Source organism: Capnocytophaga cynodegmi DSM 19736, from assembly GCF_000379185.1.
GTDB lineage: Bacteria > Bacteroidota > Bacteroidia > Flavobacteriales > Flavobacteriaceae > Capnocytophaga > Capnocytophaga cynodegmi.
In genome coordinates, this window is record NZ_KB900705.1 from 1 (window position 1) to 47,496 (window position 47,496).

49 protein-coding genes are annotated in these 47,496 nt (G+C 33.9%); 36 read left to right on the forward strand and 13 right to left on the reverse strand.

Annotated elements, in window-relative coordinates; all coding sequences use genetic code 11:
* Window positions 1-366 precede the first annotated feature (366 nt).
* Window positions 367-591, reverse strand: a complete 225-nt coding sequence (locus YW9_RS0102285) for a hypothetical protein (protein WP_018278561.1) — start codon at window positions 589-591, stop codon at window positions 367-369.
* Window positions 592-786: 195 nt separating this feature from the next.
* On the opposite strand from YW9_RS0102285, the gene recO reads away from it, so the two are divergent.
* The 9 genes from recO to YW9_RS0102330 all read left to right on the forward strand — a co-directional run bounded on the left by recO (window position 787) and on the right by YW9_RS0102330 (window position 7,957).
* Complete coding sequence (gene recO / locus YW9_RS0102290) at window positions 787-1,503, forward strand: DNA repair protein RecO (protein WP_018278562.1); 717 nt, start codon at window positions 787-789, stop codon at window positions 1,501-1,503.
* 204 nt (window positions 1,504-1,707) lie between these two features.
* Window positions 1,708-2,958 carry a dihydroorotase gene (locus YW9_RS0102295; protein WP_018278563.1) on the forward strand — a complete coding sequence of 417 codons (1,251 nt, stop codon included), beginning with the start codon at window positions 1,708-1,710 and terminating at the stop codon, window positions 2,956-2,958.
* Between the two features lie 65 nt (window positions 2,959-3,023).
* Complete coding sequence (locus YW9_RS0102300) at window positions 3,024-3,683, forward strand: alpha/beta hydrolase (RefSeq protein WP_026193754.1); 660 nt, start codon at window positions 3,024-3,026, stop codon at window positions 3,681-3,683.
* Window positions 3,684-3,724: 41 nt separating this feature from the next.
* Window positions 3,725-4,618 carry an ion transporter gene (locus tag YW9_RS0102305; protein ID WP_018278565.1) on the forward strand — a complete coding sequence of 298 codons (894 nt, stop codon included), beginning with the start codon at window positions 3,725-3,727 and terminating at the stop codon, window positions 4,616-4,618.
* Complete coding sequence (gene miaA / locus YW9_RS0102310) at window positions 4,602-5,528, forward strand: tRNA (adenosine(37)-N6)-dimethylallyltransferase MiaA (protein WP_018278566.1); 927 nt, start codon at window positions 4,602-4,604, stop codon at window positions 5,526-5,528. The genes YW9_RS0102305 and miaA overlap by 17 nt, the downstream gene beginning before the upstream one ends.
* A 139-nt stretch (window positions 5,529-5,667) precedes the next feature.
* The gene (gene mscL, locus YW9_RS0102315; protein ID WP_018278567.1) at window positions 5,668-6,042 is read left to right on the forward strand and encodes a large conductance mechanosensitive channel protein MscL; all 375 of its coding nucleotides are present in this window, start codon (window positions 5,668-5,670) and stop codon (window positions 6,040-6,042) included.
* A gap of 119 nt (window positions 6,043-6,161) precedes the next feature.
* On the forward strand, window positions 6,162-7,046 hold the full coding sequence (locus YW9_RS0102320; protein ID WP_018278568.1) for a DnaJ C-terminal domain-containing protein: 885 nt from the start codon (window positions 6,162-6,164) through the stop codon (window positions 7,044-7,046).
* A gap of 3 nt (window positions 7,047-7,049) precedes the next feature.
* Window positions 7,050-7,319: a chaperone modulator CbpM gene (locus YW9_RS0102325; RefSeq protein ID WP_018278569.1), complete on the forward strand. Its 270-nt coding sequence runs from the start codon at window positions 7,050-7,052 to the stop codon at window positions 7,317-7,319.
* A gap of 35 nt (window positions 7,320-7,354) precedes the next feature.
* A complete protein-coding gene (locus YW9_RS0102330) occupies window positions 7,355-7,957 on the forward strand; it encodes a thioredoxin family protein (RefSeq protein ID WP_018278570.1) in 603 nt (200 codons plus the stop codon).
* Window positions 7,958-7,975: 18 nt separating this feature from the next.
* Here YW9_RS0102330 and lpxB read toward each other — a convergent pair whose 3' ends face one another.
* The 6 genes from lpxB to YW9_RS0102360 form a co-directional block, all read right to left on the reverse strand.
* Entirely contained in the window at window positions 7,976-9,094 is a 1,119-nt protein-coding gene (lpxB, locus tag YW9_RS0102335) for a lipid-A-disaccharide synthase (RefSeq protein ID WP_018278571.1), read from the reverse strand.
* A gap of 17 nt (window positions 9,095-9,111) precedes the next feature.
* Window positions 9,112-10,551: an LptF/LptG family permease gene (locus YW9_RS0102340; RefSeq protein ID WP_026193757.1), complete on the reverse strand. Its 1,440-nt coding sequence runs from the start codon at window positions 10,549-10,551 to the stop codon at window positions 9,112-9,114.
* A 91-nt stretch (window positions 10,552-10,642) separates the two neighbouring features.
* Entirely contained in the window at window positions 10,643-11,287 is a 645-nt protein-coding gene (locus YW9_RS0102345) for a LolA family protein (RefSeq protein ID WP_018278573.1), read from the reverse strand.
* Window positions 11,288-11,371: 84 nt separating this feature from the next.
* The gene (locus YW9_RS0102350) at window positions 11,372-13,765 is read right to left on the reverse strand and encodes an FtsK/SpoIIIE family DNA translocase (RefSeq protein ID WP_018278574.1); all 2,394 of its coding nucleotides are present in this window, start codon (window positions 13,763-13,765) and stop codon (window positions 11,372-11,374) included.
* Window positions 13,766-13,847: 82 nt separating this feature from the next.
* Entirely contained in the window at window positions 13,848-14,345 is a 498-nt protein-coding gene (gene tpx / locus YW9_RS0102355) for a thiol peroxidase (RefSeq protein ID WP_018278575.1), read from the reverse strand.
* Window positions 14,346-14,485: 140 nt separating this feature from the next.
* On the reverse strand, window positions 14,486-15,391 hold the full coding sequence (locus YW9_RS0102360; protein ID WP_026193758.1) for a YitT family protein: 906 nt from the start codon (window positions 15,389-15,391) through the stop codon (window positions 14,486-14,488).
* 198 nt (window positions 15,392-15,589) lie between these two features.
* On the opposite strand from YW9_RS0102360, the gene nusB reads away from it, so the two are divergent.
* From nusB to YW9_RS0102445, 18 genes are all read left to right on the forward strand, one after another.
* Entirely contained in the window at window positions 15,590-16,534 is a 945-nt protein-coding gene (gene nusB / locus YW9_RS0102365) for a transcription antitermination factor NusB (protein WP_026193759.1), read from the forward strand.
* Between the two features lie 49 nt (window positions 16,535-16,583).
* The gene (yajC, locus tag YW9_RS0102370) at window positions 16,584-16,871 is read left to right on the forward strand and encodes a preprotein translocase subunit YajC (protein ID WP_018278578.1); all 288 of its coding nucleotides are present in this window, start codon (window positions 16,584-16,586) and stop codon (window positions 16,869-16,871) included.
* A gap of 113 nt (window positions 16,872-16,984) precedes the next feature.
* On the forward strand, window positions 16,985-17,344 hold the full coding sequence (locus YW9_RS0102375) for a YraN family protein (protein WP_018278579.1): 360 nt from the start codon (window positions 16,985-16,987) through the stop codon (window positions 17,342-17,344).
* 92 nt (window positions 17,345-17,436) lie between these two features.
* Window positions 17,437-18,099 carry an aspartate kinase gene (locus YW9_RS0102380; protein ID WP_026193760.1) on the forward strand — a complete coding sequence of 221 codons (663 nt, stop codon included), beginning with the start codon at window positions 17,437-17,439 and terminating at the stop codon, window positions 18,097-18,099.
* A gap of 48 nt (window positions 18,100-18,147) precedes the next feature.
* Window positions 18,148-19,650: a glutamate--tRNA ligase gene (gene gltX, locus YW9_RS0102385; protein ID WP_018278581.1), complete on the forward strand. Its 1,503-nt coding sequence runs from the start codon at window positions 18,148-18,150 to the stop codon at window positions 19,648-19,650.
* A 17-nt stretch (window positions 19,651-19,667) separates the two neighbouring features.
* Window positions 19,668-20,600: a prolipoprotein diacylglyceryl transferase gene (gene lgt / locus YW9_RS0102390; protein WP_018278582.1), complete on the forward strand. Its 933-nt coding sequence runs from the start codon at window positions 19,668-19,670 to the stop codon at window positions 20,598-20,600.
* A 5-nt stretch (window positions 20,601-20,605) separates the two neighbouring features.
* Complete coding sequence (locus YW9_RS0102395) at window positions 20,606-21,130, forward strand: DUF192 domain-containing protein (protein WP_018278583.1); 525 nt, start codon at window positions 20,606-20,608, stop codon at window positions 21,128-21,130.
* A gap of 20 nt (window positions 21,131-21,150) precedes the next feature.
* Window positions 21,151-21,684, forward strand: coding sequence for an isopentenyl-diphosphate Delta-isomerase (gene idi, locus YW9_RS0102400; RefSeq protein WP_018278584.1), 534 nt, complete (start codon window positions 21,151-21,153; stop codon window positions 21,682-21,684).
* Window positions 21,685-21,764: 80 nt separating this feature from the next.
* Window positions 21,765-22,856 (forward strand): DNA polymerase III subunit gamma/tau, encoded by a 1,092-nt coding sequence (dnaX, locus tag YW9_RS0102405; protein ID WP_018278585.1) that lies wholly within the window; start codon window positions 21,765-21,767, stop codon window positions 22,854-22,856.
* A 206-nt stretch (window positions 22,857-23,062) separates the two neighbouring features.
* Window positions 23,063-23,467, forward strand: coding sequence for a hypothetical protein (locus YW9_RS0102410; RefSeq protein ID WP_231555653.1), 405 nt, complete (start codon window positions 23,063-23,065; stop codon window positions 23,465-23,467).
* Between the two features lie 112 nt (window positions 23,468-23,579).
* Window positions 23,580-25,139, forward strand: a complete 1,560-nt coding sequence (gene lepB / locus YW9_RS0102415; protein WP_018278587.1) for a signal peptidase I — start codon at window positions 23,580-23,582, stop codon at window positions 25,137-25,139.
* A 42-nt stretch (window positions 25,140-25,181) separates the two neighbouring features.
* Window positions 25,182-25,817 (forward strand): WbqC family protein, encoded by a 636-nt coding sequence (locus tag YW9_RS0102420; protein ID WP_018278588.1) that lies wholly within the window; start codon window positions 25,182-25,184, stop codon window positions 25,815-25,817.
* A 43-nt stretch (window positions 25,818-25,860) separates the two neighbouring features.
* The gene (locus YW9_RS0102425) at window positions 25,861-26,772 is read left to right on the forward strand and encodes a UDP-3-O-(3-hydroxymyristoyl)glucosamine N-acyltransferase (RefSeq protein WP_018278589.1); all 912 of its coding nucleotides are present in this window, start codon (window positions 25,861-25,863) and stop codon (window positions 26,770-26,772) included.
* A 49-nt stretch (window positions 26,773-26,821) separates the two neighbouring features.
* A complete protein-coding gene (locus tag YW9_RS0102430) occupies window positions 26,822-27,511 on the forward strand; it encodes a cell division ATP-binding protein FtsE (RefSeq protein ID WP_018278590.1) in 690 nt (229 codons plus the stop codon).
* A 246-nt stretch (window positions 27,512-27,757) separates the two neighbouring features.
* Window positions 27,758-27,925: a hypothetical protein gene (locus YW9_RS13420; RefSeq protein WP_155848707.1), complete on the forward strand. Its 168-nt coding sequence runs from the start codon at window positions 27,758-27,760 to the stop codon at window positions 27,923-27,925.
* Between the two features lies 1 nt (window position 27,926).
* Complete coding sequence (locus YW9_RS0102435) at window positions 27,927-28,583, forward strand: hypothetical protein (protein WP_018278591.1); 657 nt, start codon at window positions 27,927-27,929, stop codon at window positions 28,581-28,583.
* A 345-nt stretch (window positions 28,584-28,928) separates the two neighbouring features.
* Window positions 28,929-30,605: a M23 family metallopeptidase gene (locus tag YW9_RS0102440; protein ID WP_026193762.1), complete on the forward strand. Its 1,677-nt coding sequence runs from the start codon at window positions 28,929-28,931 to the stop codon at window positions 30,603-30,605.
* A 48-nt stretch (window positions 30,606-30,653) separates the two neighbouring features.
* Window positions 30,654-31,031, forward strand: a complete 378-nt coding sequence (locus tag YW9_RS0102445; protein ID WP_018278593.1) for a RidA family protein — start codon at window positions 30,654-30,656, stop codon at window positions 31,029-31,031.
* Window positions 31,032-31,095: 64 nt separating this feature from the next.
* On the opposite strand, the gene hemW is transcribed toward YW9_RS0102445, so the two are convergent.
* Genes hemW through YW9_RS0102460 form a run of 3 tightly spaced genes read right to left on the reverse strand, consistent with a single transcriptional unit; the run spans window position 31,096 to window position 33,335 of the window.
* A complete protein-coding gene (gene hemW / locus YW9_RS0102450; RefSeq protein ID WP_081615884.1) occupies window positions 31,096-32,241 on the reverse strand; it encodes a radical SAM family heme chaperone HemW in 1,146 nt (381 codons plus the stop codon).
* Window positions 32,242-32,253: 12 nt separating this feature from the next.
* Window positions 32,254-32,799: a crossover junction endodeoxyribonuclease RuvC gene (gene ruvC, locus YW9_RS0102455; protein WP_018278595.1), complete on the reverse strand. Its 546-nt coding sequence runs from the start codon at window positions 32,797-32,799 to the stop codon at window positions 32,254-32,256.
* A 2-nt stretch (window positions 32,800-32,801) separates the two neighbouring features.
* Window positions 32,802-33,335 carry a hypothetical protein gene (locus tag YW9_RS0102460; RefSeq protein ID WP_018278596.1) on the reverse strand — a complete coding sequence of 178 codons (534 nt, stop codon included), beginning with the start codon at window positions 33,333-33,335 and terminating at the stop codon, window positions 32,802-32,804.
* 222 nt (window positions 33,336-33,557) lie between these two features.
* Here YW9_RS0102460 and pyrH point away from each other — a divergent pair, with 222 nt between their 5' ends.
* The 3 genes from pyrH to nhaA all read left to right on the forward strand — a co-directional run bounded on the left by pyrH (window position 33,558) and on the right by nhaA (window position 36,430).
* Window positions 33,558-34,265, forward strand: coding sequence for a UMP kinase (gene pyrH, locus YW9_RS0102465; RefSeq protein WP_018278597.1), 708 nt, complete (start codon window positions 33,558-33,560; stop codon window positions 34,263-34,265).
* A gap of 43 nt (window positions 34,266-34,308) precedes the next feature.
* Window positions 34,309-34,863, forward strand: coding sequence for a ribosome recycling factor (gene frr / locus YW9_RS0102470; protein ID WP_018278598.1), 555 nt, complete (start codon window positions 34,309-34,311; stop codon window positions 34,861-34,863).
* A 208-nt stretch (window positions 34,864-35,071) separates the two neighbouring features.
* On the forward strand, window positions 35,072-36,430 hold the full coding sequence (gene nhaA / locus YW9_RS0102475; protein ID WP_018278599.1) for a Na+/H+ antiporter NhaA: 1,359 nt from the start codon (window positions 35,072-35,074) through the stop codon (window positions 36,428-36,430).
* Between the two features lie 131 nt (window positions 36,431-36,561).
* Here the strand turns inward: nhaA and YW9_RS0102480 are convergent, their stop codons facing one another.
* Window positions 36,562-37,881: an alginate export family protein gene (locus YW9_RS0102480; protein ID WP_026193763.1), complete on the reverse strand. Its 1,320-nt coding sequence runs from the start codon at window positions 37,879-37,881 to the stop codon at window positions 36,562-36,564.
* A gap of 191 nt (window positions 37,882-38,072) precedes the next feature.
* Between YW9_RS0102480 and nrfH the strand changes: the two genes are divergently transcribed.
* The 6 genes from nrfH to YW9_RS0102510 all read left to right on the forward strand — a co-directional run bounded on the left by nrfH (window position 38,073) and on the right by YW9_RS0102510 (window position 44,548).
* Window positions 38,073-38,678, forward strand: coding sequence for a cytochrome c nitrite reductase small subunit (gene nrfH / locus YW9_RS0102485; RefSeq protein ID WP_018278601.1), 606 nt, complete (start codon window positions 38,073-38,075; stop codon window positions 38,676-38,678).
* A 51-nt stretch (window positions 38,679-38,729) separates the two neighbouring features.
* A complete protein-coding gene (gene nrfA / locus YW9_RS0102490; RefSeq protein WP_018278602.1) occupies window positions 38,730-40,196 on the forward strand; it encodes an ammonia-forming cytochrome c nitrite reductase in 1,467 nt (488 codons plus the stop codon).
* 97 nt (window positions 40,197-40,293) lie between these two features.
* Window positions 40,294-41,520 (forward strand): cytochrome c biogenesis protein ResB, encoded by a 1,227-nt coding sequence (locus YW9_RS0102495; protein WP_018278603.1) that lies wholly within the window; start codon window positions 40,294-40,296, stop codon window positions 41,518-41,520.
* Window positions 41,521-41,522: 2 nt separating this feature from the next.
* Window positions 41,523-42,317 carry a cytochrome c biogenesis protein CcsA gene (gene ccsA, locus YW9_RS0102500; RefSeq protein ID WP_018278604.1) on the forward strand — a complete coding sequence of 265 codons (795 nt, stop codon included), beginning with the start codon at window positions 41,523-41,525 and terminating at the stop codon, window positions 42,315-42,317.
* Between the two features lie 135 nt (window positions 42,318-42,452).
* Window positions 42,453-43,319 (forward strand): helix-hairpin-helix domain-containing protein, encoded by an 867-nt coding sequence (locus tag YW9_RS0102505; protein WP_018278605.1) that lies wholly within the window; start codon window positions 42,453-42,455, stop codon window positions 43,317-43,319.
* Between the two features lie 86 nt (window positions 43,320-43,405).
* Window positions 43,406-44,548 (forward strand): acyl-CoA dehydrogenase family protein, encoded by a 1,143-nt coding sequence (locus YW9_RS0102510; protein WP_018278606.1) that lies wholly within the window; start codon window positions 43,406-43,408, stop codon window positions 44,546-44,548.
* Between the two features lie 80 nt (window positions 44,549-44,628).
* Here YW9_RS0102510 and purE read toward each other — a convergent pair whose 3' ends face one another.
* Window positions 44,629-45,108, reverse strand: coding sequence for a 5-(carboxyamino)imidazole ribonucleotide mutase (gene purE / locus YW9_RS0102515; protein ID WP_018278607.1), 480 nt, complete (start codon window positions 45,106-45,108; stop codon window positions 44,629-44,631).
* 37 nt (window positions 45,109-45,145) lie between these two features.
* Entirely contained in the window at window positions 45,146-47,329 is a 2,184-nt protein-coding gene (locus tag YW9_RS0102520) for a beta-N-acetylglucosaminidase (RefSeq protein ID WP_018278608.1), read from the reverse strand.
* Window positions 47,330-47,496: the final 167 nt, after the last annotated feature.

A 47,496-nucleotide genomic window follows, 5' to 3' on the forward strand; every position in this document is an offset into this window, starting at 1 on the left:
TAGTTGTAACTAATCACAAAGTTACGGAAAATTGAAAGCAATTTACAACATAATAATAATTATATCACCTTTTTGCACCGTTGTAACTAATCACAAAGTTACGGAAAATTGAAAGCAATTTACAACATTTTCCCATTACATAAACAATTTCATTTTGTTGTAACTAATCACAAAGTTACGGAAAATTGAAAGCAATTTACAACATGTTCAAATTTCAAAAAATCTTAAAATGGGTTGTAACTAATCACAAAGTTACGGAAAATTGAAAGCAATTTACAACCTGAACGTATTTTGTACCTGCTGACCATTTATAATAAGTACTCCTTTTGTGGTAATGGTATTTTCTGAAAGGACAGAAAAAATGAGTTAATGAATATCCTTTTTTTTGTCGAGAAGTTTTTGACGTTCTCTCTTGAATTTTCTGTTGTTACGAACTTCAAATTCTATAATTATGTAAATAATCCACAACACAACAGCCCCTACAATAATATACCAATATTTAAATAGATACCATACGATACCTGTGAGCAGGGCAACAAAAACAATAATTACGCCCCAAATAAAACTTCCTAAACTATTAGAATTTTCCATAACTCAACTTTTTACATTATAAATTTACTTCCTTTTTTTATATAAAACCCAACGATAACCGTAGGAAATCAGTTCTTCAGTTGTAACCAGCCACAAAGTTACCAAAATTTGAAAGCTTATCACAACTATTTTTGTCAAATTATAAATACTTCATATCTTCGCATTGCTTTCAATGAAAATAATAATAGGATAAAAATGTACTCAGCAACTAAGGCAATTGTAATTTCAGTTTTAAAGTATGGAGATAATAGCTTGATAGTTAAATGTTTTACTCAGGAATTTGGTGTTCGCTCTTATCTGTTGCAAGGAGTTTTATCCTCAAAAAAAACTACTTTGAAACCAGCTCTTTTTCAGTCTTTTATGCAGTTGGAGTTGGTAGTAAGTAACAGAAATACAGATGCTTTGGAACGTATTAAGGAAGCCAAAGTTGCTAAAATATATCAGTCCGCCCATACAGATATTTACAAAAGTTCTGTCGTAATGTTTTTATCCGAAATTTGTTCCTTTGTTTGTGTAAATGAATATGCCGAACCCGAGTTATACCAATTTTTGGAAGAAAAGCTTTCTTTTTTTGATAAAAATGAATTTATTCCAAATTTTCATTTGAAATTTTTAATTGATTTAACTCGATTTTTAGGATTTTATCCAGATATTTCCAATGAAGAAAACTCATTTTTCAGTCTGGAAGAAGGAATTTTCAGTAATTCTGATGAAACAAAGCATTCGATTTCAGGCAAGGATCTCATCTTTTTTAAAGATATTATTTCTTCAGAATATTCTGATTTGCATAAAGTTAAATCTTCAAAAAATGAAAGAAATATTCTTCTAAGCCATATTTTAAAATATTATGAGTGGCATTTTCCAGGCTTCAGAAAACCGAAATCTTTAGATGTTTTACAAGTTTTATTCTGACTTCAATTTTTTGAAAGGTTCTTCCTTTTTGTGGATAAATTTAAAAGTTCCATTATTAAAAATAGCTTAAAATTTTATATAGTTCATTTTTTAATCTTAACTTTGCCAATTGAGAATAAAATTTTCAAAAATATTAGATTTCTCAATAACTTTTAATGGTTTTATAATTTTCCTTTTTACAGCTCTTTAGATACAAACTTAATTATGAATATATTAATCAAATCTGCACAAATTTTAGATAAACGAAGTACTTTTCATAAATCTACTAAAGATATTCTGATTTCTAACGGAATTATTGTGAAAATTTCAGAAGCTATATCAACCGAAAATGTGGATAAAGTGATTGAAAATGTGTATGTTTCACAAGGTTGGGCTGATAGTAGTGTTTGTTTTGGAGAGCCAGGATTTGAAGAAAGAGAAACTCTGGAAAATGGAATGAAAACAGCTGAGAAAAGTGGTTTTACACACGTGCTTGTCAATCCACTAACCAATCCAGTGACAGACACAAAAGCTTCTGTTTTGTACATCAAAAATCAAACGAAAGGCTTTGTGGCAACAGCACACCCTATTGGAGCTTTAACAGAGCAGAGTAAAGGGGAGGCTTTGGCTGAATTATTTGATATGAAAAGTGGTGGAGCAGTGGCTTTTGGTGATTACAAAAAAGCTATAGCAAACAATAATCTACTCAAAATAGCATTGCAATATGTTCAGAATTTTGGAGGAATAGTGATTTCTTTTCCAAATGATTCAAAAATAATGGGAAAAGGTGTTGTTAATGAGCATATTTCTGCAACTAAATTAGGATTAAAAGGAATTCCTGCATTGGCTGAAGAACTTTGTGTGACTCGTGATTTGGCGGTACTGGAATATACAGGCGGAAAGTTGCATATTCCTACTATCTCAACAGCGAAGTCTGTGCAGCTGATTCGCGAGGCTAAGAATAAAGGACTTGACGTAACTTGCAGTGTAGCAATTCATAACATTCATTTTACAGATGAAGTTTTAGAAGGATTTGACACTAATTTTAAAGTATTACCGCCATTGCGTGATAAAGAAAATGTTGAAACTTTGCGTAAAGCCTTAAAAGATGGAACTATTGATTTTGTAACATCTGATCATAATCCGTTAGATATTGAGTTGAAATTCAAGGAATTTGATTACGCATCGTTTGGTACAATTGGTTTGGAAAATGCTTTTGGTATTGTAAATCAGTATGTTGATTTAGAAACAGCGATTGAATTGCTTACTTCGGCTCGTTATCGATTTGGAATAAAAACAGAACCTATATCTGAAAATATTCAAGCAGATTTGACATTATTTACTCCAGAAGGAAGCTACATTTTTGAAAAAGAAAATATTCTATCAACTTCAAAAAATTCAGCTTTTTTGGGAGAGACCTTGAAAGGAAAAGTTATAGGTGTTATAGCTAATAATCAATTTGTTATAAACGATTAGTTTTCAGAATATGGAAAATTGATGACTTGTAAACTAAGAAAATAATTAAAATAGAAAACTAAAATATGGAAACAAACAATTCTTTGCCTCTAAAGTACATTATGCGTGAGCCTTTAGTAAAAGTCAAGCGTTCCCCCGTTATTTTTATGCTTCACGGTTATGGAAGTAACGAAGAGGATTTATTTTCTTTTGCAGAAGAATTACCAAAAGAATATACAATTATTTCATTAAGAGCTCCTTATAGGCTTCCTGAATTTGGATATGCTTGGTATTCAATAAATTTTGATGAAGAGCAAGGAAAGTGGAGCAATAACGAACAGGCTGTAAAGTCACGTGATTTAGTAGTAGATTTTATTGATGAAGCTTGTAAATTATTTAATTTAGATACAAAGAATATCACTTTGTTGGGTTTCAGCCAAGGAAGCATTCTCAGTATGGCTCTTGCTATTTCGTATCCTCGTAAAATTCGCAATGTGATAGCTTTAAGTGGATATTTGAATTTGGAAATTTTAAAAGAAGATTATGCCAAAGAAAATTATTCTGCTTTACACTTTTATGTTTCACACGGCACCAGCGATCAGGTAATTCCAATCGAGTGGGCAAGAAAAACACCTGAGTTTTTAGAAAACTTAGGAATTGAGTATGTGTATGAGGAATTCCCTGTCGGACACGGAGTTTCTCCACAAAATTTTTATTCTTTTAGAAATTGGCTTTCAAATAATTAACTAAAAATTTGATGAAGTATTCAGTGTAAAATCCTTAAATTATGCGAGGTGTAATAAAATCAAAATACGATATTTTAAAACAACAGGCGTACGTTATTATTTATGGTACCAATACGCCTTTGGGTAAGCTTTTTGATATTGTTTTGTTGGTACTTATCTTCCTCAGTGTGATTATGGTAATGTTAGAAACTGTGAAGGATATTGATCATCAAGCTCACGGAACTTTAGTGTTTTTGGAATGGTTTATCACGGTTTTTTTTACACTTGAATACATCTTACGAATTATTTCCAACAGAAAACCTTTGCAGTACATATTCAGTTTTTATGGAATAATTGATTTGATTTCTATTTTGCCTATGTACTTGTCATTTTTTATTCCTGGTTCGAAAGCCCTTTCTGTGGTTCGAGCCTTACGTTTGTTGCGTGTTTTCCGTATTTTGGAACTTGCAAATTTTATGAATCAGGGAGAAGAACTGAAAATGGCGTTGCGAACCAGTCGAACCAAAATAATGGTTTTTATTTATTTTGTTTTGGTAATATGTATTCTTTTGGGTTCGTTGATGTATGTTATTGAAAGTGAGGAAAGTGGATTTACCAGTATTCCTCGTAGTATTTATTGGTGTATAGTAACTTTAACCACAGTAGGTTACGGAGATATTGCTCCAGCAACAACACTCGGGCAAATGGTGGCTTCCTTTGTAATGGTTTTGGGATATGGTATAATTGCCGTTCCAACAGGAATTGTTACAGCGGAATATTCACGGGTAAAAACAAAAAATTTTACCATTAGAGAAAGTGATGAATATCAAAAAGAGCAAGATATAGATGTGATTATATGCCCGAATTGTAGCAACAAAAATCATCAACAGGGAGCTAAATTTTGTTGCAAATGTGGAGTATTGCTAGGAAGAGAAAAAGATGATGAAAGAATGTGATAATTTGTTGATAACCATTGTCGGACCCACTGCTATTGGTAAAACATCTTTAGCAATAGAATTAGCAAAACAATTTGATACAGAGATTATTTCGTGTGATTCTCGTCAGTTTTTTAAAGAAATGAAAATTGGCACAGCTGTTCCAGAATTGACTGAATTGGAGGCTGTAAAACATCATTTCATTCAACATAAAAGCATTTTTGAGCCTTATTCTGTAGGAGATTTTGAGCGTGATGCAATCAGACTTCTTGATGAACTCTTTGAAAATAAGAAGGTTGTGATAATGGTAGGAGGAAGTGGGCTTTATGCCGATGCAGTTATAAAAGGACTTGATGAATTTCCTGAGGTTCCAGAGGAAGTTCGAGAAGAATTAAACCAGAAATATCTTCAAAATGGAATAGAATTTTTACAAGAAAAATTAAAAAAATTAGATTTTGAGCAATATTCTCGAATGGATACACAAAATCCGCAACGATTAATTCGGGCTTTGGAAGTTTGTTTGGTAAGTGGGAAACCATACTCTTCTTTTCTGAATAAAAAACAAGTAATAAGAAATTTTTCAAATATAGAAATTGGGCTTACTGCTGACAGAGATATTGTTTATCAGCGAATTAATATGCGAGTTGAACAAATGTTGGAGAAAGGCTTACTTCGTGAAGTTCAAGAATTAGTTCCTTATAAAAATTTAAATGCTTTACAAACAGTTGGTTATAAAGAGTTATTCGATTTTTTTGAAGGAAAATACTCATTGGATTTTGCAATAGAGGAAATCAAGAAAAATACTCGGCGTTTTGCCAAACGACAATATACTTGGTTTGGTAAAAATCAAAATATTAAATGGTTTGATTATCGGTGCGATGTATTGGATATTTTAAAAGAAATAAACTTTTACAAGAGAAACTGTAATTAATATTATTTATCTATTCATACTTCAAAATTATTAAAGTTTTATTAAAAATTGCAATTTTGTTTTTTTTATATTTCTTTTCTAATTACATTTGTCCCGAAGATTAAATTAAAATAATTTTAAAACAAAAAATCAAGTAGTTATGGGATTTTTAAAAGAATTTAAAGAATTTGCAGTAAGAGGAAATGTTATTGACTTGGCTGTCGGTGTTATCATCGGAGGAGCTTTTGGTGCAATCGTTAATTCATTGGTATCAGATGTGATTACACCATTGTTACTAACTCCAGCTTTGGAAGCCGCAGGAGCAAATAAATTAGAAGAACTCGTTTGGAATGGAGTATCTTATGGTAAGTTTTTAGCAGCTGTTATTAACTTTATTTTCATTGCTTTCATATTGTTTGTGATGATTAAAGGAATTAATAAAATGAAGAAAAAAGAGGAAGCAGCTCCGGCAGCTCCAGCAGGACCTACACAAGAGGAATTACTTGCAGAAATCAGAGATTTATTGAAAAAATAATAGAATTTGGCATATACCGCAACTTTTGTTTAAGGCTATCTTTTTTAAGATAGCCTTAATTTTTTGTCTTTCTGTTTTTATTGTTTTATATTTGTGGCGACACTGCTAATTTTTTTTATATGGTATATGTAGACTACTATAAAGTTTTGGGAGTTGAAAGAACAGCAACTTCTGAAGAAATAAAAAAGGCGTATAGAAAACTAGCCAGAAAATTTCACCCAGATATGAATCCTGGTGATAAAGTTTCAGAACAAAAATTTAAAGAAATTAACGAAGCTAACGAGGTTCTCAGCAATCCAGAAAGTCGGGCAAAGTACGACAAATATGGGGAGAATTGGAAACACGGAGAAGAGTACGAAAGTGCGAAACGTCATTATTCAAGAACTGGTTTTGACGAATCGGATTATGAAAATGCATCAGATTATTCCGACTTCTTCAGAGATATGTTTGGAGGGGCAGGTTTCGGAGAAAGTTCCTATAGCCGTGCTTCGGGTAAATTCAAAGGGCAAGATGTTTATGCTGAAATGTCGCTTTCTTTCAGGGAGGCAGCGAAAAAACAACAAAAGATGTTTTCTGTCAACGGGAGAAATATTCGTATAACCATACCAGCTGGGGTTTACGATGGTCAGCAAATAAAGTTGAAAGGTTATGGTAGTAAGGGATTCAATGGAGGACCTAGTGGAGATTTGTACATAACATTTAATATTCAGCCTGATGCTCAATTTGAACGTGTAAATAATGATTTGAAAACCAAAGTTTTGATTGATTTGTATACCGCAATATTAGGCGGAGAAATTGAGGTGGAAACTTTGGAAGGAAAAGTAAAACTAAAAGTACAACCCGAAACTCAGAATGGAGCAATTGTGCGTTTAAAAGGAAGAGGTTATCCTATTTATAAGAAAGAAGGAGAGTTTGGAGATTTGTTTATCACATATGAAGTTCAGCTACCTAAAAACTTGACAGATAAGCAAAAAGATTTATTTGAACAACTTAAAAATTCATAAATTATGGAAGGAAGAATTTCAAGAGAAGAAATTATTAGGATATACAACATTGAAGTTACTTTTTTCGATGAATTGGAAGCTTGTGGATTAATTCAAACTGAAATGATTGATGAGGTTATTTATCTAAACTATGAACAATTGCCTAATTTTGAACGATTTACTAATTGGTATTACGATTTGGAAGTGAATATGCCGGGTCTGGAAATTATTAACAGATTACTAAATCAAATTCAGTCATTACAACAAGAAAATAGAAAATTATTAAATAGATAGAATATTTCTTACCTTTGCTAAAAAATTAATTTCATATGGAGAAAAAGCAAATTATTCAAAAAAGTTTGTTGAATAGCATATCTTACACCACTTATCGGAATATGATTGATAAGATGGTTGAAGAGGGCAAAACCAGTGGTCCAGAACAAACACAAGCACTCATTGACTACACAGCACTTAATGAGAAACGTTATAAAAGATTGGATAAAACTATAAAAATATCAGAAGAAAAGGCTGAATTTTTCAAGAATTATTCAAAAAGTGTTACTTTTCTTATAATTACAGAAACTTGGTGTGGAGATGCTGCTCAGATAGTTCCTGTTATTAATAAAATAGCAGAATTGAATCCTAAAATTACGGTAAAATTAGTGTTCAGAGATGAAAATGAGGAACTTATGAATTTATTTCTCACTAATGGAGGAAAAGCAATTCCAATTGTTGTAATTTTAGATTTGGAGGATAATGTGTTAGCTTCGTGGGGTTCCCGTCCGTCAATTGCTACTAAAATGGTAGAAGATTACAAAGCTGAACACGGAAAATTATCTACAGAATTTAAAGAAGAATTACAAAAATGGTACAACCAAGATAAAGGAAACAATATAATTGATGATTTTATTAAAATATTGAGTGAGAAATAATTAATTTTTTTGAAAAAGCTATTTGTAATTAACAGAATTAATAATCAACTCGGCGGTACGGTCACTAGCACCTGAACCTCCGAGTTTTTTTCGTAATTCACTATAATCTTTCAGCATTCTTTCTCTGTTATTTTTATCCAAAATTTTATTCAATTCAATTTTTAAATTAGCTTTATTGAATTCATTTTGAATTAGTTCTGTAACAACTGGCTTATCCATTATTAGATTTACTAATGATATGTATTTCAGATTAATAATGCGTTTAGCGATTTGATAAGATAGCCAATTTCCTTTGTAACAAACCACTTCAGGAACGTTAAAAAGAGCAGTTTCCAGCGTTGCCGTGCCACTGGTTACTATTGCGACGGTTGATATAGATAGCAATTCGTAGGTTTTTCCACTCACAAAACGGACATTTTCCTTATCAAGGAATTGTTTGTAAATTGATAATTCCTGAGAAGGTGCTCCAGCTATTATGAACTGATATTTATTATAACTTTCTGTAATAGAAGTCATAATGGAAAGCATTTTTGAAATTTCTTGTTTTCGACTACCTGGTAAAAGAGCGATGACAGGGCGACTGTCTAATCCGTTTTCTTGCTTGAAAATGATTTCATCTACCTTTTCATATTGTGTGATAGCATCGAGCAAGGGGTGCCCCACAAAATGCACAGGAAACTGATGTTTCTTTTCGTAAAAATCCTTTTCAAAAGGTAAAATAACGTACATATTATCAATGTCACGTTTTATTGCTTTGATGCGATTTTCTTTCCAAGCCCAAATTTGTGGTGAAATATAGTAGTCTGTTTGGATTTTCTGCTGTTTAGCCCACTTTGCAATTCGCATATTAAAACCAGGATAATCAATGAAAATTAATACATCTGGTTGATAGTCAGTAATATCTTTTTTGCAGAAATGAATATTGTTCAAAATGGTTTTTAGATTGGTAACAACTTCCCAAAACCCCATAAAGGCCAAATCACGATAGTGTTTAACAATCTTTCCGCCGACTTGTTGCATTTTGTCGCCACCCCAGAAACGAAACTCTGCTTTTGGGTCTTTTTTTATGATGGATTTCATCAAATTGGCTCCGTGTAAATCACCAGAAGCTTCACCTGCAATAATGTAATATTTCATCTGTTTTTGGGAAAAGTTTATTTTTTCTTTTTCAATTTGTTAAATAAACGACTAATTCGTTCAAATTGGAAAATAGGCTTATCTGTTGCCACGCGTGAAGTTAGGTAAAATCCTAAAGGTAACATAGCCAAAGTAGAAATCCACGGGGCAAGTACAGGGCTTATGGTATTGTTTTCTGCAATATTCTTGATGAACATACCAATAAAATGATATGACAAAAAGAGAAACATTGCCACAACCAAAGGCAAACCAATTCCTCCTTTACGAATCAAAGCACCCAAAGGAGCTGCCACAAAAAATAGTACAAAACAAGCTACAGTAAGAGCAAATTTGTCATTAAGAATAATAATGTGCAGATTCATAAGCTTGTAACGATATTCCACTTCGCTTTGTCGAAATTCGAGGTTATCAAACTGACTTTTATTGTTACTAATAGCGACATCCCATACTTGAATTTTTTTGTAATCATCAAGGAGATTAGTTAAATCATCAATTGATTTTACATCAAGTTTTTCTTTGTTTTCAGAGTTTTTGTTTTCCGCTGTTGTACTCAGATTTAAAATTCCAGTACGGCGGAACATACTATTTCCTTGATCAGTCAGATTTTGTTTGAAGTCTGTTTTTAAAGAATCAATCGCATAGTTTAACTGACCTACATTCATCATTTTATAGGTTGTTATATCTGATTTTTCGTTAAAATCTACATTATTCAGATGAGAAAGGTCAAGGTTAATAATATATTTTTTGAAGTGAACTTTCGCAAAGGGAAATCTTTCTTGTTGTGCATAATTTCTTGCTTTGATGTCCTCATAATAGGTACCATCTTCAAGAATTAATTGAAGAAAATCATTATTGTTTCCGCTTTTTAATTCTCCTTTCTCTGCATTGATAACCACTCTGTTAACTTTATCTGGAGTCTTTTTATGTATGATAACTTTTTCAAGGAATTCGTCATTCTCGCCGTGTTTATTGTTAACTTTTATGCTTATATCATCACCAATATTTGAGAAAATTCCTTCGGGAATAGCCATAGCAGGTTTTACTTTAGCAATGTTTCTTCGTAATGTATACGCTTCTCGATAAGCCACAGGAATAACGTTATTTACCAAGAAAAAAGTAATCCCACTTAAAATTACCATCAGAATGATTAAAGGACGCATTATCCTCATCAATGAAATTCCAGAGGCCTTCATTGCGGCAAATTCGTAATGCTCAGCAAAAGCACCGAAGGTCATTATGGAGGAAACAACAACAGCCAACGGCAAAATAATGGGAATCAATTGTGGAATGAAAAGCAGTAAGAATTTACCAATCACCCATAATTCCAAACCACGCCCAGCAAGTTCATCAATGTAGGTCCAGATAGTTTGGAAAATAAAAATAAGAATTAAAATGGAAAGAGTTCCCAAAAAATTTTTTAGGAACTGCGTCAATATATATCTATCTAAAATTTTCAAAGTTTACGTTTTACAATTCTCAAATTCGATATTTATTCAGTATTTTGCTGAAAAGCTCTTTTCAATTTGAATTTTCAGAAAGCTAAGAATTCTACAATTCTGAAATATAATACCCTTCCTTTTTATATTTTTCTTTGTCAAATTTGAAAAGATTAGCAGGAACAGGCTGATTGGTTTTAAAACTTGTTACGGTAATAGTTGTTTTTGTTCCATTTTTTCCAATTTCAATCAGGTTATAGATGTGTTTTGTTTGTACATCAATTCCTAATAAGATTTGTTTTATTTCAGAATTTGCTTTTTGAGGTTTTAACTCAATGTATTGAATTTTTCTTCCACGTACATTTTGCTCAATATCCCATTTGTAATTATATCCTTTTTTATAAAAAGTCAGCATCTTTGAAGGCGTGATGGCAGCATCATCTTCATTAGATGTTGTTTCTATAACAACTTCTTCATTTTCAGGAACTATTGTGTACGTTTTGTTTCCGTCATATATTCTTGTGGAGCCCAAATAGTTTAAAACATATTTGTTTTTGGCCAAAGTGACATTTCCTTTTGTTTCTTGACTAATATTTTCAGCCATATTGTCCAAATTATACTTAAAATCAATGTAAATATTTTCGTAACTTGTGATTTTGCTATAAACTTCGTCTAACATTTTTTTGGCTCTATCGCTATTTTGTCCGTTTGCAAAAAATCCACATAATGCGATAAATACTAAAAATATTTTTTTCATTTCAATTTATTTTTTTGATGTTGTATTTGTTATATCAATAATTGTTCCAAAAAACTTAATTTATTAATTTACAATTAAAAAAGACTACATTCCTTCCAAAAGTCTGTCCAAAGATGTAATATCTTGTATTAAAACTTGTCTTGCTTTGCTTCCTTCAAACGGACCTACAATTCCTGCGTGTTCTAATTGGTCAATGAGTCGTCCTGCACGATTGTATCCCAGTTTTAATTTGCGTTGCAGAAGTGAAGCAGAACCTTGTTGCGCATTGATGATGATTTCAGCTGCTTCTCTAAAGAGTGGGTCTCTGTCTGATGGATCAAAATCTAAATCAGAAACTTCGCTCTCGCCTCCAACATATTCAGGCAATAAATAAGCATCTGCATACGCTTTCTGAGCTCCAATATATTCCGTTATATGATTTATTTCAGGAGTATCAACAAAGGCACATTGAATACGAATAGGCTCGTTACCTTGTGTGTAAAGCATATCACCTCTACCTATAAGTTGTTCTGCACCAGAACCATCTAAAATAGTTTTAGAATCAATTTTTGAGGTTACACGAAAAGCAATCCTTGCAGGGAAGTTCGCCTTGATAATACCCGTAATAACGTTTACGGACGGACGTTGAGTAGCTATAATTAAGTGAATACCAATGGCTCTGGCTAATTGAGCTAAACGGGCAATGGGCAATTCGACTTCTTTTCCAGCAGTCATAATAAGGTCAGCAAATTCATCGACAACCAGTACAATGTACGGCAAGAAACGATGTCCTTCATTCGGGTTTAATTGTCGAGCTTTGAATTTGGCATTGTATTCTTTGATATTACGAACCATTGCATTTTTCAGAAGTTCATATCGGTTATCCATTTCGATACAAAGAGAATTCAACGTATTGACTACTTTTTTATTATCAGTAATTATAGCATCTTCACTATCAGGTAATTTTGCTAAAAAATGGCGCTCGATTTTGTTGAAAAGTGTAAGTTCTACTTTTTTAGGGTCAACAAGTACAAACTTTACTTCGGCTGGGTGTTTTTTATAGAGTAATGATGTAAGTACCACGTTCAAACCAACTGATTTTCCCTGTCCAGTAGCACCAGCCATTAAAAGGTGTGGCATTTTGGTTAAATCGGCAACAAAAGTTTCATTACTGATTGTTTTTCCGAAAGCCACAGGAAGCTCCATCTCAGCGTGTTGAAACTTTGGAGAAGTAATCATCGAACGCATAAAAACCGTTGTAGGTTTTTTGTTAGGAACTTCAATACCAATAGTTCCCTTTCCAGGAATGGGAGCAATGATACGAATTCCTAATGCAGCCAATGAAAGAGCAATATCATCTTCCAAATTTTTGATTTTTGAAATACGGATACCTGCAGCAGGAACGATTTCATAAAGCGTAACGGTAGGACCAATGGTAGCTTTTATTTGTGAAATTTCAATTTTATAGTCCTTAAGTGTTTGAACAATAGTGTTTTTATTCTCCTCTAATTCTTCTTGATTGATGATGATTCCGTTATCTTTCGGTTCAATTAATAATTCAATTGAAGGGAATTTATATTCACTTAAGTCCAAACGAGGGTCATATTCTCCATAATTTTCTACTAATTTTTGAGCTAACAATTCTGGATCAATTTCCTCTGTTTTTGGTTTTTCTACTTCAAAGTTAGGTTCTTTTATATTTGTAATGAAGAAATCATTTTCAATTTCAAGCTCTTGTGGTTTTTCATTTTCGATATTATCAAGAAAAGGAATTTCCTTTTTATGGGTGAAAACATCTAATTTTTCAGCTTCTTTTTCTTTTGTAAGAACACTATTTTTATTGATTTCGATATCTTCTTTATTATCAGTATTTTTGATTGTATTTTCTACATTTTGTGTTATTTTATCTTTTTTAAATTTTGAAAATATATCAGAAAAAATAGCACTAACTTTTTCTGGTGTAAGGTTAGCTTTGAAAACGATGTATAAAGTTAAAAATAATAATAGAAGTAATATCGTGCCAAAACGCCCCAAATAATCTTGAAGAAAATGATTGATTTCGAATCCTGAAACACCTCCAAGAATACTTGCTTTTCCTGAAAAGAAACCTAAAAACGTAGCAATAAAAATAGTCCATAGAGCTCCCCAAAACCATCGGTTCAGCATAGGAATTTTTAAGTTGAAAGTGATTTTTAGTCCTGAAAGAAACAATAAACTTATAGGAATAAGCGTAGCCAGACCAAAACCTTTATAGATGAAAATATACCCTAAATAAGCACCTATTTTGCTGGTAAGATTGTTTGCTTTCTCCTGCCGATTGCCAACTTCAGACCAAATACTCTGGTCGGTTTGCCAAGTAAAAAAATAGGACACAAATGTGATGATTAAGAAAAGGGAAATACCGATCAGAACGATTCCAAAAATTAATTTTCGTTGTTTTGATTTATCAGACTGATTTTTAGGTTTTTTATCCGTTTGCTTTTGCTTTTTTTGTCCCATTTATATGAAATTGAAAATAGAAATGAAAAAATTGAGAATGAATTTTCTTTCATCCTCAATTTATTGATTTTAAAATATTGTATTATTTCAGTTTTGCTAGTGCAGCCTCATAATTAGGTTCGTTCGCTGTTTCGCTTACTTGTTCAGTATGAATAACATTTCCTTCTTCATCTAAAACGATTATGGAGCGAGAAAGTAGGCCTTTTAAAGGTCCGTCAATAATTGTAACACCATAATTATTTCCAAAATCTCCTCTGAAATCAGAAAGCATTACTAAGTTATCAATACCTTCTGCACCACAAAAGCGATTTAATGCAAAAGGCAAATCCTTTGAAACACAAAGTATTTTTACATTTTTTAGGTTACTTAGTTCTTTGTGGAATCTGCGAACAGAGGCAGCACAAACTCCCGTGTCGATGCTTGGAAAAATATTCAAAACAACTCTTTCTCCTTTAAAATTGCTTAAAGAGACTTCTGCTAATTCTGTTGAAACGGCTGTAAAATTAGGTGATACATTACCTACCTTTGGTAACTCTCCTTCAGTATGGATAGTGTTACCTTTTAGTGTGATTGTTGCCATAAAATTTTGAGTTCTAAAAATTAATGAATACGGGCAAAGGTAATATAAAAAAATGGAAAAGCGAAGAGCAAAAATAAAAAAGTCCGTAGCTTAGAATATTTGTAAAAAACTACGGACAAAAAACACTGTTTATATTTCAATTAATTAAGCTTGTCAAATCCTTTTCCGTAAACGCCCATTACAGTCGCTTTGGTTACAAATGCTTCAGGGTCAATGCTTCCTACTAATCGAAAAATGGAAGTAGCTTCGGTTCGTCGTGCAATTACAATTACCACTTTCTGAGGTGTTTGAGAATACCAACCGAGACCATCAATTACTGTGCAACCACGTTTTATTTCCGTGTTAATGTGGGTAGCAATTTCATCGTAATGTTTTGAGAAAATGAATAACTGAACCGATTGACGAGCTCCATTTATAACAATTTCAACCATTTGCCACATCAAAGGCAAAAGAATTAATCCATAAATGGTTCTTTCTAAAGTTTCTTTATCGCCATCTAAAATAAAATACGATGACACAACTATCAGAACATCAACGATTAACAAAATACGAGCAAGACTAATGCGATAATACTTTGTTACTAAAGCACCTATAATGTCCGTTCCTCCCGTACTTCCATTTACTGAGAAGACCAATCCCAGACCTGTACCGCAAAAAAGTCCTCCTACAATTGCAGAAAGAAATCCATCTCTAACTGGTGGGTTTTCAGAGAAATATGGCTGTAAGTAAGATTCCCCGAAACTCAGCATCAGTGATAATAAACCTATTCCCAATAGTGTTCGAATAACGTATTGGCGGTTCACAGCACGGAAAGCGATTGCTAATAAAACAATATTTACCACCAAACTTGTTTTCCATATTTCAATGTCAGTTACATATTTAACGATGATAGAAACTCCTGAAAGTCCGCCAGTTACAATTCTGTTCGGTAGAATAAATCCAGTTAACCCAATAGTAAAAAGAGCTAATCCTAAAATGATTGTTAAATAATCCTTGATGTAAAAAGACTTCAGGTATTTAATGCTACGACTTTTATTTTTTTCCATACTTTTCTGAGATGTATTCATTTGTTATTTTTTGGTGCAAAAGTATCAATATATTTCAATTGTAAAGCGTTTTTGTGGTCTTTTTTTTCCATATTCTCAAAATGAACTTAGAGTTTGTTTTTTTGTTTTATTTTTCTACTTTTGCACCAGAAAAATAATACTGATAATCAAAACCATATTTTTATAGTTCTTAAGTTTATGTTAACACGAAGACATATCAGAGTGAAGGTGATGCAGTCCGTTTACGCAATGACACAAAGTCAGAGTCAGAGCTTGGACAAGGAATTAAAATTTTTACAAAATAGTACAAGCGATACATTCAAACTTTATTTGTTAACCTTTTCTCTTCTGAAAGAGCTTCATAATATGGCTGTTACGCAATTCGAAGTTGCACAGAAGAAATATTTAGCAACAACACAAGATAAGAATCTGAATAAAAAAATAGTTGATAATCAGGTTTTTAATCTCATTTCAAAAAATGAAATGTTGCAAGATGCAATTAACAACGCTCAAATAAATTGCTGGGATTTGGATAGCGAGTATGTTAAAATTATTTATAAAAAAATTATAGATAGTGATATATACAAAAGGTATGCATCTGAAAAGAAATCTGATTTCGACATAGATAAGGATTTTGTTGTTGATATTTTCAAGGAAATAATCGCTCCTGATGATAAGATTTACGATTATATAGAGGGATTTAACTTAACTTGGATAGATGATTTTTCAATAGTTAATACATTCATTTTAAAATTATTGAAGAATTTGAGATCAGATAGTAACGAAAAGTACTTTGTACCAAAACTTTTCAAAAATGATGATGATAAACTATTTGCAACTGACCTGCTAAAAAGGGTAACATTAAATGATGAAAAACTACAAAGCTATGTGAACGAAAAAACACTTAATTGGGATAAAGATCGTATAGCTGTGTTAGATAATATAATCATAAAAATGGCTATTTGTGAGTTTTTGAAATTCCCAACAATTCCTGTAAAAGTAACTCTAAATGAGTATCTTGAGATAGCCAAGGAGTATTCAACAGAAAAAAGTAGTATTTTTATTAATGGAATTCTTGATAATTTATCTAAGGAATTTCAAGAAAAGAAAGAACTTAATAAAATAGGTAGAGGACTACTCTAAAAAATTTCAAAAAAATAGATATAAAAATAATTTTAAATTAATAACAACAATGACAATACTTAATCAATTCGCACCAATTATACTACTGTTGGCGGTAGTTTATTTTCTTATGATTCGTCCGCAGATGAAGCGACAAAAGCAAGAAGAAAACTTCGTTAAAGAAATGAAAAAAGGAGATAATGTAGTGACTAAGAGTGGTATGCACGGACGTATAGTTGAGCTTACAGATGATAGTTGCGTTATAGAAACTCTTGCTGGTAAAATAAAATTTGAGCGTTCTGCTATTTCTATGGAAATGTCAAGAAAATTGAACGCACCTAAAGAAGTAAAAAAGTAATTGGATAGAAAATTTAATTATAACTTTGAAAGAAATCCGTGAGTGTTTTGTCATTTCACGGATTTTAAGTTTTTGTTTGATAGTGTTTTAAGAAGTTATAAAATCGTATAATTATGGCAATTCATAATGAATTTGGCAAAGAAGCCGAACAAATTGCAGCGAATTTTTTGGTAGAGAACGGGCATCAAATTTTGGAACGTAATTTTACATTCGGACACGCCGAAATTGATATCATTTCGCAAAAAGGCAATATCTTGCATATAACTGAAGTAAAAGCCCGAACTTCAACAGCTTATGGAGAGCCAGAAAGTTTTGTTAACAAACAAAAAATTGACCTGATAGTAAGGGCTGCAAATCATTATGTTGAAAAAAAAGATTTGAACTTAGAAGTTCAGTTTGATATTATTTCAATTGTTAAAAATAGTTTTGAATTTACTATCAATTACATAGAAGATGCTTTTTATTCTTTTTGAAAGTTAAAAAAATAAAAAAACAAAATCATTGTTACAAAATTATTTTTTATTGTACTTTTGTAACAAAAATAATCTTTTTAGAAAATAATCTGATGAAAACAGTATCGTCTGCCGTTGAAAATTATATTAAATCAAAGCCTTTTTTGCAAACAGCTCTCTCACAAGGGATTATAAATTTGACTTCTCTTGCACGTATCATTCGTAAGGAAATTCAAAATGATACAACAAACCGAGAGGTGCGTAATGGAGCAATTGTAATGGCTTTGAAACGTTTGTCTACCGATATGGAGTTTCGTTCAACTCATCGTATTGTCAGGGTTTTGAAAAATATCGGAGAGATTATAGTTCGTTCTAATTTAACGGATTATACTTTTCTGGTGTCCGAAACAATCTTGAATAGCCAAGCTGAACTACTGAAAAAAATTCAAAATTCTAAGGATATCTTTTATACAACATCAAGAGGAGTAAATGAAACTAGTTTGATTGTTAGTAACTCCATAGAGGCAACTGTTGAAGAAGTTTTCAGAAATGAAAAGTGTCTGCATAAATTCACTAATTTGGGCTCAATAAGTGTAAAACTTCCTGAGGAAAATGTCTCTGTACCAGGTATTTATTATTTTATATTTCAGAGATTGGCTTGGGAAGGAGTTTCAATGAATGAAGTGATTTCTACTGCGAATGAATTTACTATTATTGTTCCTGAATATCAAGTAGATGTAGCATTCAAAGTAATTAAGGATTTGAAATCATTGTAATTAAACCGAAGATTGTAAAGATAATTACTAACCACTAAGATATAAATTATGGTAAGAGTTCGATTTGCTCCAAGCCCAACAGGAGCACTACATATAGGCGGAGTACGTACCGCTTTATTCAACTATTTATTTGCTAAAAAACACGGAGGAGAGTTTTTACTTCGCATAGAGGATACTGACCAAAATCGGTATGTGGAAGGTGCTGAAAAATACATCATTGATTCACTAAATTGGTGTGGAATCCCGTATGATGAAGGTGTTGGAAAAGAGGGAAAACACGCTCCATATCGCCAAAGTGAACGTAAAGAAATCTATAAAAAATATGCCGATGAACTTCTTGAAAAAGGTTGGGCATACTATGCGTTTGATACAGCAGAGGAACTTGATGATTACAGAAAAAAGTATGAAGCAGAAAGTAAAACGTTCATTTATAATTGGAGTAATCGGCAACAATTAAAAAATTCGTTAGCCCTCACCAAAGAGGAAGTTCAGAAGAGAATCGAAGGAGGAGAGGAGTTCGTAATTCGATTTAAAATGCCACACGATGAAGTTTTGAAAATGAATGACTTGATTCGTGGTGAAGTGACTGTTGATGCCAAAACGTTAGATGATAAGGTTTTATTCAAAAGTGATGGGATGCCAACATATCACTTAGCCAACATCGTTGATGACCACTTGATGGAAATCTCACACGTAATTCGTGGTGAAGAATGGTTGCCATCAATGCCTTTGCACGTTTTGTTATATCGTGCTTTTGGATGGGAAGCTCCACAGTTTGCACATTTGCCATTGATTTTGAAACCCGTAGGGAATGGAAAATTAAGCAAACGTGACGGAATTAAATTAGGTTTTCCTGTTTTTCCAATGGATTGGCAGGAAGAGAACGGAATGCTAAAAGGATTCAGAGGAGAAGGATATTTTCCAGAAGCTTTGGTTAACTTTTTAGCACTTTTAGGTTGGAATCCTGGTAATGATGAAGAAATTTTTTCATTGCAACAACTTACTGAATTATTTGACTTAGAGCGGGTTCATAAAGCAGGGGCGAGATTTAATATCGAAAAAGCTCAGTGGTTTAATCATCAATATTTGCAGAAAAAATCAAATGTTGAGTTAGCTCGTGAATTTGAAAAAATTCTTTCTGAAAAGAATATTTCAAGACCAATCGAAATAATAGAAAAAGTAGTTGCATTAATTAAAGAAAGGGCAACTTTTGTTTCTGATTTTTGGGAATTAGGGAATTATTTTTTCCAAAAACCCGAAAAATATGATGAAAAAGCCTTGAAAAAACAATGGAAAGAGGATACAAATGTAATTCTTTCCGAGGTAGCTGAAATCGTAAATTATACAACGGACTTTTTTTCTTCAGTTTTAGAAGAAAATGTTAAAAAATACATCTCTGAAAAGGGTTACGGATTTGGACAGGTGATGCCTCCACTTCGTTTAGCTTTGGTGGGTGAGATGAAAGGTGTACACATATTTGATATTATGGAAGTTATTGGCAAGGAAGAAACCCTCAGTCGATTATCAACCATTTTGAAAGAAAACAAATAATTAAAACGTTAAATTTGATGATACTTTTGAATTTTATCTGGAATCCAGATGAGGCTTTATTTACAATTCCTGTTGTTAACATAAGTCTACGTTATTATAGCTTGATGTTTGTTGTGGCTTTTGGTTTGGGTTGGTATTTGATGAAGAAAATTTATCTCAATGAAGGAAAAACTTTACAGCAATTAGATACACTATTCATTTACACGGCTTTAGCTACACTGATAGGGGCTCGTCTTGGGCATTGTTTCTTTTACGATTGGGATTATTTTAAGAATCATCTCTTAGAGATATTTTTGCCTGTTCGATTTGAACCTGAATTTCAATTTACTGGATTTTCAGGTTTGGCGAGTCACGGAGCTGCAGTAGGAATTATCATTGCGATGATTTTGTATGTCAGAAAGTATAAAGACATCTCTCTTTCGTGGATTTTGGATAGGGTAGTGATTCCTATTTCTATCGGGGGAATGTTTGTGCGATTTGGAAACTTCTTCAACTCTGAAATTAACGGAAAAATAGTGGACGAAAGTTTTCCTTTAGGAGTAAAATTTGTTCAAGGAGGAGCGATTTCTTCTCGTGAGGCAATGAAAATCGCAGGAACGAATACACCTAATGAGGCTTATGATTTAATTGCTTCCGATCCTCGTTTTTCTGAAGTGTTGGCAAGTATTCCATATCAACATCCAGCTCAGTTGTATGAGGCGTTTGGTTATTTTATATTGTTCTGGATTTTATGGTATTTTTATTGGAAAACTGATAAAAAACAACAACCTTATTTCATTTTTGGTTTGTTTTTAGTTATTCTTTGGGGTATTCGTTTTGCGGTAGAATTTGTAAAGGAAAGCCAAGGTGGGTTTGAAAGTACTTTAGGATTATTTTCAACGGGGCAATGGTTAAGTTTACCTTTTATAATTGCTGGATTTTATTTATTGTTCAAGAAAAGTAAAGCATAAAAAATATGAATTTTTTTAGAAAATATTTTGTACATTTTGCGTTAGGGTTTGTGGGACTTGCAATATTGGTGTACGCTCTATCAGGGCTTATTTCTTCTGAGGAAAAGAAGATTACATTTCAAGAAAATGAGATTAAAGCTCCTGAAATTGAGTTTACTAAAGAAGCTGAATTGTCAATTTTTAAAGATGGTAATTTACTCAAGAAGATAGATGTAGAGTTTGCCAACACACCTGAAGAAACAAGTTTGGGGCTAATGTATCGTAAGGGAATGGACGAAACTCAAGGAATGTTTTTTATTTTTCCTGAAGAGGAAATGCGTTCATTTTATATGAAAAATACCCAGTTTTCGTTGGATATCATTTATTTGGATAAAGATAAAAAGGTTGTTAGCATCGCCAAAAGAGCTAAACCTTATGACGAAACTTCGCTCCCATCGGAAGGACCTGCGATGTACGTTTTAGAAATAAACGGAGGATTATCGGATAAATGGGGAATTGAAAAAGGAGATATAGTTCAAATTAATGAATAAGAATTTGTTGCACAATATCAATGGAAGAAGAAAAAGTAATATTGGTAGATGAACAAAATAATCCTGTTGGCTTGATGCCTAAGCTGGAAGCACATGAAAAAGCGTTACTTCATCGGGCTTTTTCTGTTTTTATAATGAACCAAAAAGGAGAAGTAATGTTACAACAAAGAGCCTTGCATAAATATCATTCTCCTGGTTTGTGGACAAATACTTGTTGTAGCCATCAGCGTGAAAATGAAACGAATGTGGAAGCAGGAAAACGACGTTTGCAAGAAGAAATGGGATTTATAACCGAGCTGACAGATGTTATTTCTTTCATTTATAAAGCTCCTTTTGACAATGGACTTACAGAGCACGAATATGACCACGTTTTGCTTGGATATTATGAAGAAAACCCAAACATAAACCCAGAAGAGGTCGCTGATTGGAAATGGGAGCTACCTGAAAATATCAAGAAAGATATTGAACAAAATCCGCAAAAATACACCGAATGGTTTAAAATTATTTTTGAAAAATTCTATGATTATTTGTTCAGTAAGGAAATAGAAAATTAAAAATTAGGGAACTTAATCTCAGAACTTTTTTAGGAGATTAAGTTTTTGTTTTTTTGCATAAAACGTTTTATTTTTGCAGTATGAATCATTTTGTAGTATCCGCAAGAAAATATCGTCCGCAGTCATTTCGTGATGTAGTTGGGCAACAAGCAATTACAAGTACACTTATGAATGCCATTGAGAACAATCATTTGGCTCAGGCACTCCTCTTTACAGGACCTCGTGGTGTAGGGAAGACTACTTGTGCTAGGATTTTGGCAAAAAAAATTAACGAGCAAACTTCGGAGGTACAAGATGATAATGACTTCGCATTCAACGTATTTGAATTAGATGCCGCTTCTAACAATAGTGTAGACGATATCCGCAGACTTATCGATCAAGTGCGGATTCCGCCTCAGGTAGGAAAATACAAAGTGTACATTATTGATGAGGTGCATATGCTTTCAACGGCAGCCTTTAATGCTTTCCTAAAAACGTTAGAAGAACCCCCAAAACACGCAATTTTTATTCTGGCAACAACTGAAAAGCATAAAATTATTCCAACAATTCTGTCAAGATGTCAGATATTTGATTTCAAGAGAATTACAGTAAATGATGCTCGTGAATATTTAAAGTATATTGCTCAAGAACAAGGTATTGAAGCTGAAGCTGAAGCACTTCAAATTATTGCTCAAAAGGCAGACGGAGCGATGCGTGATGCTCTTTCTATCTTTGATAGAGTAGTTAGTTTCTCAGGGAATAAAATTACGCGTCAGGCTACTTCTGAGATATTGAATGTACTTGATTATGAGACGTATTTTACTATTACAGACCTTATTCTAGAAAATAGACTTCCTGAGTTATTAAAATCTTTTAATGATATTATTTCACAAGGATTTGATGGTCATCATTTTATATCTGGTTTGGCAAGTCATTTCAGAGATTTGATGGTTTGTAAAAATCCTACCACGATTTCACTTATGGAAGTAAGTGAGGAGACTCAAAAAAAGTATCTGCAACAAACTCAAAAGGCTTCTGTACCTTTTTTGATGGAAGCCATCACCATTGCTAACGATTGTGATCTGAAGTATAGAACCAGTAAAAATCCGCGATTATTGGTTGAAATTGCATTGATGCAACTTGCTTCTCTGACCTTTGAAGGTGATAAAAAAAAAATGATGGACGCTTCATAATTCCAGCATACATATTTAATAATCAACCAGATTTAAAGGAAGAAAAGCACTCTGACCAACCTACTAATGAGGACAAATTAAATGCACAAACAGCAACTTCCAGAATTCAGCATAATATTCCAAAAATAACAAAACAAGAACGAAATCAGGTAGTTTCAAGTTTTTCAATACGCAGTATTCAATTAAAAACTGAAGTAAAGAAGAATTTGAAAGAGGATATTATCGACCCAAATTCTTTGCCACGAGAGGAGTTTTCCGAAGTCGATTTTTTTCGTTTTTGGAATGCTTACATTGAAAGTTTATTAGCAAAAGGAGAACGAATTCAGGCTTCCTATTTTCAGATGAGCGTTCCCGAACTTAAAGATAAAGTTATTCATTTAGAGGTTTCTAATAGTACTGCTTATACAGAAATTTCTAATAATGAGGCCAGATTACTTGATTTTTTACGAAAATCATTACGAAATTATGATATTTCGTTAAAACTTATTAAAAATGAGGAATTAACCAAAAAAATCTTAGTTACTCCTGATGATAAATATGAAAAATTACTCGAAATTAATCCTTTACTAAAAGAATTTCGAGAAGCATTTAATTTGAATTTAGGATTTTAGTTATGTTTTTAGTAATTATAAATATTCTAACTTTCGAACTTGAAAAATACTAAAATAGAGTTTATATGAAATAAATTTCTATATTTGTGATGTTTAACTTAAAAAACAGATTATGTTATATATTTATATTCTTATTATAGCTCAGATAATCAGTGGATTATATTTTTGGAAAGGCTATGAAAAAGCAGGTTATAAGGCTTGGCAGGCTTTTGTACCTTTTTATAATAATATTATATTTTTAAGAATTATAGAGCGTCCGTGGTGGTGGCTTTTTCTGATGTATTTGCCTGTAATTGGGAATATTATGCTCATCGTAATGAACTACGAATGGTTACACGTTTTCGGTTATCGAAAAAAGCGATATACTTTAATTTCTGTTCTTACTTTAGGAATTTTTACAGCTTACGTAACTTATTTACCTACAACTAAATATATAGGAAAAGATAATGAAGTAATTAAGAAGAATGTATCTTCGTGGATAAGTGCTACATTATTTGCTGTGGTTGCAGCTTCGGCAATTCATACGTATTTTATTCAACCCTATATGATTCCAACTTCGTCGTTGGAAAAAACTTTGTTAGTTGGTGATTTTCTGTTTGTTAGTAAGTTTCATTACGGAGTACGGGTGCCAATGACGCCACTTTCATTGCCAATGGTTCACGATTCAATTCCGTTAGTGGGTACCAAATCATATTTGAAGGTTCCTCAATTGCCTTATTTGCGTTTACCTGCATTGCAAAAAATTGAGCGTAATGATATTACGGTTTTTAATTGGCCTACTGACACGGTGCGTTTCTTTCGTGATAACTCCAATATTCACGTAGATAAGCCTATTGATAAAAAATCCAATTATGTAAAACGAACCGTAGCCGTACCTGGCGATAAGTTTGAAATCAAAGATGGAGATGTTTACATCAACGGGAAGAAAGAGCTTTATTCTGTGAGAACAAAGTTGCAAACTTCCTATGTGGTTGAAACAAAGCCTAATATTGGTCAGTTAACTCCAGCTTTTATGTATCAACAGTTTGATGTGACTGACTATTTTACACAAATTCAGCCAAATATATATGTGTTTTCATCATTGACGGAAGAAGTTGCCGAAGCTCTGAGAAAAAGCCCTAACGTAGTTTCTGTTAAAAAGCGAATCGAAGAGGCTGGGAAGTATAATCAGGCTGTATTTCCGCATTCTGAGAAATTCCCTTGGAACGAAGACCAGTACGGACCTATAACAATTCCTGCTGAGGGACAAACAGTTACGCTTTCTGTTGAAAATTTACCACTTTACAAAAGAATTATAGAAGTTTACGAGAATAATTCTTTGGAAATCAAAGGTAATGATATTTTAATTAATGGAGAACGGACAAATTCTTATACTTTCAAACAGAATTATTATTGGATGATGGGAGATAATCGTCATAATTCGGAAGATAGCCGCTATTGGGGATTTGTTCCTGAAGATCACGTACTTGGAAAACCTGTTCTGATTTGGATGAGTACAGACAAAAATGCCTCAGGCTTGAACAAAATCCGTTGGAACAGATTGTTTACAACTGTTAATGGGGAAGGAGAACCTGTTTCTTACAGATATTACGCCCTTGTTATCATAGTTTTGGTTTGGGGAGGATATGAATTTTATTCCAGAAAAAGAAAGAAAGCAAAGGATAATAAATAATTTCTTATTTTTCAAAAATTTTAAAAATCAATTAATCAGAATATGGTAACACATAGTGTATTAATTCACCCAACATATTTCCCGAGTATTGCTCAATTTCATTTGATACTCAAACATCCTTGTGTTTTGGAAGTATCAGATAATTATCAAAAACAAACCCTCCGAAATCGAGCTTATATTTACGGAGCTAACGGAAAACAAGCGTTAAACTTGCCTATTAAGCACGTTGGTGGGGAAACGGGACGACAACTTTTCAAAGATGTTCGAGTGGAAAATCATTTTCCTTGGCAGCGATTGCATTGGAAGAGCCTTGAAACGGCTTATCGAACCTCACCTTTTTTCGAGTACTATGAAGATGATTTATTGCCACTTTTTGAGAAGAAATATACCTTTCTGTTGGACGTAAATATGGATACAATTCAAACCTTGTTGGCTTGTTTGCAAACTGATATCAACTTTGATAAAACAAAGAGTTATGAGGCAGAACCCAAACAGGTTAAAGATTTCCGTTTCTTAACTTCAGCCAAAAAGGAATTTCCTTTACAGATGGAAGAATATCATCAAATTTTTTCGGATAAGCACGGATTTTTGCCTAATCTGAGTATATTGGATTTACTTTTCCACGAAGGTCCTAATACAGAGGATTATTTGATGAATAAAATACGATTATTAACATAAGAACCAATCCGAAAATAGCGTTTTTCAAAAACAAAGAAGTAAAATGAAATTTCCACAACCCTATACACTCAAACAAATTGCAACCATCATCAAGAGTTCTTTCGTAGGTGATGAAAATTTTCCTGTACTTGGTATGAATGAAATCCACGTAGTGGAGGAGGGAGACATCGTTTTTGTCGATCATCCAAAGTACTATGACAAAGCCTTGCAATCCAGAGCTACAATCATCTTGATTAACAAAGAAGTAGAATGTCCTGAAGGAAAAGCACTTCTCATTTCTGACGACCCATTCAGGGATTTTAATAAACTAACAGACTTCTTCAAACCTTTTCAGAAATCTACAGCGTTGATTGCTCCATCGGCTCAAATTGGGGAAAACTCTATCATACAACACGGAGCATTCATAGGAAATAATGTGAAAATCGGGAAAAATTGCACGATTCATTCTAACGTAAGTATTTACGATGATTGCATTATTGGTGATAACGTTACCATTCACGCAGGAAGTGTGCTGGGAGCCGATGCATTTTATTATAAAAAGCGTCCAGAAGGATTCGATAAGTTAAAATCGGGTGGGAGAGTAGTTATTGAAGATGATGTGGATTTGGGAGCTTTGTGTACTATCGACCGAGGCGTTACAGGCGATACGACAATCAAACGAGGAACGAAGATAGACAATCAAGTTCACGTAGGGCACGACACAATTATTGGTGAAAAATGCTTAATTGCTTCGCAAACTGGTATCGCAGGGTGTGTAGTTATTGAAAATGAAGTAACTATCTGGGGACAAGTAGGAATGACAAGCGGAATTACCATAGGAGCAAAAGCAATTATTCTGGCACAAAGTGGAATTTCAAAATCTTTGGAAGGTGGGCAAACGTACTTTGGTTATCCGGCAGAGGAAGCCCGTAAAAAATACAAAGAAATGAGTGCCTTACGAAGATTAATCAAATAAAATGAAGCTCCTTCGCAATTAAAAACAACAAAATTCATTACAAACAACGATGGAAAAACCTGTATTAGACCTAAAAGACACCTCAATATATCAACGTTCGAGCCTGATCCTGACAGAAATTAACCTGACAATCAACAAAGGGGAATTAGTGTACCTTATCGGAAAGACGGGAACAGGAAAAAGTAGTCTGATAAAGCTCCTCTATGGTGATTTGCCTCTGAAAAAGGGTGAGGGAAGCGTCGTTGGGTTTGACCTGAAGAACCTCAAAGAGAGTGAGATTCCGCTATTGCGGAGAAAGCTGGGAGTTGTGTTTCAGGACTTTAAATTGCTTTCGGACAGAAGTGTTTTTAACAATTTATCCTTTGTGCTGAAGGCAACAGGGTGGCAGGATAAAGAAAAAATAAAACAACGTATAGAAACGGTTCTTGCTAAAGTAAAAATGGAAGATAAAGCGAAAAAATTTCCGCACGAACTATCCGGAGGGGAGCAACAACGTGTCGCAATTGCACGTGCTTTGCTTAACGACCCTGAACTTATTTTAGCCGATGAGCCTACGGGGAATTTAGACCCCGAAACCAGTGTTGAAATTATGCAAGTTCTGAAGGAAATCAATGCATCGGGGCGTACTATTTTGATGGCAACGCACGATTATGCACTTATTCTGAAGTTTCCGTCCAAAACGCTCAAATGTGATGATAAAAGAGTGTTCGAAGTGGTGCAGAAACGACCTACTATATAGGAAAATCATACTTAAATACTACATAAATAATCAGCAGACGAATAGGAATTGCCCTGTTCGTCTTTTTATTTTGTTAAAAAATTTGGAAATTAAAACTATAAAACATAAGTTTGTCATATATTTGAAAATGAAATATATAAAGAGATAAAAAATCTAACAGAAATAAAATTTAGATTTCGTTTTTTTTCTGAAATATCGATGAAAAAATAAAATCATCTGATAGAAATAAAAAGCTATCTAATAGAAATGAAGCACCATCTAATAGAAATGAAGCATCATCTAATAGAAATGGAGCATTATCTAATAGAAATAGAGCATTATCTAATAGAAATGGAGCATCATCTAATAGAAATGGAGCGTCATCTAATAGAAATGAAGCATCATTTGATAAAAAGAAACATAAAAATTAAATAAAATGAGGAAAAATTACTACACAATCGCAGGAATGATACAGAATTTTGGAATTCTGTTTGAAAATTTGAAAAATAATGCCGAAATCGCCAGAGAAATGGCTGAATATGGTTACGGAGAAGAAGAAATCGCACAAGGAAAGGCTTTGTATGATAAAGCAATTCAGTTGCATCAAACCAATCTGAAAGAGACCAAAGAAGAAACGGAATCATATGCTGATTTTGACCAGAAATTTAATTCCATTTTGTCTATTTTTATGAAAGACCGCAAGAAAGGAAAGATTGTCTTCAAAGACCAAGATACCCATTTGCGTACGCTTCGTTTAAAAGCCTTGCCCTCAAAGAGTATTGCCTCGCTGATGGAAGAAATGAAGAATTTTTACAACGTGCTTGACCAAGATGAAACCTTACGCCAAGCTATTTCACGTCTGAAAGTTGATGAAGCACACATCAAATCGCAATTAGGGGGCATCGTTCAAGCCGAAAAAGCGTATGCTGTGTATCAGAATGAAAAAGGAGAGACTCAACAAGCTACCAAAAATAAAGATGCGGCATTCAGTGAGTTGGAAAAATGGGTGCGAGAGTTATACAGCGTAGCAAAAATAGCTCTGGAAGACAAACCTCAGTTGTTGGAAAGCATCGTAAAATCGGTTCGAGGCTAAAAATAACAAAATAATGTATTATCTTTGCCAAAGTTTCACGATTTTGGCAAAGATTTTTTGATGAAATAACTCAAAAAATATGTCTATTTGAAATATTTTTGTCAGAATAAACCAAAATTAATAACAATCCAAAAAGAATAAATATCGCTCTGAAAAAAATAGTCATCAGACTGAGCGAAGTTGAAGTCTTTTACAATAAAAATTTCTGACAGAAGTACTTATTTTTGTAATTTCCGTCAGTATTATAAGTAGAATAGCTATTTGGATAGATACAATCATTCAAAACGAATAAAAAAACATATAAAAAGAAACACATTTTATAAAAAAAATATTTAATCACACGATATGAAATTATCACTAACGGCTATATGGTCGCTACTATTATGCTCATTTTCATTTGCACAAACGGATTTTGCCTCTCCTCTGGATATTCCATTGCTATTATCGGGTAATTTTGGAGAATTACGTCCTAATCATTTTCACGCGGGGGTTGATTTCAAAACACAGGGGCGTGAGGGGCTTAACATATACGCTATAAAAGAAGGTTACGTATCGCGAATTAAAGTGGGTGCATATGGATATGGCAAAGCTCTGTACATAACGCACCCCAATGGATATACAAGCGTGTATGCACATTTGCAAAAATTTGCTCCGGTTATTGAAACCTATATCAAGAAGCGACAATACAACCGAAAATCGTTTGAAATAGATGCCTATCCGAAAGAAAATGAGTTAGTGATAAAGAAAGGACAAGTTGTAGGGCTTGGAGGCAATACGGGAAGTAGTGCAGGTCCGCATCTGCATTTTGAAATCCGTGATGCTAACTCCAATGCTCTCAATCCGCTACTATATGGATATGAAATAAAGGACAATATCCCGCCCGATGTGTACCAAGTGATGGTGTATCCGCTCGGAAAAGAAGCTCAGGTAAATCAATCGCAACTTCCGCAAGTTGTAAAACTTACAAAACAAGCTGATGGTTCGTATCTCGCTGATAAAATTCTTGCCAGTGGAGCAATAGGATTTGGATTGCAGTCCATAGATAAGCAAAATGATACGCATCATCAGAACGGCGTGTACAAAGTGAGCTTAGCGGTAAATGGAGAAACGCATTTTCAGTATGTATTTGATAAACTTAGCTTTAATGAAGCTCGTTATATCAATACATTTATTGATTATCAAACGTATGTGGAAAAAAAGTCGCGTGTACAATTGCTTTATCGTACTAAAGGCAATAGAATTTCTACCATTTATACAGAAAATAAGAATGAAGGACAGCTTGATGTTCAGCAAAATACAGAATATCTTGTTACAATTGTTGCAGAGGATATTAAGGGGAACATCTCCAAAATAAATATTCCTTTGGAAGGGAAGAATTTGGACATCAAAGAGGCTCGACCAATGGTCAGCGGAGAAGTTGTAATTGCAGGACGTGACCAATATTTCACGTTCGATGGAGGAAATGTCTATTTTCCTGAAAGAACTTTCTACGAGGATTTTTTAATTCAGATAGAAAGTAAGAATGATACATTAACGTTACATAATCCTGCAACAGCGGTGCATAAATTCTTTAATTTGTCGTTCAATAATAAGAAATTTAGTGAAAAAGAAGCTCAAAAGGTGTTTATAGCTCGGCTAAACGAGAAAAATAAACCTTCAGCTGAGCGAACTATTTATAAAAACGGATTATTTACAACTCGAACACGTAATTTAGGAAGGTTTACGCTAATGAAAGATACCATAGCTCCGACTTTACGTCCGTTAAACTTTAAAAATAATGCAACAGTTACAGCTTCAACCCTAAAAGTGGAGATAAAAGATGATTTAAGTGGTGTAGAAAGTTATTCAGCAACTTTGAATGGACAGTGGATTTTGTTCGAATATGAACCAAAAACACAAACTCTCACATTCGACTTTTCGGACATCGATACGAAGAAAACAGACACCTATAGGTTGGAAATGATTGCCAAAGATGGGGTTGGAAATGTACAAAAGCTCGATATATCTTTCAAAAAGAAATAAGAATTAACGCATCAATAGATAAGTAAATAATTAAAAACAAGTAAATATATGAAACGTATTATTTTTACAGAAAACGCTCCTGCTCCAATTGGTCCTTATAATCAAGCAACTTTGGCAGGTAACACTTTGTATGTGTCAGGGCAAATTCCTGTTGACCCAAAAACCAATGAGGTTGTAAAAGGAATTGAAGCTGCTACAGTTCAGGTAATGGAAAACTTAAAAGCAGTGCTTGAAGCTGCTGGAGCTAATTTTGAAAATGTGGTGAAAACAACCATATTTTTGGCAGATATGAATCAATTTGCTGAGGTAAATGCTGTTTATGGTAGATATTTTGATGAAAAAACAGCTCCTGCCCGTGAAACGGTTCAAGTAGCGAACTTGCCTAAGTTTGTTGAGGTTGAAATTTCGTGTATCGCGGTGTTATAAATCCTAAATCTGCACAAAAAATCCGAAGAACTCATAAAATTCTTCGGATTTTTTTATGTTTTTATCAATCAACGATGAATAAATCAGTGGCAATGCCATCGGATAGGAACTTTCCTTTGGTAGTTGTAACAAGATGCTTGTTATTTATGGAGAGTAATCCGTTTGTAATATGTTTTTTAGCTTGTAAAAGCAGATAATCGCTGTGTTTTTTTCCGAAAGTCGTTTCAACTTCTTCAACGGAAATGCCAATCATCGTTCGGATTCGGGTAATAATTAGTTCGTTGTATCGGTCGTTTTGTGAAAGTATTTCTTTTTCTGCAGGAATTATGCCTTTTTGTATCTGTTCGATGTATTTTATGTTGTTGGCGATGTTCCAACTGCGTTCAGTTCCGTTGAAACTATGAGCCGAAGGACCAATTCCCATATATTTCTTCCCAAACCAATAAGCAGTGTTGTTACGGCTGAAATATCCTTCCTTCCCGAAGTTGGAAAACTCATAATGAATAAATCCCTCTTTCTCCAGAATAGAAATCATTGATACAAAATGCGAATGAGCTTGTTGTTCATTAACATTAGGGACTTTTCCCAGAGCGATAAACTTGTGTAAGGCAGTTTTAGGTTCAATAGTTAATGCATACGCTGATATATGAGGAACACCAAATGAGAGTGCTTTATGGATATTGGATTGCCAACGCTCATCGGTCATATTAGGAATGCCGTAAATCAAGTCGATGGTGATATTATCAAAGAATTTTGGAGCTTCCAAAAGGAGTAATTCTGCTTGAGTAGCGTTATGAGCTCGATTCATAAGGCGTAAATCTTCTTCGTAGAAAGATTGTATACCAATACTCAACCGATTTATGCCCAATTGTTTTAAATTTGAAAGTAATTTGGTAGGAGAGGAGCTGTCTCTGAAAAAATCATCAGGATTTGCCTCCAAAGTGACTTCAGCATTGGGGCTAATATCGTAATTTTTGTAAATAGTTTGCAGAATGTTTTTCAATTCTTCAAAAGAGAGTATGCTGGGAGTTCCTCCTCCAAAATAAATGGTTTGTAATTGACTGTTGGAGGCTTCTTCTTTTCTTAAAATCAATTCTTTGCAGATAGAGCTGACCATTTCACTTTTTCGTTTTAAGGTTGTTGAAAAGTGAAAATCACAATAGTGACAGGCTTGTTTGCAAAAAGGAATATGAATATAAAGACTATGCAATTTTTTGAGATATTAACGCACCCGATTTTCGTTCTGTTTTACGAAAGCTTCCCAATTATTGTATGATTTTTGTGAAGAAACTCGTCCACTATTGAAAAAGTGACATACAGCAACAGCCAATCCATCAGTGGAGTCAAAGTATTTTGGTAATTCTTTAAGGTTTAGTAATTGTTGAAGCATTTTCGCGACTTGCTCTTTGGAGGCATTTCCATTACCAGTGATAGCCATTTTAACTTTCTTAGGCTCATATTCAGTAATTGGGATCTGGCGAGAAAGTCCAGCAGCCATCGCTACCCCTTGAGCTCTCCCAAGTTTAAGCATTGATTGCACATTCTTGCCAAAAAAAGGAGCTTCGATTGCCAATTCATCAGGATGATACGTGTCGATAAGCTCCAAAGTACGTTCAAAAATGATACGTAGTTTTAGATAATGGTCGGAATATTTTTTTAGTTGTAATTCATTGAGTTGTAATAACTCCATTTGTTGTTTTTCAACTTTGATAAGCCCAAAACCCATCACGGTAGTTCCAGGGTCAACTCCTAAAATTATTTTCTCCAAAACTATTTTACATTAATCACAATAGGAATTGTAAATTGTGTACTTACTTCCAATCCTTGTTTTGTAGCGGGAATTACAGGATTTTCTTTTGAAATATTGCTTAGTTGTGTGGCTAAGATTTCTTCAAAAGATTGATTGGTTGTTGCCAAAGTTTTGATGATTTCATCAGTAGCTTCCAACCCAACAAGTGCAACATTTCCTGAATTATCAACTTTAATGTTTACTAATATCTTTTCGTTGATTGTCTCCAAAGCCTCAAGTTTTTCTTTCTGAAGTTTCTCTGTGAGTAATTTTACGAAAGAGTTTTCAAAGCATTTCTTTTGTTCTTCTTTGGGTAGCGTGTCAGAACAGAGACCTTTGAATATAGGGAAAGTATCCACTTCATCTTTATTTATTTCATTGAGTTTCACCTCAACGATAGAGTCAAGTTTAGCTTGTTTTATTTTTTCTTTTTCTTGGTCTGTTAAGTTTGAATTATTTCCATTACACGAAATAAACACAAAGGGCAAGCATAAGAACCAAAAATAATATTTCATAAATAGATGTTTTAGAAATTAGGTTCCAAAAATAGTATAAAAAATGATACAAAAAAAATAAAACTGATTTTTTTATTATTTATAAAATTTTATATCTTTGTGAGCTGTACAGAGTAACGTTTCTGAAATTATAAATTTTTAGGAATTTAATGCGTGATATTTCTAAATAAATCTAAATTTATAAATCTCTGTCAATCAGATTGTATAATATAAACAAAAGGTATGAAATATAAAAGAATTTTGTTGAAATTGAGCGGTGAAGCTTTGATGGGAGGACGTCAATATGGCATAGATCCAGCTCGTTTAAAAGAATACGCAACTGAGATTAAACAAGTTGTAGAAAAAGGAGTTGAGATAGCAATCGTTATTGGAGGTGGAAATATCTTTCGTGGCGTTGCAGGGGCAAGTAACGGAATGGACAGAGTGCAAGGCGATTATATGGGAATGTTAGCGACAGTAATAAATTCACTTGCTTTACAAAGTGCTTTGGAGGAAGAAGGTGTTTTTACGCGTTTGCAAACTGCCATTACTATGGAAGCGATAGCGGAGCCTTTTATTCGTCGCAGAGCGGTACGTCACTTGGAGAAAGGGCGTGTAGTAATTTTTGGTGCAGGAACTGGAAACCCTTATTTCACAACCGATTCGGCGGCAGTTTTGAGAGCTATTGAAATTAATGCTGATGTTATATTAAAGGGAACTCGCGTAGATGGAATTTACACTGCTGACCCAGAGAAAGACAAAAACGCAGTAAAATTTGATAATATCACTTTCGATGAGGTAATGAATAAAGGTTTGAAAGTTATGGATATGACAGCCTTTACATTAAGTCAAGAAAATGAACTACCAATAATTGTTTTTGATATGAACAAAAAAGGAAATTTGTTGAAGGTAGTTTCAGGTGATAATGTAGGAACTACTGTGAATTTGTAAAAACATCATTGAAAATAAAACTTTGTAAAGAAAATCAATTTATATGAATGAAGAAATAGATATTATCTTGGATAGCACAGAAGAGGCAATGCAGGGAGCTTTGACGCATTTGGATAAGGCTTTGGGTAACATTCGTGCAGGAAAGGCAAGTCCACAAATGTTAGGAAGCGTTTTTGTGGATTATTATGGGTCGCAAACTCCATTGAGCCAAGTAGCAAACGTAAGTGCACCAGATTCACGTACAATTACGATTCAACCTTGGGAGAAAAAAATGATTCAACCTATCGAAAAGGCTATTATGTTAGCTAATTTAGGGTTCAATCCGATGAACAATGGTGATGTTGTCATTATTAGTGTACCGCCTCTGACTGAAGAACGACGTAAAGAACTTGTCAAACAAGCTAAGGGAGAAGGAGAAGATGCAAAAATAAGTATACGAAATGCTCGTCAGGAAGCAAATAAAGAAATTAAAAAAACAGAAGCTTCCGAAGATGTAAAAAAAGGTGCGGAAGAAAGTGTACAGAAACTTACCGATAAATATATTAAGAAAGTAGAGGAAGTTTTAGCAGTTAAAGAAGCTGAGATTTTAAAAGTATAAACTTTTGTACTAAGTGTTATTGAAAAAGAACAATGAAGCATATTTCATTGTTCTTTTTTTATAAAGAAAAGTTAAGAAAAATGTAATTGCAAATAATTATAACAGAAATCAATACGTTTATTTTATTATGAGTAATTTTGTTTTTTCCGAAATTATCTTGATTTTTTATTGAAAAAATATTAATTTTACCACGATAAAACTACAATATATGGAGAAACATCTGATAGACCGGTTAACCTCTCCAATTCACAGATTTACCAAACAGGCGAAATCGGGGGGGATTGTTTTAGGAATTAATGTTATCATTGCTTTGGTGTTGGCAAATTCACCTTGGTCAGAGCATTATTTCCATTTTTTTGAACATCATTTAGGATTTACATTTGATGGAAAAACATATTTAGATATGCCATTACACCATTGGATTAACGATGGATTGATGGCATTGTTTTTTTTCGTCGTAGGACTTGAATTAAAACGAGAAATTGTAGCAGGGGAATTATCTAATCCTCGGAAGGCATTATTGCCAATTGGAGCGGCTATAGGCGGAATGCTTGTGCCTGCGATTATATATATATCATTAAACCCAACAGGAGAAGCTCACGGAGGTTGGGGAATTCCTATGGCGACAGATATAGCTTTTTCATTAGGAGTGTTGTATTTATTAGGAAATAAAGTACCAATATCATTAAAAGTATTTTTGACGGCATTGGCAATTGTTGATGATCTTGGAGCAGTATTGGTAATCGCTTTCTTTTATACTTCTGAAATTTCATTAGCGAATTTAGGAATTGGGCTGGGAATGTTATTTATTCTTTACTTAGGAAAGCGAATTGGGATACGTCACGTATTATTTTACGCACTGATAGGAGCCGTTATTTGGTGTGCTTTTCTGCTTTCGGGAGTTCACGCTACAATTGCGGCGGTATTGATTGCGTTTATGATTCCTACTGATGTGCAAATGAAAGAAAATGAGTACGTACATAATATTCAAAGTTATTTGAAGAAATTCAAACGATTAGATCCTAATAATAAAATTCCAACACTTACTGAGAAACAGTTGCATTTGTTGGAAAAAATAAATGTAGATACACGTAGGTCAATTCCTCCATTACAACGTTTGGAACACGCAATGCATCCTTTTGTTACTTTTATTGTAATACCAATTTTTGCTTTGGCAAATGCTGGAGTTTCCTTATCGATAGATGTAGAGCAGTTATTTAGCACTAATATTGCCTTAGGTGTTGCACTTGGTTTGTTTTTTGGAAAGGTGATTGGCGTAGCAGGTTTCACGGTATTTATGGTAAAAGTTCTTAAATTGTCACCTTATCCAAGAGGAATGAATTTCCGTAATCTTGTCGGATTAGGACTTCTGGCTGCGATTGGTTTTACAATGTCATTATTTGTGACCACTTTAGCTTTCAAAAATCCACTTTATATGGATCAAGCCAAAATAGGTATTTTTGCAGCATCAATTTTAGGTGGAACTTTAGGATATATGGTCTTAAATGGCAAGGGAAACAAAACGAATAAAAATGAAAAAGTAGAAGTCAGCGAATCAGAAGAATAAAACAAAGAAACTAAATTTTTTGAAGGAGTGGAAGTTTTTATTATTTTTTACTCCTTTTCTATTAAAAGAAAACCTTCTCAGAGATTTAAATGAGAAGGTTTTTTTATAAAAAAAATAGTTATTATTAATTGTTAAAATTTAGCCGAAAAAATCTTAGGATTGATATTTAGGCTACACCAAAACCAATCTTGATAGCCTCTGGCATTAGGCGTTTTTTTAAGTGTTTTCAAAGCATCGGTTGTAAAATAGGTAGAATATCCCATTTGTAGCCCGATATAAGGTTGTACTTTAAGTGTATAGACCAAATCGATTTCGCTGCCCAAACCGCGTTTTTTATTGCCTTTACTATCATAAACTATTCCTGCAGATGAAAAATTGTGCCAAGTTGCAGAAAGGTTACTTTTTTCACCAGTACGGAAATTAGCGGTTAAGTACGGATTGATAAGTCCAGAAGGATTTACCGCTGGAACGTAATAATAGTCCATAAATCCGTAAAATTTATGATTTGTTCCTGAGAAAGGATTGAAAGCCTTGTCCTTGCCCGAAGTATCACCAGCATTTCTTCCACTTAGATAGTCAATTCCTCCCGATAGGCTAAATACGTCTGAAAATTTGTATCCTGCATTCAGAGCAAACATATAAGCACTTTTAGTGGCTCCTGCCGCATTTTTACCCGTTTGGAAGTATGAAGTTAGTCCGTATTTCCAATCGTTTGTAGCTCCCACGTAATGAAATCCAAAAGTTTGCATATTGTGAACTTTATCGGAAGTGTTATCGTCTTTGAAGCCTAAATTACTCAATAAGAAAGAAATACGATTGCTTTGTGAGATGCTGTACAATCCGTAGAAAGTTTCCATATGCTGATAAGGTTGTGCATTAGCAGGGCTAAAATGCTGAACAGCAGGACTATTGATATTCATTGCTTTATCGGTATAATTTTGGTTGAAAGCAAAGAAAGTGCGGAGCAAAAATTTGTCAGAAGCTTTCCAATTTAAGTTCACAGCATCGTGGCTACGTCCTGCAGGATGCCAGTCCAGCGAACCAAAAATTCGATCATCGTCCAGAACAATCATTTGTCGTCCGATTTTAGCATTCCATTTCGGAGCGATTGGGAAAGAAGCATATGCCTCAAAAATAGAAGCTCCTCCTGTTTTGTCATTTACTTGAATTTGAGGTGCTTGTCCCCAAATGTTTACATTCTGTAAAGAAACGTACAAATGTAACTTATCTTCATTTTTGTAATCAAAGTTCAATCGTGTACGATTGTTTACTAAAATTGCAGGTGATTCACCTTCTTGCAAAGGACGATAAGCCCCATTTCGGTATTCAAAACGCGGACGTATTTGAGCCGAAAGAGAAAATTCATTGTTTGTCTCTTGGGCATTTGCCAAAGATGTACAAAGAGTCGTAAAAACTCCACACGCGACCACTGAAAATAAATGTGTTCTCATATCTTAGTTAATTTTAAGTTCCAAAGATGTTTTATACCCTAAATTTAATACGTTATGTTATACATAATAAGCTCTTATTTAGAATGACAATAAAATACGATTAATCTTTAAAAGTACAGCATTTTGTATTGCAAATGTAGCTAAAAGTTTATAGATTTGCAACAATAAGATACAAATATCTTTTTTTAGTGATGGCAACAACGAATAAAGAAACAAAACAGGTAAAAAAGAATAAGTATTTCAGATACTTAATTCCTTCTTTGGTAGGAGTATTACTTGGGCTTAGTGGATACATTTTTTATATATCCAAAGCGTATTCCTATCTGTCTGATGATCCTAAAGCTTGTGTGAATTGCCATATTATGGCACCAGAGTATTCCACGTGGTTTCACTCTTCGCACGGGCGAAATACCGTGTGTAACGACTGTCACGTTCCGCACGATAATTTCTTTAGGAAGTACTATTTTAAGGCAAGTGATGGTTTAAGACACGCAACGATGTTTACCTTCCGTATGGAACCACAGGTGATCACAATGCACAAACCAGGGCAAATGGTGGTACAAGAGAACTGTATCCGTTGTCACGACCAGCTAAATAGTGTTGTGGGAACAGGAAATGTTACAGCTCAGATGGCACACGCTGACCAAGGAAAACTCTGTTGGGAATGCCATACCGATGTGCCTCACGGAAATGTTCGTGGACTGAATTCAGCTCCGAATGCCAGAGTGCCTCTCGCTTCAGAACCTGTGCCTGAGTGGCTTCAGAATATGGTTAAAAACCAGCAGAAAGGCAAATAATTATAAAGAAACGAAATATAAAATATTGACTGACAATTAATACACTTAGCGATGAAAAAGAAAAATTGGTTAATCGTAGGAATTTTGGCTGTTGTAACGTTCCTTTTAGGAATGCTTGCTAATTCCATTATGGGAAGAAAAGCCGAAGCACAAATCATTTCAAGAGCAAATACCGATATCAAGGATTTTGAGGCTCGAAATGAAATCTGGGGAGAGTATTATCAACGTGAGTACCAGTCTTGGCTACAAACTGCCGATACTACTTTCAGAGCCAAATATATGAGTAGTGATAATGATGACCTGTTGGCTGAACGTCCTGAAATGGTGATTTTGTGGGCGGGATATGCGTTCTCAAAAGATTATACGGCTCCTCGTGGACATATGCACGCCGTTGCCGATGTTACTCATACACTTCGTACGGGTTCTCCAACCGATTCAACACATTCACCACAGCCTAGCACTTGTTGGACTTGTAAAAGTCCTGATGTCCCTCGAATGATGAACAAAATTGGTATTGAAAATTATTATAAAGGACATTGGGACGAATTAGGAAATGAAATCGTGAATCCTATAGGTTGTGCTAACTGTCACGACCCGAAAACAATGAATTTGACTATCACGCAACCAGCTCTTGTTGAAGCGTTTAATCGTCAAGGAAAAGACATTACCAAAGCTACTCATCAGGAAATGCGTTCACTGGTATGTGCTCAGTGTCACGTGGAGTATTACTTCAAAAAAGAAAGTAATTATTTGACATTCCCTTGGGATCACGGAAAAAAAGTTGAGGATGTTGAGAAATTCTATGATAATGTAGGTTGGACAGACTTTGTTCATAAAGTGAGCCGTACGCCAATTCTTAAGGCACAACACCCTGATTATGAGATTTTCCAACTAGGAATTCACGCTCAGCGCGGTGTTTCGTGTTCGGATTGTCATATGCCTTACAAAACAGAAGGAGGTGTGAAATATACTGACCACCACATAAGCAGTCCGCTCAGAAACGTAAATGCAAGTTGCCAAGTTTGTCACAGACAACCTGAGGAAGAATTGATTAAAAACGTTTACGAGCGTCAAGACTATGTATTCACACTCCGAAATCGTTTGGAAAAACAATTAGCGAAAGTACACTTCCAAGCCAAATTCTTGTGGGACAATGGAGCCACTGAGGAGCAAATGAAACCAATTTTAGACCTCATCCGTAAATCACAATGGCGTTGGGATTTCATCACAGCATCGCACGGAGCAGCGTTCCACGCACCGATTGAGTCTCAAAAAGTATTAGGTGATGGTATGTTCTATGCTATGCAAGCCGAATCGGATATGAATGGACTGACAGACAAACTTAAAATTACGGCTAAATTTGAAATGCCAGACATCAGTACGAAAGCCAAAGCACAGTCAATCATTGGTTTGGATATGGAAAAAGAAGAAGCAAACAAAAAACAATTTATGAAAACCATCGTTCCGAAATGGATAAAAGAAGCCAAAGAAAAAGGAAACTTGGTTACTCAAAAATAGTATTTTCGTAAGAAAACAATAACAACCGTTGCAGGGTTTTTAGTTTAAAAAAATAATTCTGCAGCGGTTTTTTTATAGATGTAAACGAAGAAAATATATGAACTTAGATAAAGAATTTCACAAAAGCAATCAGTATCGCTACTCGGTAGTAATTGCCTTGTTATCACTGTTGTTGGGATTTATTTTGCAGTATTTTTTAGGAAGTATCCCGAAGAGTTGGTTCAGTTTTCCACAAAATATCATAGGCGGATTAGCATTTGTTTTTCTAAATACAGCTATCTTCTTTATTTTCAAGAAGAAAAACTTTATCAATCTGCATTCAAGTACTCCTTTTGCTATTGTTACAGTGATAACGCTTGGTGTGCTAACTATTGGGCTCGGCAGCATTAGCGTTGGGCAGGAGCATCACGCAAATTCTTTTTGGCTAAATTTGGGCTTGGACGATATTACCAAAACGTGGTATTTTGCTCTTATTTATTTGATGGCTCTGACGAATTTATGGTTAGCGATCCTCAAACGTTCAATGGTTTATCAGAAGAAAAACATTACTTTTTTGTTGAATCATTTTGGACTTTGGCTCATAATGTTTGCGGGGGTTTTGGGGCAAGGCGATTTGGTTCGTCTTAAAATGGATTTGTACAAAGATAAAGTGGAATGGCGTGCCACAGATGACAATGGAAATGTTATTGAACTGCCTATTGCGATGGAGTTAAAATCTTTTGACATAGATATTTACCCTAATAAATTGTTTGTAATTGATTCCGCAGGAAATGCACTTCCGAAGAGTAAACCAATGGGGTTTATGCTTGAAAAAGATGGCTCACAGGGAGAGATTCTCAATTGGAAAATTACACAACATCAGTATTTTGAAAAGGCTGTTCCTGAGACAGATAGCACTTATGTTAATCACGGAATGTGGGGGGCAACAAATGCAGCTTTTGTTACGGTTGAAAATCTGAAAACTGGAGAAAAAAAACAGGAATGGATTTCGGCAGGAAATTTTCAGCTGCCACCACGAACCATTCAACTTGATGCCGAACATACGTTAGTGATGGCTCCTGCCGAAGCACGTAAGTTTCAGTCGGAAGTGTCTATTTATCAAAAAGATACGGAAGAGGTTCGCAATAAAAAAATTGAAGTCAATCACCCAATAAAAGTTGATGGTTGGAAGGTGTATCAGGTGAGTTATGATGAGCGTATGGGGCGTTGGTCGGAACTTAGTGTTGTTGAACTTATTTTAGATCCTTGGTTACCTGTAGTTTACACCGGGATTTTTATTTTGATGGCAGGAGGAATAGCGTTTTTATTTGTAAATAGAAGATAATTATGTGGCAGTATTTTAATTATATAACATTAGCGATTTTGATTTTATGGATAGCTTCAGGAATTCTTATCTATTCTAAAAATCAGATGTACAGAAAGTTAAGTTTATCGCTTCATCTTTTAGCAACTCTAATTATTGGAGTTTTTATAGCAAAGTTATGGATAGAACTTGATCGTCCGCCATTGAGAACTTTGGCTGAAACACGTATTTGGTATGCCTTTTTTATGGGGTTGATTGGTTTTTCAATTTATTTGTTATATCGCCAAAAATGGATGTTGAATTACTCGGCTTTGATGGGCATTGTGTTTATGTTGGTAACGTTTTTCCGTCCGGATACGATGAACAAAACCTTGATGCCGGCATTGCAAAGTGTGTGGTTCATTCCGCACGTAATTGTGTATATTTTTGCTTACGCAATGCTCGGAATGGCTTCACTTACTGCGGTTTATGGAATTTATCTTTGTAAAAAACAAAGAGATACTCAAAATGCTATTGCAGTAACTGACCAATTGATAAAAATTGGTTATGTTTTTCTGACCTTTGGTTTGCTTTTTGGGGCTTTGTGGGCGAAAGAAGCTTGGGGGCATTATTGGACGTGGGACCCAAAAGAAACGTGGGCTTTCATTACTTGGCTTGCTTATTTGGTGTACATTCACTACAAATACAAACATAAAGAAAAACAGCCTTTTAACAGTTTTCTGATTGTAATAATTGCATTTTTGTTATTGTTAGTCTGTTGGTTTGGAGTCAATTACTTGCCTACCGCCCAAATGAGCGTGCATACGTACTCGGGATAGTCTAATGATGAAAAAAGATAAAGAAGCAGGTTTTTCTACGGATAAACACTGCTTTTTTTATGGAATAATGAAATTAGTTTTTCATTCTTTGTTGAAAATGATATATTTGTATCGGAATATTAATTTTCAGGGTTTATGAAACGCTTTTCTACATTTAACCGAAACCAACAGATAGGGATTATTTTTCTGATTATCATTATTTTTATCTTGCAAATTATGTATTTCGTTGTTGATTTTTCGGAAGATAAAATTGATGTTCAACAAGAGCAATTAGCGGAATTAAACAAGGAGCTGGATTCATTAAGGAAAATTGCACTACAACCAAAAAAAGATACTATTTATCCTTTCAACCCTAATTTTATAACTGATTATAAGGGATTTACTTTAGGAATGAAACCTGAGGAAATTGATAGGTTATTGGCTTTTCGTAGGCAAAATAAGTTTGTAAATTCGGCGAAAGAATTTCAGGAAGTTACCAAGATTTCGGATAGTCTACTTTTAAAAATTTCTCCTTATTTTAAATTTCCTGATTGGGTAAACAAATCAAAACCAGTTGAAAAGAAGAGTGTTAAACAAGAAATTGTACACCAGAAAGTAAATATCAAAAAAGATGTGAACTTAGCTTCTAAGGAAGATTTTATGAAAATATATGGCATTGGAGATATTCTTTCCGATCGAATTTTAAAATACAGAAAAAAATTACAAGGATTTAGTGAAATTATGCAAGTTTCCGAAGTATATGGATTAGATACTGAAGTTTTCAATCGTGTTGCAGAACAATTTGAGGTAAAGACCTTACCAAATATTCAGAAAAAGAACCTTAACGAGTTAAATATGTATGAATTAGCTAAAATTCCATACATTAAGTTTGATGAAGCTAAAAAGATTGTTGCTCTTCGTCTGGAATTAGTAAAAATTAAAAATTTTGATGAACTTTTGAAAATAAATGAATTTAATCAGGAAAAAATAAGAAAAATACAAATGTATTTGTATATTGATTAATCATAATTTATTTTGTAAAATCAAATATTTTTCGTAAAATTGCAAACTTTTTGCGTAGAGATTTTATAACTAAAGTAGGATTAGAAATGGATTTTAGCTATTCTGAAACACAAAAAATGATAGCCGAGGTGGCGAGAGATTTCTCTGAAAAATATATTCGTCCTAATATTATGAAATGGGATGAAAGTCAGGAATTTCCAATAGAAGTATTCAAAAAAGCTGGTGAAATGGGCTTTATGGGAGTTTTGGTGCCTGAAGTTTACGGAGGATTAGGTTTAAATTATCACGATTACATAACTATTATTGAGGAAATTTCAAAAGTAGATCCTTCCATAGGATTGTCAATTGCAGCACATAATTCATTGTGTACCAATCATATTTTTGAATTTGGAAATGAAGAACAAAAGAAAAAATGGTTGCCAAAATTGGCTTCAGGTCAGTGGATAGGTGCTTGGGCAATTACCGAACATAACACTGGGTCAGATTCAGGTGGAATGGCAACAACCGCTGTGAAAGATGGAGATTTTTGGATTTTGAATGGAGCAAAAAACTTCACAACACACGGAAAATCAGGAGATATTGCAGTGGTTATAGCTCGAACAGGAGAGAAAGGAGATAAACACGGAATTTCAGCTTTTGCTGTGGAACGAGGTACAGAAGGTTTCACCAGTGGAAAAAAAGAAAATAAATTAGGAATGAGAGCCAGTGAAACTGCTGAAATGATTTTTCAGAATTGCCGAATTCCTGCTGAAAATCTGTTAGGCGAAGTAGGAGAGGGCTTCATTCAGGCGATGAAAATATTAGATGGCGGTAGAGTTTCTATTGGTGCATTAGCTTTAGGTATAGCAAAAGGTGCTTATGAGGCATCGGTTAAGTATGCAAAGGAGCGTACACAATTTGAAAAAAGATTAATTGATTTTCAGTCAATTGCCTTTAAATTGGCAGATATGGCAACTGAAATAGAAGCCTCAGAACTTCTACTCCATAAGGCAGCGTATTTGAAAAATAATAAAGAGAAAGTGACTCAAGCAGGGGCGATGGCGAAAATGTACGCCTCAGAAGTTTGTGTAAAGGTTGCTACAGAAGCTATTCAGATTCACGGTGGATACGGATATACAAAAGATTTCCCAGTTGAAAAATTCTTCCGAGATTCAAAACTTTGTACTATTGGAGAAGGAACTACTGAAATTCAGAAATTGGTTATCAGTAGACATATCGATAAAGGATAGATTTTTAGTTGATTATATTATAAAAGGAAGTTTTAAACATTTGGTTTAAAACCTCCTTTTATAGTTTTACAAGAATTTTACTACTTCAACGTTTCCGCTGATTTTAACACAGCTTGTTTTAATTCTTCTTTATAAGCTATGATTTTTTCTAAAACGTTAGGTTGTTGTGCCGCAATGATTTGTGCGGCTAAAATACCTGCATTTTTTCCTCCATTTAAAGCAACTGTCGCTACAGGAACACCTCCTGGCATTTGTAAAATGGAAAGTACTGAATCCCAACCATCTATCGAATTACTACTTTTTACAGGAACGCCAATTACAGGCAAGGGCGACATCGAAGCCACCATTCCAGGTAAATGAGCCGCTCCACCCGCTCCAGCAATAATCACAGAAAACCCTCTTTTATGTGCGTTGGTACTGAAATCCATTAGTTTTTCGGGAGTACGATGTGCAGAAACGATGTCTACAAATACTTCAATATCAAATGATTCTAAAATAGTAATGGCTTCTTGCATTACAGGCAGGTCGCTTTTACTTCCCATCACAACGGCTACTTTCATTGATCTTTTTGGTTTTATTGTATTGATTTTTAATTTGTTATTCTTCTGTTACTTCAAATTGTTTTAGTTGAATGTCATACGTTTGTTTGGAATCGTTGATGAAACGTACAAATTTCACATTTTCAAGAGTTTGAGAACTTTCCCAGCGTGATTTTTTGAATGTTCCATTTACGGATTTCCATTGATTTCCATCTGCTGAAATTTGAATTTTACCTTTACTAATTCTTGTTTCTTCCCCAAAATCAATGATAACAGATTTTAAGGTAACTATTTTTTCAAATTCAATACCTAAAAAGTCATTGGTTTTTAGTGAGATATATTCCAAAGCGGGAGATATTCGTAAAACGTTTGCTTTTTGCCCAAGTGGTTGATTTTCCAATTGTTTTATATTGGTAATCAATGTATTCGGATTGAAGTTGAGAGAAAGTTTCAAATTTTCTCCTGTTTCCGTATTGAATTTAGTAATGTTATATTTAAGTAATTGATTTAAAAGAGGTTCTACTACTAAAGTTGCTGTTTTTACACCAGGTTGATACGGATTTTGGTTGTAATTTTGGTCAGTTTCAAACATTTGTTTTTGTAAATTTTGAACATTTGTATAAGCTGACTTAAATTGTTGGTAATCTTTGTTTTTCAATGAATTATACATTTTCATTACAGAAACTCCCGTTTTTCCTACTAATTGAAATTGTAACAACCAAGGATGTAATTCTTCAGTAAGATACTTATTTTCAGAAGTTTTTAAAAGCTGCTCGGAAGCCCAAACCATTTTCTCAAACTCTTCGGTAACAGATTGGGTTTCAGGATTGTGTAATGCTTCCAAATTCTTTAAGAAATTTTCTGCAATAAGCTTAAATTCAACAGATTCCTCTCTTCTATAACGATGCCCATTCGCTCCCAAATCCGAATTATGTTTTGCGAAAGTGAGCAGTGCTTCCTTGTTTTGGGGCATCATTTCGGCAATGGCATTTTTCCAAGCCGTGTCCGAATTGTATTTTTCTAAATTCCAAGTATAGTCGGCAACTCCGTAAATGGCTATTTTTGAGGCTTCTGGGTGTTCCATAGGATTGGAAACGAAGCCTGACATATCGTTTTTAATATCAGAAGTATTTCCGTAAGCAGGTCCTAAAAGCATATGGTTTCGCACGTAATCCGATACAGGGAAATTCCACCAAATGTAGGCTTTTCGTTTGATTTTGGCGTTAATCCATTGCATTGTGGGCTTGTCAATATCTGCAACTACGGTGTTTCCTGTCCACATAATTTCGATGGAAGGGTGGAGGGTTTCGCCCAATGTTTCCAAATAGCGTTTTTCAGGATTTGACCAAGCTTTGTTGTATTCTGTCGGACACATAATCAGCGGATTAACATCTTTTTTCTGAGCAACGAACTCATTGTGAAGAAAGTTGAGTAATTCGGCTTGTTTTTGCGGATTGGTGCCTTCGCCCGAAATATCGTCAAAGAAAACAGCAAATGCCCGAACGCCCAAATGGTACATTTTTTCAAATTTTTTGAGTAAATTTTGTCGGTCTTCTTCATTCCAGCGAATATCTTTTCCTGGGTGAATTGCCCAAACGAAATCTACATAATTTTCATTGGATTTTTGTACTAACTCTTTGATTTGTAAGGCTTCTTTTCCAGGATAAGGCAATCGCCAGTTTGGAGAGCTATGATAAGGGTCATCTTTAGGACCATAGATATAGGTGTTGAGTTTGTGTTTTCCGTAGAATTCAATTTGTCGAATGCGTTTTTCGTGACTCCAAGGGGTGCCGTAAAAGCCTTCTACTACACCTCGATTGGGTAAATCGGGATAGTCAATGATTTCTCCCAGTGGAAGTTCAGGTTTTGAAAGAAGTTGCTCCAACGTCCGAAGTCCGTAGTATGTTCCTCTGGAGTCGCTACCTATTACGTAAATGTTGTTTTTTTCGATTCGCAGATAATATCCTTCTTTTTTATGAGGAATTTTTGAGGCGAATTTCTTTGCCGATTTTGAATTTTTATCAGTAATGTAAACATTCATTACGTGTTTTTTGCCTTTTCTCTCTGAAAGAATTTCTTTTAATAAAGAAGTTTGTGAGAAAATATTCTTAGTTTTCAATTCAAAATGAGTAGGTGTAACAAAATGACCTTCAGTGATAAATTGCTGAGGAGTAGGACTAATTGTTTGTCCTTTTACGTTAATAGATACAGCAAATAGCAGAATTAAAAATAAATTTTTCATTTGAAAATGAATTAAAGTTCGCTTTACAAAAGTATGATTTTTAGTGTGAATTTCAAAGAAATAAAATTTTTAAAAATCAATAGAGAAAAATTTTAAATTTTAACTTATAATTACAAGTATTTATTAATCAATATTTTGTGTTTTTATACTTAAAAAAATATTAAAAA

What these genes read in the sequence shown, in the direction of transcription:
- nusB (WP_026193759.1), top strand. Translation starts at nt 15,590, where the DNA reads ATGTTAACACGAAGACATATCAGAGTGAAGGTGATGCAGTCCGTTTAC.
- YW9_RS0102325 (WP_018278569.1), top strand. Translation starts at nt 7,050, where the DNA reads ATGGAAGGAAGAATTTCAAGAGAAGAAATTATTAGGATATACAACATT.
- YW9_RS0102395 (WP_018278583.1), top strand. Translation starts at nt 20,606, where the DNA reads ATGAATTTTTTTAGAAAATATTTTGTACATTTTGCGTTAGGGTTTGTG.
- purE (WP_018278607.1), bottom strand. Translation starts at nt 45,108, where the DNA reads ATGAAAGTAGCCGTTGTGATGGGAAGTAAAAGCGACCTGCCTGTAATG.
- YW9_RS0102435 (WP_018278591.1), top strand. Translation starts at nt 27,927, where the DNA reads ATGAGGAAAAATTACTACACAATCGCAGGAATGATACAGAATTTTGGA.
- YW9_RS0102360 (WP_026193758.1), bottom strand. Translation starts at nt 15,391, where the DNA reads ATGGAAAAAAATAAAAGTCGTAGCATTAAATACCTGAAGTCTTTTTAC.
- lpxB (WP_018278571.1), bottom strand. Translation starts at nt 9,094, where the DNA reads ATGAAATATTACATTATTGCAGGTGAAGCTTCTGGTGATTTACACGGA.
- miaA (WP_018278566.1), top strand. Translation starts at nt 4,602, where the DNA reads ATGATGAAAGAATGTGATAATTTGTTGATAACCATTGTCGGACCCACT.
- mscL (WP_018278567.1), top strand. Translation starts at nt 5,668, where the DNA reads ATGGGATTTTTAAAAGAATTTAAAGAATTTGCAGTAAGAGGAAATGTT.
- YW9_RS0102430 (WP_018278590.1), top strand. Translation starts at nt 26,822, where the DNA reads ATGGAAAAACCTGTATTAGACCTAAAAGACACCTCAATATATCAACGT.
- YW9_RS0102300 (WP_026193754.1), top strand. Translation starts at nt 3,024, where the DNA reads ATGGAAACAAACAATTCTTTGCCTCTAAAGTACATTATGCGTGAGCCT.
- YW9_RS0102305 (WP_018278565.1), top strand. Translation starts at nt 3,725, where the DNA reads ATGCGAGGTGTAATAAAATCAAAATACGATATTTTAAAACAACAGGCG.
- gltX (WP_018278581.1), top strand. Translation starts at nt 18,148, where the DNA reads ATGGTAAGAGTTCGATTTGCTCCAAGCCCAACAGGAGCACTACATATA.
- YW9_RS0102285 (WP_018278561.1), bottom strand. Translation starts at nt 591, where the DNA reads ATGGAAAATTCTAATAGTTTAGGAAGTTTTATTTGGGGCGTAATTATT.
- tpx (WP_018278575.1), bottom strand. Translation starts at nt 14,345, where the DNA reads ATGGCAACAATCACACTAAAAGGTAACACTATCCATACTGAAGGAGAG.
- YW9_RS0102330 (WP_018278570.1), top strand. Translation starts at nt 7,355, where the DNA reads ATGGAGAAAAAGCAAATTATTCAAAAAAGTTTGTTGAATAGCATATCT.
- YW9_RS0102480 (WP_026193763.1), bottom strand. Translation starts at nt 37,881, where the DNA reads ATGAGAACACATTTATTTTCAGTGGTCGCGTGTGGAGTTTTTACGACT.
- YW9_RS0102460 (WP_018278596.1), bottom strand. Translation starts at nt 33,335, where the DNA reads ATGAAATATTATTTTTGGTTCTTATGCTTGCCCTTTGTGTTTATTTCG.
- dnaX (WP_018278585.1), top strand. Translation starts at nt 21,765, where the DNA reads ATGAATCATTTTGTAGTATCCGCAAGAAAATATCGTCCGCAGTCATTT.
- YW9_RS0102350 (WP_018278574.1), bottom strand. Translation starts at nt 13,765, where the DNA reads ATGGGACAAAAAAAGCAAAAGCAAACGGATAAAAAACCTAAAAATCAG.
- YW9_RS0102510 (WP_018278606.1), top strand. Translation starts at nt 43,406, where the DNA reads ATGGATTTTAGCTATTCTGAAACACAAAAAATGATAGCCGAGGTGGCG.
- nrfH (WP_018278601.1), top strand. Translation starts at nt 38,073, where the DNA reads ATGGCAACAACGAATAAAGAAACAAAACAGGTAAAAAAGAATAAGTAT.
- YW9_RS0102505 (WP_018278605.1), top strand. Translation starts at nt 42,453, where the DNA reads ATGAAACGCTTTTCTACATTTAACCGAAACCAACAGATAGGGATTATT.
- lgt (WP_018278582.1), top strand. Translation starts at nt 19,668, where the DNA reads ATGATACTTTTGAATTTTATCTGGAATCCAGATGAGGCTTTATTTACA.
- YW9_RS0102320 (WP_018278568.1), top strand. Translation starts at nt 6,162, where the DNA reads ATGGTATATGTAGACTACTATAAAGTTTTGGGAGTTGAAAGAACAGCA.
- nhaA (WP_018278599.1), top strand. Translation starts at nt 35,072, where the DNA reads ATGGAGAAACATCTGATAGACCGGTTAACCTCTCCAATTCACAGATTT.
- pyrH (WP_018278597.1), top strand. Translation starts at nt 33,558, where the DNA reads ATGAAATATAAAAGAATTTTGTTGAAATTGAGCGGTGAAGCTTTGATG.
- YW9_RS0102420 (WP_018278588.1), top strand. Translation starts at nt 25,182, where the DNA reads ATGGTAACACATAGTGTATTAATTCACCCAACATATTTCCCGAGTATT.
- frr (WP_018278598.1), top strand. Translation starts at nt 34,309, where the DNA reads ATGAATGAAGAAATAGATATTATCTTGGATAGCACAGAAGAGGCAATG.
- YW9_RS0102445 (WP_018278593.1), top strand. Translation starts at nt 30,654, where the DNA reads ATGAAACGTATTATTTTTACAGAAAACGCTCCTGCTCCAATTGGTCCT.
- YW9_RS0102425 (WP_018278589.1), top strand. Translation starts at nt 25,861, where the DNA reads ATGAAATTTCCACAACCCTATACACTCAAACAAATTGCAACCATCATC.
- YW9_RS0102345 (WP_018278573.1), bottom strand. Translation starts at nt 11,287, where the DNA reads ATGAAAAAAATATTTTTAGTATTTATCGCATTATGTGGATTTTTTGCA.
- YW9_RS0102520 (WP_018278608.1), bottom strand. Translation starts at nt 47,329, where the DNA reads ATGAAAAATTTATTTTTAATTCTGCTATTTGCTGTATCTATTAACGTA.
- lepB (WP_018278587.1), top strand. Translation starts at nt 23,580, where the DNA reads ATGTTATATATTTATATTCTTATTATAGCTCAGATAATCAGTGGATTA.
- YW9_RS0102440 (WP_026193762.1), top strand. Translation starts at nt 28,929, where the DNA reads ATGAAATTATCACTAACGGCTATATGGTCGCTACTATTATGCTCATTT.
- YW9_RS0102295 (WP_018278563.1), top strand. Translation starts at nt 1,708, where the DNA reads ATGAATATATTAATCAAATCTGCACAAATTTTAGATAAACGAAGTACT.
- YW9_RS0102375 (WP_018278579.1), top strand. Translation starts at nt 16,985, where the DNA reads ATGGCAATTCATAATGAATTTGGCAAAGAAGCCGAACAAATTGCAGCG.
- YW9_RS13420 (WP_155848707.1), top strand. Translation starts at nt 27,758, where the DNA reads ATGAAGCACCATCTAATAGAAATGAAGCATCATCTAATAGAAATGGAG.
- yajC (WP_018278578.1), top strand. Translation starts at nt 16,584, where the DNA reads ATGACAATACTTAATCAATTCGCACCAATTATACTACTGTTGGCGGTA.
- nrfA (WP_018278602.1), top strand. Translation starts at nt 38,730, where the DNA reads ATGAAAAAGAAAAATTGGTTAATCGTAGGAATTTTGGCTGTTGTAACG.
- idi (WP_018278584.1), top strand. Translation starts at nt 21,151, where the DNA reads ATGGAAGAAGAAAAAGTAATATTGGTAGATGAACAAAATAATCCTGTT.
- ccsA (WP_018278604.1), top strand. Translation starts at nt 41,523, where the DNA reads ATGTGGCAGTATTTTAATTATATAACATTAGCGATTTTGATTTTATGG.
- YW9_RS0102495 (WP_018278603.1), top strand. Translation starts at nt 40,294, where the DNA reads ATGAACTTAGATAAAGAATTTCACAAAAGCAATCAGTATCGCTACTCG.
- YW9_RS0102380 (WP_026193760.1), top strand. Translation starts at nt 17,437, where the DNA reads ATGAAAACAGTATCGTCTGCCGTTGAAAATTATATTAAATCAAAGCCT.
- recO (WP_018278562.1), top strand. Translation starts at nt 787, where the DNA reads ATGTACTCAGCAACTAAGGCAATTGTAATTTCAGTTTTAAAGTATGGA.